Source organism: Rhodoblastus acidophilus (assembly GCF_009720655.1).
Classification (GTDB): domain Bacteria; phylum Pseudomonadota; class Alphaproteobacteria; order Rhizobiales; family Beijerinckiaceae; genus Rhodoblastus; species Rhodoblastus acidophilus_A.
Window position 1 is genome coordinate 111,141 of record NZ_WNKS01000005.1, and the last position, 55,681, is coordinate 166,821.

The 55,681-nt window shown below is 64.7% G+C and carries 51 protein-coding genes (1 of these 51 running past the window's edge); 22 read left to right on the forward strand and 29 right to left on the reverse strand.

The window, feature by feature from the left end; all coding sequences use genetic code 11:
• Both GJ654_RS08100 and GJ654_RS08105 read right to left on the reverse strand, forming a co-directional pair.
• Positions 1–1,633 carry the 5' portion of an FAD-binding and (Fe-S)-binding domain-containing protein gene (locus tag GJ654_RS08100; protein WP_155445647.1) on the reverse strand. Its footprint begins 1,169 nt before the window's first position, so only the first 1,633 of its 2,802 coding nucleotides appear in the window; the start codon lies at positions 1,631–1,633; the stop codon falls past the left edge of the window.
• 131 nt (positions 1,634–1,764) lie between these two features.
• Complete coding sequence (locus GJ654_RS08105) at positions 1,765–3,387, reverse strand: L-lactate permease (protein WP_155445648.1); 1,623 nt, start codon at positions 3,385–3,387, stop codon at positions 1,765–1,767.
• A 174-nt stretch (positions 3,388–3,561) separates the two neighbouring features.
• Here GJ654_RS08105 and GJ654_RS08110 point away from each other — a divergent pair, with 174 nt between their 5' ends.
• The 4 genes from GJ654_RS08110 (at position 3,562) to GJ654_RS08125 (ending at position 7,249) form a co-directional block, all read left to right on the forward strand.
• A complete protein-coding gene (locus GJ654_RS08110; protein ID WP_210350813.1) occupies positions 3,562–4,323 on the forward strand; it encodes a FadR/GntR family transcriptional regulator in 762 nt (253 codons plus the stop codon).
• Positions 4,324–4,434: 111 nt separating this feature from the next.
• Complete coding sequence (locus GJ654_RS08115; RefSeq protein ID WP_155445650.1) at positions 4,435–5,214, forward strand: (Fe-S)-binding protein; 780 nt, start codon at positions 4,435–4,437, stop codon at positions 5,212–5,214.
• Positions 5,211–6,614 carry a lactate utilization protein B gene (locus GJ654_RS08120; protein ID WP_155445651.1) on the forward strand — a complete coding sequence of 468 codons (1,404 nt, stop codon included), beginning with the start codon at positions 5,211–5,213 and terminating at the stop codon, positions 6,612–6,614. The genes GJ654_RS08115 and GJ654_RS08120 overlap by 4 nt, the downstream gene beginning before the upstream one ends.
• The gene (locus tag GJ654_RS08125) at positions 6,611–7,249 is read left to right on the forward strand and encodes a LutC/YkgG family protein (protein WP_155445652.1); all 639 of its coding nucleotides are present in this window, start codon (positions 6,611–6,613) and stop codon (positions 7,247–7,249) included. The genes GJ654_RS08120 and GJ654_RS08125 overlap by 4 nt, the downstream gene beginning before the upstream one ends.
• 3 nt (positions 7,250–7,252) lie before the next feature.
• Here the strand turns inward: GJ654_RS08125 and GJ654_RS08130 are convergent, their stop codons facing one another.
• The 4 genes from GJ654_RS08130 to GJ654_RS08145 form a co-directional block, all read right to left on the reverse strand.
• A complete protein-coding gene (locus tag GJ654_RS08130) occupies positions 7,253–7,777 on the reverse strand; it encodes a hypothetical protein (RefSeq protein ID WP_155445653.1) in 525 nt (174 codons plus the stop codon).
• A gap of 343 nt (positions 7,778–8,120) precedes the next feature.
• Positions 8,121–8,942, reverse strand: coding sequence for a DUF1003 domain-containing protein (locus GJ654_RS08135; protein WP_196305477.1), 822 nt, complete (start codon positions 8,940–8,942; stop codon positions 8,121–8,123).
• Between the two features lie 130 nt (positions 8,943–9,072).
• Positions 9,073–9,339, reverse strand: a complete 267-nt coding sequence (locus GJ654_RS08140) for a hypothetical protein (protein ID WP_155445655.1) — start codon at positions 9,337–9,339, stop codon at positions 9,073–9,075.
• A gap of 594 nt (positions 9,340–9,933) precedes the next feature.
• Positions 9,934–10,818: a LysR family transcriptional regulator gene (locus GJ654_RS08145; protein WP_155445656.1), complete on the reverse strand. Its 885-nt coding sequence runs from the start codon at positions 10,816–10,818 to the stop codon at positions 9,934–9,936.
• A 205-nt stretch (positions 10,819–11,023) separates the two neighbouring features.
• Here GJ654_RS08145 and aceE point away from each other — a divergent pair, with 205 nt between their 5' ends.
• The 3 genes from aceE to lpdA all read left to right on the forward strand — a co-directional run bounded on the left by aceE (position 11,024) and on the right by lpdA (position 17,002).
• Positions 11,024–13,684 carry a pyruvate dehydrogenase (acetyl-transferring), homodimeric type gene (aceE, locus tag GJ654_RS08150; RefSeq protein WP_155445657.1) on the forward strand — a complete coding sequence of 887 codons (2,661 nt, stop codon included), beginning with the start codon at positions 11,024–11,026 and terminating at the stop codon, positions 13,682–13,684.
• Between the two features lie 185 nt (positions 13,685–13,869).
• Positions 13,870–15,174, forward strand: coding sequence for a dihydrolipoyllysine-residue acetyltransferase (aceF, locus tag GJ654_RS08155; protein ID WP_155445658.1), 1,305 nt, complete (start codon positions 13,870–13,872; stop codon positions 15,172–15,174).
• A 109-nt stretch (positions 15,175–15,283) separates the two neighbouring features.
• Positions 15,284–17,002, forward strand: a complete 1,719-nt coding sequence (lpdA, locus tag GJ654_RS08160; protein ID WP_155445659.1) for a dihydrolipoyl dehydrogenase — start codon at positions 15,284–15,286, stop codon at positions 17,000–17,002.
• Positions 17,003–17,018: 16 nt separating this feature from the next.
• Here the strand turns inward: lpdA and GJ654_RS08165 are convergent, their stop codons facing one another.
• From GJ654_RS08165 to GJ654_RS08185, 5 genes are all read right to left on the reverse strand, one after another.
• On the reverse strand, positions 17,019–17,408 hold the full coding sequence (locus GJ654_RS08165; RefSeq protein WP_155445660.1) for a thiol-disulfide oxidoreductase DCC family protein: 390 nt from the start codon (positions 17,406–17,408) through the stop codon (positions 17,019–17,021).
• A 12-nt stretch (positions 17,409–17,420) separates the two neighbouring features.
• The gene (locus GJ654_RS08170; RefSeq protein ID WP_155445661.1) at positions 17,421–18,053 is read right to left on the reverse strand and encodes an NAD(P)-dependent oxidoreductase; all 633 of its coding nucleotides are present in this window, start codon (positions 18,051–18,053) and stop codon (positions 17,421–17,423) included.
• Between the two features lie 622 nt (positions 18,054–18,675).
• The gene (locus tag GJ654_RS08175; RefSeq protein ID WP_155445662.1) at positions 18,676–19,269 is read right to left on the reverse strand and encodes a hypothetical protein; all 594 of its coding nucleotides are present in this window, start codon (positions 19,267–19,269) and stop codon (positions 18,676–18,678) included.
• A 66-nt stretch (positions 19,270–19,335) separates the two neighbouring features.
• Positions 19,336–20,022: an HAD-IA family hydrolase gene (locus GJ654_RS08180; RefSeq protein WP_155445663.1), complete on the reverse strand. Its 687-nt coding sequence runs from the start codon at positions 20,020–20,022 to the stop codon at positions 19,336–19,338.
• A 76-nt stretch (positions 20,023–20,098) separates the two neighbouring features.
• Entirely contained in the window at positions 20,099–23,506 is a 3,408-nt protein-coding gene (locus tag GJ654_RS08185; RefSeq protein ID WP_155445664.1) for an AsmA-like C-terminal region-containing protein, read from the reverse strand.
• A 155-nt stretch (positions 23,507–23,661) separates the two neighbouring features.
• Between GJ654_RS08185 and GJ654_RS08190 the strand changes: the two genes are divergently transcribed.
• The 5 genes from GJ654_RS08190 to GJ654_RS08210 all read left to right on the forward strand — a co-directional run bounded on the left by GJ654_RS08190 (position 23,662) and on the right by GJ654_RS08210 (position 28,982).
• On the forward strand, positions 23,662–24,132 hold the full coding sequence (locus GJ654_RS08190) for a peroxiredoxin (RefSeq protein WP_155445665.1): 471 nt from the start codon (positions 23,662–23,664) through the stop codon (positions 24,130–24,132).
• 241 nt (positions 24,133–24,373) lie between these two features.
• Positions 24,374–26,404, forward strand: coding sequence for a DNA topoisomerase IV subunit B (gene parE, locus GJ654_RS08195; RefSeq protein WP_155445666.1), 2,031 nt, complete (start codon positions 24,374–24,376; stop codon positions 26,402–26,404).
• A gap of 44 nt (positions 26,405–26,448) precedes the next feature.
• Positions 26,449–26,985: a cytochrome b gene (locus tag GJ654_RS08200; protein WP_155445667.1), complete on the forward strand. Its 537-nt coding sequence runs from the start codon at positions 26,449–26,451 to the stop codon at positions 26,983–26,985.
• A 65-nt stretch (positions 26,986–27,050) separates the two neighbouring features.
• Positions 27,051–27,293, forward strand: coding sequence for a hypothetical protein (locus tag GJ654_RS08205; protein WP_155445668.1), 243 nt, complete (start codon positions 27,051–27,053; stop codon positions 27,291–27,293).
• A 204-nt stretch (positions 27,294–27,497) separates the two neighbouring features.
• Positions 27,498–28,982: a DEAD/DEAH box helicase gene (locus GJ654_RS08210; RefSeq protein ID WP_155445669.1), complete on the forward strand. Its 1,485-nt coding sequence runs from the start codon at positions 27,498–27,500 to the stop codon at positions 28,980–28,982.
• Between the two features lie 91 nt (positions 28,983–29,073).
• Here the strand turns inward: GJ654_RS08210 and GJ654_RS08215 are convergent, their stop codons facing one another.
• Positions 29,074–29,859, reverse strand: a complete 786-nt coding sequence (locus GJ654_RS08215) for a lytic murein transglycosylase (protein WP_246664660.1) — start codon at positions 29,857–29,859, stop codon at positions 29,074–29,076.
• A gap of 174 nt (positions 29,860–30,033) precedes the next feature.
• A complete protein-coding gene (locus tag GJ654_RS08220) occupies positions 30,034–30,864 on the reverse strand; it encodes a pyruvate, water dikinase regulatory protein (RefSeq protein ID WP_155445671.1) in 831 nt (276 codons plus the stop codon).
• Between the two features lie 103 nt (positions 30,865–30,967).
• Here GJ654_RS08220 and GJ654_RS08225 point away from each other — a divergent pair, with 103 nt between their 5' ends.
• From GJ654_RS08225 to hisI, 3 genes are all read left to right on the forward strand, one after another.
• On the forward strand, positions 30,968–32,779 hold the full coding sequence (locus GJ654_RS08225) for an aminopeptidase P family protein (protein WP_155445672.1): 1,812 nt from the start codon (positions 30,968–30,970) through the stop codon (positions 32,777–32,779).
• Positions 32,780–32,869: 90 nt separating this feature from the next.
• The gene (folE, locus tag GJ654_RS08230; RefSeq protein ID WP_425540378.1) at positions 32,870–33,499 is read left to right on the forward strand and encodes a GTP cyclohydrolase I FolE; all 630 of its coding nucleotides are present in this window, start codon (positions 32,870–32,872) and stop codon (positions 33,497–33,499) included.
• A gap of 122 nt (positions 33,500–33,621) precedes the next feature.
• Positions 33,622–34,014, forward strand: coding sequence for a phosphoribosyl-AMP cyclohydrolase (gene hisI / locus GJ654_RS08235; protein ID WP_155445673.1), 393 nt, complete (start codon positions 33,622–33,624; stop codon positions 34,012–34,014).
• Here hisI and GJ654_RS08240 read toward each other — a convergent pair.
• The 5 genes from GJ654_RS08240 to phaC all read right to left on the reverse strand — a co-directional run bounded on the left by GJ654_RS08240 (position 33,972) and on the right by phaC (position 40,357).
• On the reverse strand, positions 33,972–34,766 hold the full coding sequence (locus GJ654_RS08240) for a TIGR01458 family HAD-type hydrolase (protein ID WP_155445674.1): 795 nt from the start codon (positions 34,764–34,766) through the stop codon (positions 33,972–33,974). The two genes, hisI and GJ654_RS08240, sit on opposite strands and share 43 nt — an antisense overlap.
• Positions 34,767–34,826: 60 nt before the next feature.
• Complete coding sequence (locus tag GJ654_RS08245) at positions 34,827–36,527, reverse strand: methyl-accepting chemotaxis protein (RefSeq protein ID WP_196305473.1); 1,701 nt, start codon at positions 36,525–36,527, stop codon at positions 34,827–34,829.
• A 64-nt stretch (positions 36,528–36,591) separates the two neighbouring features.
• Complete coding sequence (locus tag GJ654_RS20765; protein ID WP_196305474.1) at positions 36,592–37,041, reverse strand: hypothetical protein; 450 nt, start codon at positions 37,039–37,041, stop codon at positions 36,592–36,594.
• A 97-nt stretch (positions 37,042–37,138) separates the two neighbouring features.
• Positions 37,139–38,047, reverse strand: coding sequence for a hypothetical protein (locus GJ654_RS08250; RefSeq protein WP_246664661.1), 909 nt, complete (start codon positions 38,045–38,047; stop codon positions 37,139–37,141).
• 195 nt (positions 38,048–38,242) lie between these two features.
• The gene (gene phaC, locus GJ654_RS08255) at positions 38,243–40,357 is read right to left on the reverse strand and encodes a PHA/PHB synthase family protein (RefSeq protein WP_281406395.1); all 2,115 of its coding nucleotides are present in this window, start codon (positions 40,355–40,357) and stop codon (positions 38,243–38,245) included.
• A 158-nt stretch (positions 40,358–40,515) separates the two neighbouring features.
• Between phaC and GJ654_RS08260 the strand changes: the two genes are divergently transcribed.
• Together GJ654_RS08260 and GJ654_RS08265 are read left to right on the forward strand one after the other, a co-directional pair.
• Positions 40,516–40,917 (forward strand): hypothetical protein, encoded by a 402-nt coding sequence (locus tag GJ654_RS08260; RefSeq protein WP_155445677.1) that lies wholly within the window; start codon positions 40,516–40,518, stop codon positions 40,915–40,917.
• A gap of 115 nt (positions 40,918–41,032) precedes the next feature.
• Complete coding sequence (locus GJ654_RS08265; RefSeq protein WP_155445678.1) at positions 41,033–42,247, forward strand: LL-diaminopimelate aminotransferase; 1,215 nt, start codon at positions 41,033–41,035, stop codon at positions 42,245–42,247.
• Positions 42,248–42,467: 220 nt separating this feature from the next.
• Here the strand turns inward: GJ654_RS08265 and argC are convergent, their stop codons facing one another.
• Both argC and GJ654_RS08275 read right to left on the reverse strand, forming a co-directional pair.
• Positions 42,468–43,388 (reverse strand): N-acetyl-gamma-glutamyl-phosphate reductase, encoded by a 921-nt coding sequence (gene argC / locus GJ654_RS08270; RefSeq protein ID WP_155445679.1) that lies wholly within the window; start codon positions 43,386–43,388, stop codon positions 42,468–42,470.
• Positions 43,388–43,582, reverse strand: coding sequence for a hypothetical protein (locus GJ654_RS08275; RefSeq protein WP_155445680.1), 195 nt, complete (start codon positions 43,580–43,582; stop codon positions 43,388–43,390). Before GJ654_RS08275 ends, argC begins: the two co-directional genes overlap by 1 nt.
• A gap of 69 nt (positions 43,583–43,651) precedes the next feature.
• Between GJ654_RS08275 and GJ654_RS08280 the strand changes: the two genes are divergently transcribed.
• Together GJ654_RS08280 and GJ654_RS08285 are read left to right on the forward strand one after the other, a co-directional pair.
• Positions 43,652–43,888 carry an FmdB family zinc ribbon protein gene (locus tag GJ654_RS08280; RefSeq protein WP_155445681.1) on the forward strand — a complete coding sequence of 79 codons (237 nt, stop codon included), beginning with the start codon at positions 43,652–43,654 and terminating at the stop codon, positions 43,886–43,888.
• Positions 43,889–43,937: 49 nt separating this feature from the next.
• Positions 43,938–45,734, forward strand: a complete 1,797-nt coding sequence (locus tag GJ654_RS08285) for an alkaline phosphatase family protein (protein WP_155445682.1) — start codon at positions 43,938–43,940, stop codon at positions 45,732–45,734.
• Positions 45,735–45,759: 25 nt separating this feature from the next.
• Here GJ654_RS08285 and GJ654_RS08290 read toward each other — a convergent pair whose 3' ends face one another.
• From GJ654_RS08290 to GJ654_RS08300, 3 genes are all read right to left on the reverse strand, one after another.
• Entirely contained in the window at positions 45,760–46,344 is a 585-nt protein-coding gene (locus GJ654_RS08290; protein WP_155445683.1) for an acyloxyacyl hydrolase, read from the reverse strand.
• 121 nt (positions 46,345–46,465) lie between these two features.
• The gene (locus GJ654_RS08295; RefSeq protein ID WP_246664662.1) at positions 46,466–46,756 is read right to left on the reverse strand and encodes a hypothetical protein; all 291 of its coding nucleotides are present in this window, start codon (positions 46,754–46,756) and stop codon (positions 46,466–46,468) included.
• A 99-nt stretch (positions 46,757–46,855) separates the two neighbouring features.
• Positions 46,856–48,094: a TCR/Tet family MFS transporter gene (locus tag GJ654_RS08300; protein WP_155445684.1), complete on the reverse strand. Its 1,239-nt coding sequence runs from the start codon at positions 48,092–48,094 to the stop codon at positions 46,856–46,858.
• Between the two features lie 352 nt (positions 48,095–48,446).
• Between GJ654_RS08300 and GJ654_RS21430 the strand changes: the two genes are divergently transcribed.
• Complete coding sequence (locus GJ654_RS21430) at positions 48,447–49,847, forward strand: peptidoglycan DD-metalloendopeptidase family protein (protein WP_155445685.1); 1,401 nt, start codon at positions 48,447–48,449, stop codon at positions 49,845–49,847.
• Here GJ654_RS21430 and murI read toward each other — a convergent pair.
• Both murI and GJ654_RS08315 read right to left on the reverse strand, forming a co-directional pair.
• Entirely contained in the window at positions 49,831–50,652 is an 822-nt protein-coding gene (gene murI, locus GJ654_RS08310) for a glutamate racemase (RefSeq protein ID WP_155445686.1), read from the reverse strand. The genes GJ654_RS21430 and murI overlap by 17 nt on opposite strands.
• Positions 50,653–50,660: 8 nt before the next feature.
• Entirely contained in the window at positions 50,661–51,338 is a 678-nt protein-coding gene (locus GJ654_RS08315) for an HAD hydrolase-like protein (RefSeq protein WP_155445687.1), read from the reverse strand.
• A gap of 285 nt (positions 51,339–51,623) precedes the next feature.
• Between GJ654_RS08315 and rpsD the strand changes: the two genes are divergently transcribed.
• On the forward strand, positions 51,624–52,241 hold the full coding sequence (rpsD, locus tag GJ654_RS08320) for a 30S ribosomal protein S4 (protein ID WP_155445688.1): 618 nt from the start codon (positions 51,624–51,626) through the stop codon (positions 52,239–52,241).
• Positions 52,242–52,405: 164 nt separating this feature from the next.
• Positions 52,406–52,573, forward strand: a complete 168-nt coding sequence (locus tag GJ654_RS08325; protein ID WP_155445689.1) for a hypothetical protein — start codon at positions 52,406–52,408, stop codon at positions 52,571–52,573.
• A 118-nt stretch (positions 52,574–52,691) separates the two neighbouring features.
• Here GJ654_RS08325 and GJ654_RS08330 read toward each other — a convergent pair whose 3' ends face one another.
• The 4 genes from GJ654_RS08330 to GJ654_RS08345 are packed head-to-tail and all read right to left on the reverse strand — an operon-like array spanning position 52,692 to position 55,580.
• Positions 52,692–53,249, reverse strand: coding sequence for an RBBP9/YdeN family alpha/beta hydrolase (locus tag GJ654_RS08330; protein WP_155445690.1), 558 nt, complete (start codon positions 53,247–53,249; stop codon positions 52,692–52,694).
• A gap of 56 nt (positions 53,250–53,305) precedes the next feature.
• Positions 53,306–54,157 (reverse strand): pantoate--beta-alanine ligase, encoded by an 852-nt coding sequence (gene panC, locus GJ654_RS08335; protein ID WP_155445691.1) that lies wholly within the window; start codon positions 54,155–54,157, stop codon positions 53,306–53,308.
• Positions 54,154–54,639, reverse strand: a complete 486-nt coding sequence (locus GJ654_RS08340) for a gamma-glutamylcyclotransferase family protein (protein ID WP_155445692.1) — start codon at positions 54,637–54,639, stop codon at positions 54,154–54,156. The genes panC and GJ654_RS08340 overlap by 4 nt, the downstream gene beginning before the upstream one ends.
• 47 nt (positions 54,640–54,686) lie before the next feature.
• A complete protein-coding gene (locus tag GJ654_RS08345; protein WP_155445693.1) occupies positions 54,687–55,580 on the reverse strand; it encodes a DUF4339 domain-containing protein in 894 nt (297 codons plus the stop codon).
• Between the last annotated feature and the right edge of the window lie 101 nt (positions 55,581–55,681).

The following is a 55,681-nucleotide window of genomic DNA, read 5'->3' on the forward strand; positions in this document are numbered from 1 at the left end:
ATTCGATGCAGGCGTCGATGAGAGGCGTCACCGCCGGCATCGGTTTCAAATTTTTGAGATGCACTTCGGCGTCATCGTTGAGCACGACGCCCGGATTGAACAGGTTTTGGGGGTCGAGAAGTTTCTTGACCCGGCGCATCACGTCGGTCGCCGCCTTGCCCCATTCGCGCTCGACAAACGGCGCCATGTTGCGGCCCGTGCCGTGCTCGGCCTTGAGCGAGCCGTCGTATTTGCCGACCACCAGCTCGGCCACCGCCTCCATGAAACCGGCGTAACGCTTGATTTCGTCGGGCGACTCAAAGCCCTGGGCAAAGACGAAGTGCAGATTGCCTTCCAGCGCATGGCCAAAAATGATGGCTTCGGTATAGCCATGGGCGTTCATCAGCGCGCGCAGATCCATGGTCGCCTCGGCGAGCCGCTCCACCGGAAAGGCCACGTCCTCGATGATGACGGTGGTCCCCGCCGGGCGCTTGCCGCCCACCGCCGGGAACGTGCCTTTTCGCATGTCCCAGTAGCGCGCGGTTTCTTGCGGGTCATGGCTGAACGCCACGCCATTGAGCGTGCTGGCGGCGTCGATGGCTTCGAGGATCACGGCGATGCGCCTGCCGAGGTCCTCCGCGTCAGGCGCGCGCGCCTCGATCAGCAGGGCGCTGGCGTCGGGACCAAGGGTGTCCACATCGACCGGCATGCCTTTCTTCGTCTTGACGCTTTCGAGCGAAGCGCGATCCAAAAGCTCCACCGCCTCGACCGGCGTGCTTTTGAGCGCGGTCACGGCGCGACAGGCTTTTTCCAGATCGGCGAACAAGACAAAGGCGGACGCCTTGTCGGCATATTCGGGCACGGTGCGATAATCGACGCGAGAGAGAAAGCCGAGCGTGCCCTCGGAGCCGATCATCAGATGGGTGAGTATGTCCAACGGATCGGAAAAATCGATCAGGGCGTTGATCGCATAGCCGGTCGTGTTCTTGCGCCGGTATTTTTCGGCGATGCGCGCGGAAAGCTTTTGGTCGGCGCGAATGTCAGCCGAAACAGCGGCGAGACCATCAAGGAGAGCTTTGTGGCTGTCGCGGAAGCGCGCGACGCTTTTGGGATCGGCGGTGTCGAGCACGGCGCCGTCGGCGAGGACCAGCCGCATCGACGCCAGCGTGTGGTAAGAATTCTGGCCCACGCCGCAGCACATGCCGGAGGCATTGTTGGCGGCGATGCCGCCGATCTTGGCCGTGGCGATGGAGGCGGGATCGGGGCCGATCTTTCGCTTGAACGGCAGCAGGCGGCGGTTGGCCTCGCCGCCGACGATCGCCGGCCCGAGCCGCGCGACCTGCGCCTCGTCGTCATAGGCGAAACCGCCAAATCCCTCGCCGAGCACAATCAAAACGCTGTCGGTCACCGCCTGTCCCGACAAAGAGGTGCCGGCGGCGCGAAAGGTGACAGGCGCCCCCTGCCCCCGGCACAGCGCGACCAATCCCAAAACCTCGGCTTCGCTTTCCGCGACCACGACGATTTTGGGCGTCAATCGGTAAAAACTGGCGTCGGTCCCATAGGCCAGCGTGCGCAGCGGATCGGTGTAGATGCGCTCGGACGGGACGAAACTGGCGAAGGATTGGGTCAGGGCGGCGTAATCGACCTGCGGCATGGCCGCGACTCCTGGAATCTGGCTCTGAACAGAATAACCCTCATGCTGAGGAGGCTCCCGCAGGGAGCCGTCTCGAAGCACGAGGGCGGTCCACGGATGAGCGGAGGGGAAAGCCCCCTCCGCCATTCCGCTTATTTCACCACCGGGATCACCCAGGGGAACACATATTGTTGCAGGACCACCAGCACGCTGAGGAACAGGGTCAGGATGATCGAGTGGCTGAAGGTGCGTTGGAACACCAGGCCTTCCTTGTTGACCAGCCCGGTCACGGTGCAGCCGGTGACGATGTTTTGCGGCGACACCATCTTGCCCATCACGCCGCCGGACGAGTTCGTCGCGGCGAACAGCACCGGGTTGAGGTCGAGCTGCCTTGCGGCGACCACCTGCAAGTTGCCGAACAAGGCGTTGCCGGAGGTATCGGAGCCCGACAGCATCACCGCCACCCAGCCCAGGAAGGGCGACAGCAGCACGAAGAACCATCCCGTCGAGGCCACGCCATGGCCGAGCGTATAGGCCATACCCGAATAGTTCATCAGATAGGCGAGGCCGATGATGAAGGTGACGGTGATGACCGCCACCCAGCTCTGTTTCGCCGTCGTGCCGATGCAGCGGAAGAAATCCGCGGGCGACAGGCGAACGATCAGCGCGGTGATGAGGGTCGCCAGCAGAATGGCCGTGCCGGTGCCGAGCGGCTGGAAGGTCCACACGGCGGCGTAGGGCTTGGCGTTGTAGAGCGTGATCGAGATCAGATTGTGCAGACCGGGCCATTCGACCTTGTTCTGGCCCACGGCGGCGACGCCGAAATGCGTCCAGGCGATCACGAGTCCCGAGACGATCAGCCAGGGCAGCCAGCCCTGCCACAGCGGCACGCCCGGCGCCGTGTCGGCGCGGCTTTCGGCATCGAAAACTTCGCGGGAAATGGCGAATTCCGGATCGGGCCTGGGCTTCCACACCATCAGGAACAGCAGCGTGCCGCCGAGCGAACCGAGCGAGGCCAGCACGTCGGTGAGCGCATAGTCGAGCCAGTTGGACGCGGCGAATTGCGAGAAGGCGAACGTGCCGCCGGAAACCAGCAGCACCGGCCAGAGCGCCTTGATCGAGCGCCAGCCGCCGTAAACCGCCATGACATAGAAGGGCAGGATCAGCGCGAGAACGGGAAGCTGGCGGCCGATCATGGCGCCGAGCGCCGGCGCCGGAAGCCCGGTCACCGCGCCCAGCACGGTCACGGGAACGCCAAGCGCGCCGAACGCCACCGGCGCCGTGTTGAAAATCAGCACGAAAACCAAGGCTTCGAGCGGCGGGAAGCCGCACAGGATCAACAGCGAGGAGGTGATGGCGACGGGGGTGCCGAAGCCGGCCACGCCTTCGAGCAGCGCGCCGAAACAGAAGCCGATCACCACCAGCACGATGCGGCGGTCGTTCGGCAAATGCTCGATCACCCAGGCGCGAAACGCGTCGAAGCGCCCCGACTTGACGGCGACATTGTAGAGCAGCAGCGCATTGATCACGATCCACATCACCGGCCACAGCGCGAACACGGCGCCGTTGAGCACGGAATTGACCGCGAGATTGGTCGGCACCTTCCAGACGTAAATGGCGAGCGCGAGCCCGGCGATCAGGCCGAGGCCCGCCGCCTGCCAGGCGGGGCGGCGCAGGACGCCGAGCATGATGAGCACCACGACGACCGGTATGATCGCGGCGGCGAAGGACAGCGCGAGGCTGTCCCCCAAGGGCGTAAGCAGTTGTGCGAACATGTTTCCTCCCCGGAACGGAGCGCCAGCTTGCGAGTTGTTGACCACACGCATAGCTGGTATGTTAAATTTACCACCCTCGCATATTGGATCGATTACGGTTTGGCAATAGTTCCTTGGACCGATCTTTTGCGCGGTGCTAGGATAAGGTCCGACTCTCCTTCTCGCTGCATGACCATGGACCCCGTCAGAAACCTGAAACTCTCAGACGCCATCGCCGACCACCTCGAGCAATTGATCCTCGAAGGCGCGCTGCGGCCGGGCGAACGGCTGGCGGCCGAGCGTGAACTGGCGGAAAAGCTCGAAGTCTCGCGCCCCTCGCTGCGCGAAGCCCTGGAGAAGCTGCAAAGGCGGGGGCTGATCGAGACCAATCGCAGCGGCACATGCGTCACCCAGTTCATGGCGCCGCTCACCGAACCACTCGCGGCGATGATGCAGGCCAATGACCAGGCCCTGCTCGACTATCTCGAATATCGCGGCCTCGTCGAAGGCGAGGCCGCGCGCCTCGCCGCGCTGCGCGCCACCGAGCCGGAGCGCGAGGCGCTAAAAGCCTGCCTCGACAAGATGCGCGAAGCCCACGTCAAGGACGACCCCAGCGACGAGGCCGAGGCTGACGCAGATTTGCACATGCTGATCTACGAGGGCTCTCACAATCTCGTTATGCTGCACATCATGCGCGCCTTCGCCGACATGCTGCGCCACGGCGTCTTCTACAACCGTCACCAGCTCTATACCCATCCGGGCGCCCGCGAAGACCTGCTGGCGCAGCACGTCGCCATCGGCGAAGCCGTGCTGGCCCGCGACCCCGAGCGCGCGAAGGAGGCCGCGTCGCGGCACATGGAATCGACGGCGGCGACCCTGCGCGCCATCCGCGAGGAGCAGACCCGCGTCGCCCGGGCATTGCGCCGCATGGGCCGTTCGGAATTCGTGGCGCCGTAATGTCTGGTCATTTTAATTGACCACTGTCGCCTCTTGCGCTTAGAATGTAAAAAAGCGGCCGAACGCGCGTTGTTCTTTATTTTTCACGCGCGACAACAACAGGCGACAAAAATGACAAATACGGGAGGGGCGCGGCAAGCCGCGCCAAAGGTGGGTCTGTTCGCGACCTGCCTTGTCGACATGCTCAGGCCGAACATCGGTTTTTCCGCACTGGAGCTTTTGCGCGCCGCCGGCTGCGACGTGCAGATTCCTAGGGCGCAAACCTGTTGCGGCCAGCCCGCCTACAACAGCGGCGACGACGGCAATGCGCGCAAGCTGGCGCGGCAGGTGATCGAAGTTTTCGAAAATTTCGATTATCTGGTGGCGCCCTCCGGCTCCTGCGCTTCGATGATCCGCACCTATCCCGAGCTTTTCAAGGACGATCCCGCCCTGTCTCTTCGCGCCCGCACACTCGCGGAGAAGACGTTCGAACTGCTCAGCTTCCTCGTCGACGTGCGCGGCTTCAGGCCCGCAAACGTTTCCTGCAAGGCGAGCGCGACCTACCACGACACCTGCTCCGGCCTGCGCGGGCTCGGCATAAAAACCCAGCCGCGGGCGCTGCTCGCCGCCGTCCAGGGCCTGGAGATGCGCCCGCTGGAGGGCGACGAGACCTGCTGCGGCTTCGGCGGCACGTTTTGCATCAAATATTCGGAAATCTCCGACGCCATCGTCGCGGAAAAGGCGGCCAACATCCAGGCGACCGGCGCCGACCTGCTGCTCGGCGGCGATCTCGGCTGCCTGCTCAATATGGCGGGAAAACTCCGCCGCGCCGGCGCGACGACCCGCGTCTTCCACGCCGCCGAATTGTTGGCGGGCCGCGCGCTCCACGCCATCGGCGAGGAAAAGCCATGAACGCGCCGGCCGGAACCTTTAAGGAGCGGGCCCACAAGGCGCTCGGCGACACGAATTTGAAGGTCGCGCTCGACCGCACCACCGGCAATGCGCGGACCAAGCGGGCGGCGGCGGTGGCCGCCTGGCCGGACTTCGACGAGGCGCGGAAACAGTCGGCGGCGATCAAGGATCACGCGCTCGACAATTTCGCCTATTACCTCGAACAGTTCGAGCGCAACGCGCTGGCCTCCGGGGCGAAAATCCACTGGGCGCGCGACGCCAAGGAAGCCTGCGCCGCCGTCATCGACATCTGCCGGCAGGCCAAGGCGAAAACCGCCACGCGTTCGAAAAGCATGCTGGGCGAGGAGATCGGCCTGCCCCATGCCCTCGCCGAAGCCGGCATCCGCCGCGTCGAAACCGACCTTGCAGAGCACATCATCCAGCTCGCTGGTGAAACCCCGTCGCACATCATCTGGCCGGCGGCGCATCGCACCCGCGAGGACGTGTCAAGACTGTTTCAGCAACACCATCGCGACCATCGGCTGCTCACCGAGGTGGAAGCCATGGTGGCCTCGGCGCGCCACGAATTGCGCGACGATTTTTTTGGCGCGGATGTCGGGATTTCCGGCGCGAATTATCTGGTCGCCGAGACCGGCGCGATCTGCACCATCACCAACGAGGGCAACGCCGAGCTGACGACGACGCCGCCGCGCGTGCATATCGTCACCGCCGGCATCGAAAAGATCGTCGCCACCACGGAACATGCGCTGCAATTGACGCGCGTGCTGGTGCGCTCCGCCACCGGCGCCGACCTCACCCAATACACGACTTTTCACTGCGGCCCCAAGCGCGAGGGCGACCGCGACGGCCCCGAGGAATTCCACATCGTGCTGGTCGATCACGGCCGCACGCAGATGCTGGAAGAGATGCCGGAAATGCTGCGTTGCCTGCGCTGCGGGGCCTGCCTCAACCATTGCGTGGTCTATCGCAAGATCGGCGGCCACGCCTATGGCGGCGCCTATCCGGGGCCGATGGGCTCGGCCCTCACCCCCGTGTTCGACGGCCTGGAAAACACGCGCGACCTGCCCCACGCCTGCACGATGAACGGGCTGTGCAAGGCGGTCTGTCCCGTGGACATTCCCCTGCCCACGCTGCTGCGCGACTGGCGCGCCAAAAGTTTCGAGGCGGGCTACGAGCCGCCCGGAGTTCAGCGTGCGCTCAAAATCTGGACGTTTGTCGCGACCAGACCAAGACTCTACCGCGCCGCGCTCGCGGTCGCCCTGCCGCTGCTGCGGCGGCTCGGCAAGGACGGGTGGATTTCAAGACTGCCCTTCGCATCGGCATGGACGGAGGCGCGCGATTTCCCCACGCCGCCACGACAAACGTTTCTGGCCCAGATCGCCTCGGGAGAACAGCAATGAACGCCCGCGACGCGATCTTTTCGGCTCTGCGCCGCCTGCGGCCCGAACATCTGCTGACCGATGCGCTCGACGCGCAGGCGCGGGAGCTGGCGGCCGCGATGAAAACCTGCCTGCCGCCGCTGGAATTTTCTGATCTCGTCGAGAATTTTACCGCCCGGGTCACGGCGGATAAAGTCGGCGCGACTGTGGAGCGGCTCGCCGACTGGAGCGGCCTGCCCGAGGCCGTCGCCCGCTACGCCGAGACGAACGGTCTTGAAAAAGAGGCGGCGCTGCAGCCCGATCCGCGCCTGACCGCGCTCAACTGGGGCGGCGTGCGCCCGGCCCCGCTCAAACCGGACACGATGCTGGCCGTGGGCGCGGCGCGCGGCGGGATCGCCGAAACGGGTTCGCTGGTCTTCCATTCCGGCCCCGACGCGCCAACCCTCTACAATTTCGAGCCACTGCACCATATCGTGGCGCTGGAGGCGCGAACTGTCGTCGCCCGCTTCGAGGACTACGCCGCAGCCGAAAAGGGCCAGCCGCAGCCGCGCAACGTGAATTTCATCACCGGCGCGAGCGGCACCACCGATATCGAGGGCGTGCTGGCGCGCGGCGCCCACGGGCCGCGACGCCTGCACATCGTTTTCATCGGATAGGCGTCAGAAATCGACGAACTGTCCGTGCGTGTTGAAGACGCGCTGGCGGTTGTCGATTCCGAAGGGACCGTCGGGCGTTTCCACTTCGATGTAGGCGAGGGGTTCGGTGACGACCTGCGTCCGCAGGAACGCGACCGCCGCCTGGCGGCTTCCCGCCCGATATAGCTTCTTGGTGGCCATGAAGGTCGGATCGATGGAGTCGACGCCGAACGTCGTCAGCACATAGATCACCTCGTCCGGAGCGAGGGCAGGAAAAGGCTCCGGCTCCGGCGCCGGCTCGGACTCCTCTTCGTCGTCTTCGGGCTCGGGCTCTTCGGCCTCGGGCGCCGCGGAGGACGCCGCTTCGATCGGCTGTTCGGGCGGCGCAGGCTCGGGTTCTTGTGCAATGGATTGCACAGCGTCCGGCGCGCTGGCGACCGGCTGTTCCGCCGCCTGGACCTCGGTTTCAGGCTTTGGCGCGCCGTCGGCCGGAACCGTTGCGCTGGGCGCCGATTTGGAACTGCCGAACAACCTTGCGAAGAAACCCATGGGTCTGTTCCCTTGCGCCGTTTGCGAGGCGTCCACTCCTCGACTCACAGAAGGACATGCGTCATTGATCCGGCCTCAGGCGGAGCGCAGGACCGCCTGAGGTTCAATCAAGCAAAGCGATTTGAATTCACAGGGATTGGCTCCGCATTGCGTTGCATCAACGCGCGGCTTCAGCGTTCAGCCCGCCGAAAAGCAACCGCCGCCATTCCAGGTCCAACGCAGCCGTTCCGAATGGGATTCTGAGCGCAATAGACGAAAATTTTCCGGGTTGCCGCAGCGATTGGCTCAGATTGCGGCTCAAATCGGCCTTCTCAGTATTTATACTGAGCTTGCGCAGAGGCGATCATTCCGCATCGCTTCCGGCCGAAGCGCCGCGATAGCGCGCCGCGCCTTCCGTCTTCGGGCTCTTGAGCTTCTCGCGGCGTCCCTGATGGAGCATCTCGATCTGCACCTGCTGGATTTCCGACAGGCGCTGCCATTGCCGAGAAATCAGATAGTCGATCTTCTCGTGCAGGTGGCGGATTTCCAGCTCCGCCTTCAGGTTGACGCGATAATCGTTGAACGAGCGCTGGCGGTCCTTCTCCTCCTGGCGCTTCTGGCTCATCATGATCACCGGCGCCTGGATCGCGGCCAGCGTGGACAGAACGAGGTTGAGCAGGATGAAGGGATAGGGATCGAAGGCGTCCCCCTTGGCGATGTTGTAGGCCATCCACAGCGCCAGGAACCCGGCGAAGGAGAGCAAGAACTTCCAACTGCCGCCAAAGCTCGCGAGATGGTCCGAGAGCCGCTCGCCAAAGGTGCGATGCTCCTCGAAATCGTCCTCGATGTTTTCGGCGATGGTGTCCTGGTTGGCGATGCTTTCGGCGACCTGCCGGTCGAGCTCGCTGAACTCGCCGTGCTCCTGCTGCAACAGCTCTTCGACATAAAGCATCTGGTAGCGGGCGAGTTCGCCGAGGCTGATGCGGGCGTTTTCCGGCAAATCCGGATGGTCGCGGCGGATGCGCTCGGCGAGCGAAGGCCGCAGGCTGTCAATGCGCACCATCTGCCGCTTGCGATAGCGGCGCCCGCTGATGGCGGACGCCAGTTTTTTCACGCGCGGCTTGCCGGCGCTATCCGGCTCGAGTTCGAAAGTCTGCTCTTCCGCCTCCTGGTCGGGCAGGCTCATGTCGAGCGACAGGTTCTCTGGCGGCGCGGACATTGTCATCTCCGAAGCGAAGCGCCCGGTGGCGTTTCACCAACGCCGCAAGATCATCCGGGTTGCGCTGCCGGCTTGTGGCGGCGCCGCCGCATCGCTGTCAAGCGGTCTTGCGGCTCCAGATCCAGCAGAAGCCGTTCGGTTCGGTCGCCCCTTCGACAAACATGCATGACGAGGGCGCCACAAAAAGCTTGCAGGACCGGCAATCCCTGCCGTCCGCCGACGGGGCGCCGAAGCGAACGGCGGCCTTCGAAAGTTTCACCCGGGCGCTGGCCTCTTCAGCCGGCAGCAACGAACCCGCGGCCGCGCCGCCGATGAGGAAAATCCTGCGTGAAACCTTGGCATTGCCGGCATAAGTCGTCGTCATAACAACCTCCGTCGCCGAAAAGACGAAAAAATTCCGCGCCGTCCATCGGGGCGGCGGGATTCAACACGGGAAGCCTTGAGCGAAGCTGGAGTCCCGTCGCCGGCGGCGTCAACCGTCCTTGGCGCGCCAAATCCAGCAGGAGCCGTTCGGATCGATCGTCCCCTCGACGAACGTGCAACTCGACGGCTCCACGAACAGCGCACAGGAACGGCAGGTCTTCCCGTCCGTGGCCGCCGCGCTGAATCGGACGGCCTCCTTTGACAATTTGGCGCGTGCGCCGGCCTCGCCGACCAGGAGCGCTGACGCCCATCCCGCTGATATCCCGCCGATGAGCCAAGCCCTGCGTGAAAAGTGCAGATTTCCGTTGTGAATCCGGGCCATCACAACCTCCCTCGACCAAGAAATGCGAATCAGAATAATTCCTTTTGTATACGTGAGTAGTAACCGGTCATGTGTAGGCTTGAGTGAGGCTTTGATCGGACAAACGATTGATTTATTCACGGCAAATTTGCGACATACAATCATAGAGTTGCAAAATTGTTTCGGATAATGGGACTGTAACTTCCCTTCATTGGAAGATCCGCAAAGACGACGTCAATCGAATCGCGCGGCCAGGGCGAGCGCCCGCCAGGCCCGCGCCGCATCGGAGAGATAGGCGCCTTTTCGCCACACCAGCGCGAGGCGCCAATCGACGCCGGGCTCGTCCAGCACGAGGCTCACCACGCCGCGCCGGGCGTGGCTCTCCACCAGCAGACGCGGCAAAAAGGCCGCGCCCACGCCGGCCGCCGCCAGCTCCACCAGAAAATCGATCTGTCCGGAGCGCGCCGCCACCGTCGGCTCGAACCCGGCGCGATGGCATGCGTTGATAATGACGCGGTTCTGCGCGAAGCCGCTCTCGAACAGGATCAGCGGCGTCTCGCGCAGGTCGTTGATGCAGATGGTCTTGCGCCGCGCCAGCGGATGATCGGCGGCGACAAGCGTCATCAGGGGATCGCGGCGGATTTCATGGGCCTCAAAATCCTCATCCACCGGCAACAGCGAGGCGGCGAAATCGATCTCGCCCAGCCGCAGGATTTCCTCGAGCCGGGCGCTGCCCTGCTCCACAAGACGGATGTCGATGCCCGGATAGGCTTTTCGAAACTGCGCGAACAGCGGCGCGAACAGGATGCCGCTGCCGACCGGCGGCAGGCCGAGCCGCAGCACGCCGCGCTTCAACCCGCGCAACTCGGCGATTTCAGCGAGAAGGTCGTCGCGCTCGGCGAGCAGGCGCAGGGCGCGCGCGTAAACGGCCTCGCCGATCGGGGTGAGGCGCGGCTTTTTTTGCGCGAGACGGTCGAGCAAGGGGACGCCGACCTCGTCCTCAAGCGCGCGCACCGCCTTGCTGACCGTGGACTGCGTGGCGTTCAAAACCTTGCCCGCCGCGGTAAAACCGTTCTGGCGGACCACCTCGACAAAGGCGCGCAGGTTTTTGAGGTCCATGCCATTCTCATATGGAATGGCTATCAGGAAATCAATTCATTTCCAGAATTGGAAACTGCGGCTTAATTTGCCTACATTGATCCAGAACAAGGCGGGACAAACCCGCGAACTGGGGAGGAGGCGAAAGCCTTCCAGTAAGAAACCGAGGTTCCCGACGCCGGAGGACCGTCTTCCGGACGAGGAGACTCATGTCCGGAGGAAGTCCATGGACCGCAACGACGCCGCGCAGGAAACGCGGGAATGGCTGGAATCGCTGAATTCCGTGCAAGAATTCGAGGGCGTCGAGCGCGTCGACGCGCTCTTGAACGAAGTGGTGGCCGAAGCGCGCAAGAACGGCGCGCAACTGCCCTTCGCCTGGAACACGGCTTACATCAACACCATTCCCCCCGAGAACCAGCCGGACCACCCCGGCGTCCGCGCCATTGAATCGAAAATCCGCGCCGCCATCCGCTGGAACGCCGCCGCTCTGGTGCTCAAGGCCAACAAGGTCTCGTCCGAACTCGGCGGCCACATCGCCTCTTTCCAGTCCGCCGCCACCCTCTACGACGTCGGCTTCATGCACTTTTGGCATGCGCCGTCGGAAAAACACGCCGGCGACCTGATTTTCATCCAGGGCCATTCCTCGCCCGGCATTTACGCCCGCGCCTTTCTGGAGGGGCGGATCAGCGAAGAGCAAATGCTGAACTTCCGCCAGGAGGTCGACGGCAAGGGCTTGTCCTCCTACCCGCACCCCTGGCTGATGCCGGATTTTTGGCAGTTCCCCACGGTCTCCATGGGCCTGGGGCCGCTGATGGCGATCTACCAGGCGCGCTTCCTGCGCTATCTCGAAGGACGCGGCCTGATCCAAACGCACGAACGCAAAGTCTGGGCGTTCATGGGCGACGGCGAGATGGACGAGCCGGAATCCCTCGGCGCCATCTCGCTGGCCGGACGCGAAAAACTCGACAACCTGATCTTTGTCATCAATTGCAATCTGCAGCGCCTCGACGGCCCGGTGCGCGGCAATGGCAAGATCATTCAGGAATTGGAAGCCGACTTTCGCGGCGCCGGCTGGAACGTCATCAAGCTGGTGTGGGGCACGGGCTGGGACGAACTTCTGGCGCGCGATTTTTCGGGACGGCTGCGCCAACTGATGGAGGAATGCGTCGACGGCGAATACCAGGATTTCAAATCGAAGAACGGCGCCTACATCCGCGAAAAATTCTTCGGCCGCTATCCCGAGACCGCCGCCATGGTCAAGGACTGGTCCGACGAGAAAATCTGGAAGCTGACGCGCGGCGGCCATGACAGCCGCAAAATTTTCGCGGCCTACAAGGCGGCGGTGGAGCACAAGGGCCAGCCGACGCTGATCCTCGCCAAGACGGTCAAGGGCTATGGCATGGGCTCCGCCGGCGAAGCGCAGATGATGGCGCATCAGGCCAAGAAGATGAATCTGGAGGCGTTGAAGCAGTTCCGCGACCGCTTCAACATCCCGGTGGCCGACAGCGAAATCGAGCATCTGCCGCTGATCAAATTCCCCGCCGGCTCGGAAGAGGATCATTACCTCCACGATTGCCGGCAGGCGCTCGGCGGCTATCTGCCCGCGCGCCGCCGCACGTCCGAGCCGCTGGAAATCCCGCCGCTGTCCGCCTTCGAGCTGCAACTGAAAAACACCGAAGGCCGCGAAATCTCCACCACCATGGCTTTTGTGCGCGTGCTGAATCACCTGCTGCGCGACAAGAACATCGGCAAGCGCATCGTGCCCATCGTCCCCGACGAATCCCGCACTTTTGGGATGGAGGGCATGTTCCGCCAGTACGGTATTTTTTCCCAGGTCGGCCAGCTCTACCGCCCGCAGGACGCGGACCAGCTGTCCTGGTACAAGGAAGACCGCTCCGGGCAGATGCTGCAGGAAGGCATCAACGAGGCCGGCGCCATGGCGAGCTGGATCGCGGCGGCGACCTCCTACGCCAATTCCAACACGCCGATGATCCCGTTCTACATCTATTATTCGATGTTCGGGTTCCAGCGCGTCCACGACCTCGCCTGGGCGGCGGGCGATATGCGCGCGCGAGGCTTTTTGCTGGGCGGCACCTCGGGGCGCACCACGCTCAACGGCGAGGGCCTTCAGCACGAGGACGGCCACAGCCACATCCTTTCGGCGACCATCCCGAACTGCGTGTCCTACGACGCGACCTGGTCCTACGAAGTCGCCGTGATCGTGCAGCACGGCCTCAAGCGCATGTATGCCGAAAACGAGGATGTCTATTTCTACCTGACCCTGCTCAACGAGAATTACGAGCATCCGGCCATGCCGGAGGGAGCGGAAGACGGGATCGTGCGCGGCGCCTATGTGTTCAAGCGCGCGCCGGCCGGGACGCCGAAGGAGAAGCGCATCACCCTGCTCGGCTCCGGCGCCATCCTGCGCGAGGTGATCGCCGGCGCCGCGCAGCTGGAGCGCGATTTCGGCGTTCACGCCGACATTGTCGCCGTCACCAGCTTTACCGAGCTCAAGCGCGAGGCCGATCATGTCGAGCGCTGGAACATGCTGCATCCGATGGAGGAGCCCAAAACCCCCTACATCACCCAGTTGCTGCAATCGCTTGGCGACAGCCCGGTGGTCGCCTCCACCGACTACATCCGCGCCTTCGCCGAGCAGATCCGCGCCTACGTGCCGACCAAATACAAGGTGCTGGGCACCGACGGGTTCGGCCGCTCGGACTACCGGCGCAAGTTGCGCGGCTTCTTCGAGGTGGACCGCAATTTTGTCGCGCTGGCGAGCCTGAAGGTGATGGCGGAATCGCAGCTGATCCCGACCAAGAGAGTGGCCGAGGCCATCGACCTCTACCAGATCGATCCGGAAAAGCCCGATCCCACAAAGGTGTAGGACCTGCCCCCTCTCCCCGCGCGCGGGAAGAGGGCGGGGGTGAGGGGGAGTCTGGCATTGGCCTCGGCGCCGGTTGAAACATTGGGGCCAACGCCCGAGTCCCCCTCACCCTGTCCCTCTCCCCGCAAGCGGGGAGAGGGGACGCGCTCCCAGATTTCTCCTGATTCTTCTCAAGGTTCACTCAAATGTCCCAGATTGAAGTCAAAGTTCCCGATATCGGCGATTTCAAAGACGTGCCCGTGATCGAAGTGCTGGTGAAGCCGGGCGACGTCATCAAGGCCGAAGACCCGCTCATCGTGCTGGAGAGCGACAAGGCCACCATGGAAGTGCCCGCCCCCGCCAGCGGCAAGGTCGGCGAGATCATGGTGAAGATCGGCGACCGCGTCGCCGAGGGCTTGGTCATCCTGACGCTGGAGGCCGAGGGCGCCCCCGCCCCCGCGCCCGTCATGCCCGCCGCGCCGCCGCCGGAACGCCGGCTCGAACCCATCGCCGTCACCGACGAGATCGACACCGGCAAGCCGGAAAAGCCTGTCAAATCAGGCGCGGCGCCGCTGCTCGGCCCGCGCGGCGCGATGGCGGATTTCTCAAAGCTATTCGCCTCGCCCGCCGTGCGGCGCCTCGCCCGCGAACTCGACATCGACCTCACCCAGGTGCCGGCGACCGGCGACAAGGGCCGCATCACCAAGGACGATGTGCGCAAGTTCTTGGGCGGAGGCGCCACGCCGGCGGCGACCGCCGCGACGGGCGCGGGCATTCCGGAAATCCCCGCCATCGACTTTTCCAAATTCGGTCCGATCGAGGAAAAGCCGCTGTCGCGGATCAAGAAATTGTCGGGGCCGTTCCTGCATCGCTCCTGGCTCAACGTGCCCGCCGTCACCCAGAACGACGAGGCCGACATCACCGATCTCGAAGAGTTTCGAAAGAGACTCGACGACGAGGGCAAGAAGGCGAAGGAGCCTTATCGCGTCTCGCTTCTCCCCTTCCTGGTGCGCGCCAGCGTCGCGGTCTTAAAAGAATTTCCGGACTTCAATTCCTCGCTGAGCCCGAGCAAGGACGCGCTGATTTATAAAAAATACTGGAACATCGGTTTCGCCGCGGACACGCCGGAAGGCTTGGTTGTCCCGGTGATCAAGGACGCCGACAAGAAGGGCGTGTTGCAGATCGCCAAGGAGCTTGGCGAGCTCTCGACCAAGGCCCGCGCCGGCAAACTGTCGCCGGCGGAAATGTCCGGCGCAACCTTCACCATTTCGTCGCTCGGCGGCATCGGCGGCACATCGTTCAGCCCGATCGTCAACGCGCCGGAAGTCGCCATTCTCGGCGTGGTGCGCTCAAGAATGGCGCCGGTGTGGAACGGCAAGGAGTTTGTTCCCCGCCTGATGCTGCCGCTGTCGCTCTCGTACGACCATCGCGTCATCGACGGCGCCGCCGCCGCGCGTTTCGCGAGGGCGCTGGCGATGGTGCTGGAAGACATCCGCCGGCTGGCCCTCTGAATTCCGGCGCCTGCACGGCGCCGGAACTCAGGACTTTCTTTAGAACGCGTTTTCTTGCCGCGAACCGGATTCCACTTCGCTTGAAAACGCTATGGAATCGAGGGCTGACATGAGCATCGAAATCAAGGTTCCCGACATCGGCGATTTCAAGGACGTGCCGATCATCGAAATTCTGGTCAAGGCCGGCGACACGATCAAGCCGGAAGACCCGCTGGTCGTGCTGGAAAGCGACAAGGCGACCATGGAGGTCCCCGCGCCGCAGGCCGGCGTGGTGAAGGAGCTGAAGGTCAAGGTGGGCGACCGCGTCGGCGAAGGCGCGGTGCTGTTGTTGATGGAAGGCGAAGCGAAAGCCGCCGCCGCGCCAACGCCGCCACCCGCCGCGCCGCAACCGGCCGCTTCCCCAGCCCCCGCCAACGCCGACCTTCACGCCGAAGTGCTGGTGCTCGGCGCCGGCCCCGGCGGCTACACCGCCGCCTTCCGCGCCGCCGACCTCGGCGCCAAGGTCGTGCTGGTGGAGCGCTGGAACGTGCTGGGCGGCGTCTGCCTCAATGTCGGCTGCATCCCGTCGAAGGCGCTGCTGCATGCCGCCAAGGTGGTGGACGAAGCCAACGACATGGCCGAACACGGCATTTCCTTCGGCGCGCCGACCGTGGACCTCGGAAAACTGCGCGACTGGAAGAAAAGCGTGGTGCAGCGCCTCACCGGCGGACTCGCCGCCATGGCGAAGCAGCGCAAGGTGACGGTCGTCACCGGCCAAGGCGCCTTCGCCTCGGCGAACACGCTGGAGGTGACGGGCGAAGACGGCAAAAAAATCATCTCCTTCGACAAGGCGATCATCGCCGCCGGCTCCGAACCGGTCACCCTGCCCTTCATTCCGCATGACGATCCGCGCGTGATGGACTCCACCGGCGCGCTGGCGCTGGCGGATATTCCGAAAAAACTGCTGGTGCTGGGCGGCGGCATCATCGGCCTGGAGATGGCCACGGTTTACGCCGCGCTTGGCTCGAAAGTGACCATCGTCGAGCTGATGGATCAGATCATCCCCGGCGCCGACAAGGATATTGTCACGCCGCTGTCCAAACGGTTTTCGAAGAAGGCCGAGATTTTGCTGAAGACCAAGGTGACCGCCGTGAAAGCCGAAGACGCCGGCCTGCGCGCGACGCTGGAGGGCCCCGACGGGACGCGAGAGGATGTGTTCGAAAAACTTCTGGTCGCCGTGGGCCGCAAGCCGAACGGAAAACTGATCGCCGTCGAAAAAGCCGGGGTGACCGTGGACGAACGCGGTTTTATCCCCGTCGACAAGCAGATGCGCACCAATGTCGGGCACATTTTCGCGATCGGCGACGTGGTCGGCCAGCCCATGCTCGCGCACAAGGCGACCCACGAGGCCAAGGTGGCGGCCGAAGTCGCCTGCGGGCACAAATCCGCCTTTGACGCCAAGGTGATCCCGTCGGTCGCCTACACCGACCCGGAAGTGGCCTGGGTCGGCGTGACGGAAAACGAGGCCAAGGCGAGCGGCCAAAAGTTTGGCAAGGCGGTGTTCCCCTGGGCGGCGTCGGGCCGCGCGCTGTCGCTCGGCCGCGACGAGGGGCTGACTAAGGCGATTTTCGACGAGGACAGCAAGCGCCTGATTGGCGTCGGCATTGTCGGCGTCGGCGCCGGCGATCTGATCGCGGAAGCCGCGCTCGCCATCGAACTCGGCGCGGAAGCCGAGGACATCGGCCTGACCATCCACCCGCACCCCACCCTGTCCGAGACCATCGGCATGGCGGCGGAGCTTTTTGAAGGCACGATCACCGACCTGATCCCGCCGAAGAAGAGGAAGTGAGGCGCACGCGCCCGCTTCAAACGCCGTCGCGCTTCACGACACGCGAAGCGAGGCGCGAGAGCAACGGGCGGACCGGAAGAAACATCCGGTAGCCCAACTCAAGCAGAGGCAGGACGCCCGGCAGCGCGGCGGCGCGCGCCGCCCAGCGCCAGCCGGGCAAACGGCGCCAAACCTCGACGAAACCCGCCGCTCCGGAAAGGACGCGCCCATCCGGCGCGCGCACATGAAATCGCGCCATGGCGCCCTGTCGGTCCATGCCATCAGGCGTTTCGGCCGAGGTTTTTGAGACATCGACGAAACAGACGGCGCCGGCGCGGTCCGTGCGCCGGTAATGTTCGATTTCGGCCTGACACAGGGGACAGGAGCCGTCGAAATAGACCGTCGGCTTCGAAAGGTCCGGCTCCATATGGCCTCCCGGTCAATTCACCAAAACGGGCGCCTGCCCGACCAGCGTGCGATCCTCGATCTGCCGAACCAGGAAATCGGCGACATCCGCCCGCGCGATGATTCCGTTGCGCCATTGGGACGGCTGCGTCAGGACCTTGTAGCGCCCGGTCCGCGCGCCGTTGGTAAGGACGCCGGGCCGCGCGATCGTCCAATTGAGCCCGCTCTCCTTGATCAGGCGCTCCTGCACGCTCTTGTCGCCATAGGCGCGGCCAAACACGAGCTCGAACGGCATAATCTGCAACATCCCGATTCTGTCGCGGCTGTCGCCGGCGCCAAAGCCGGTCACGCAGATCAGTCGGTTGACGCGCTTGGCCTTCATCGCCGCGACCAGCACCCGCGTCGCCTCCGAGAACAGGGTTACGGGGCGGAACAAGTCGCCAAATCCCACGCCCAAAGCCTGAATCACCACATCCACGCCGGCGAGGGCCGCTTCGACGTCCTTGGGATTCAAGGCGTCTCCGCGCATCTTCTCGAGATTGGGATGCGCAAGCGTTATCCCGTTGGCGGAGCGCGCGAAGGCGCGCACGCGATGGCCGGCCTCGAGCGCCTGACGCGTGGTTTCCAGGCCGATTCCCTTGCTGGCGCCGATGATCAGAATTCGCATGAACAATACCTTCTCAAAATGCCGGCATGACCGGCGCAGGGATTGGATATTGTCTTCGGCATGCGATCCCGCAAGCGGGGCGGCCCCAAACGCCGATCAGAAGCTCAACTCCCCCGGCAATCCTCCAGCGCCAAGTGCGGCATCACGGCTGAACTCTTCGAGGGCACGATCGACGACCTGATCCCGCCAAAAAAGACGAAGTTAGACCAACAATTCGCGTCTTGAAATCCGGCGCCAAGCCCCCGACATAGCACGGCGCACCTTAAGCTCGTGTGCATTGCTGATAATTTATGAGGAGTACGATGGCTTCGAAACCTAATCGCGTCACCGAATCAGAAATTGCTGTAGCTGCCCTTCGAATCATGGAAAGCCGCCCTTCCGGCGAGGCTACAGTTCACAAAATAAAACTGGAGATACCGAAATACGTAAATTTGAGCACTGATGACTGCGAGCAATCCGAGACGCGCCCTAATGAACAAGTTTGGGAGCAGCAAGTAAGAAACCTTCGCTGCCATTCGAGTGCCGAAGGTAATATCTTTAGAGAAGGTTACGCTGTTTCGCCCCGCAGAGGTGTTTATAAAATTACATCTGCCGGGGTGCTTCACCTGAGGTCGTGCGGATACTAACCGAATTTTGCACGATACCCGGGAGCGAACCACTTGAGCTCGGTCCCGGTATTCCCGTCTTTATCCCACACAAACCACGCGTATGCGGTGGTTCCAGAACCTTTTATCTCTGCACCGGCTGGATAGAACGTAATCCGCTCGCTGAATACCCAAACCCGGCTCGGCGGTTTCTCAGTAAATATTGTCCGAGCTCGGTTAGCGCCTTCCAGGAAAGCGAGCCGAAGCAACAAAGCAAATTTCCGTTGAGCGTTATCAAGCCCAGCTTTCACAAAACCCTCTGCGCTGTTGTAAGGAGGGTTCGTAACAATGTTTGCCCTACGTTCAGAAGCTACCAAAAAATCCACGCCCGGCGTGCCAAATCCACGATCATAAAGGTCTGAACTGATTACCTCTTGCCCGGTCTTTTCAAGGACCTGCGACATCGCACCGTTGCCACACGCGCACTCCCATATCTCCCCTTTGAAGCTTTCATTTTCAATAAGGGCGTGTGTAGCCCACGCGGGCGTAGGAAAGAAATCTGGCCCATCAAGATCGGCAAACCGTTTCAGTGTCGGCTTAAATCCACCCGAAAGGTTGTATGTCGAATCCATGCTCTCGTGACCTTCTAAACGACGTCCCCATAACGGGGAAACATGGTTAACAAAGTGTTAACGCGCTCAACCATCTGACTTCGGCAGCACAACGAGCCCCAGCCCCCGGCAGTCCTCCAGCACCACGTCAGCGCCGCCCAAATCGTCGGCGCCGCAATAGGCCGAGCGCACGGCGATCACCCGCAGGCCCGCGCCCTTGGCGGACAAAATCCCGTTGCGCGAATCCTCCACCGCCACGCACTCGCCGGCAGGAAGCTCCAGCAGGCGCAGGGCGAGGTCATAGACATCCGGAGCCGGTTTCTTGCGCTCCACCATGTCCCCAGCGGCCACGCCGACAAAACGGTCGCGCCAATGCGCTCCCAGCGTCGAGGACAGCAGCGCCTCGATGTTGGGCAGGCTGGTCGTGGTGGCGATGGCGAGTTTTGTTCCTCGCTCCCGCAGCGCGTCCAGAAACTCGGGAATCCCCGGCCGCAGCGAAACCTCGCCGCCTTCCACCATGCGCGTGTAAACGGCCGTCTTGGCCTTGTGCAGCGCGCCGATCTGCTCCGCCTCCATCGGCGGCTTTTCAAAAATCTCCAAAAAGTGCGCGATGCGCTCCTTGCCGCCGGTCACCTTGAGCAGGCGCCGGTAAAGCTCCTGGTCCCAGCTCCAGTCCAGACCCGCATTCGAAAAAGCCCGGTTGAAGGCGAGGCGATGAACCTCCTCGGTTTCCGCCAGCGTCCCGTCCACATCGAAAATCACTGCTTTGATCATGGGGCCTCCGCGCGGACTGTGCGACAGACCAGGCGAAAGGCAAATTTTAAAATGACCAAAGCGGCTTCAAAAAAACTTAATTGCCGACGTCCGTCGGGAAGGCGCCAAACACTTTTCTCAAAATGCCGGGCGTGATCGCCGACAGCGGATTGACCGACAAGGCCGGCGCGCCGAGGCGGCCCGTCACGCGGAAATTCACGCCGATCAAACCTTCCTTGTCGCCGCCGCCGAGGATGAGGCCGACGACGGGAAGCTGTCCGAACAGGTTGTTCACTCCATAGGCGGGCACAAAAGTTCCGGAAAAATCCAGGGTGTCGCGGTTGAAGTCGGCCACCCCCTCCAGCGTCGAGCCGATATTGGTCGAGGCGATGGCGCCGTCGCGCACCCGCAGCACGCCGTCGCGATTGTCGATGACCGCGTGGAGGCGGCTGAACGCCACCATGTCGGTGTTGAGCTGCGCCCGCGCCGCGAATTGCTCGCTGGCCGGCGCCGAGGCGAAGGAGCGGATCGCCGGCTCGCCACGGAGCACGAATTTGTCGATGTCCACCGGCCCGGCGAGCCCGCCGTTCGCCAGGCGGAAGGCGGCGCGCAGCCGCCCTCCCTCCATATGTTCGTAGAGGTCGAGGAAGGCCAGCAGCCCGCCCGCGTCGGTGGAGGTCGCCTTCAGCAAGGGCGGCCCGGTGTCGGGACGGCTCAGGCTCATCTCGACGAGATCGTCGCCGAGTTTGCCGGAAAAGGTCAACGAGCGGAAGTTCGTCCCCTTCTTCGACAGCCGCAACACCGCGTTGGAAAGGATCTGCCGGTTGGCGCCGGACATCACCGTGGTTTGCAGGTCGAGGTCGATGTCGGCGGTGTCGGGCCGATCCCCGGCGCGGGTAAAACTTTTCAGGAAGGGCCGGGCGTCGAGCGACTCGCCCTTGGCGGTGATTTTCAGCGTCTCCCCGGCCTTGCTGGCCTCGAGTTGCAGGGAATCGCCGGGCGAAAGTTTCAATTGGCTGAATTTGGCGGAAACCAGCCCGCCGTCCGAGCCCAGTTGCGCCGCGCCCCGCGCGGAAGCGCCGCCGCCCTCGAACACGATCTGGTCGAGCGCCGCCCCGCCGCGCTCCTCGTCACGATAGGCAAAACTCGCCTTGGCCGGGCGCCCCGCCGGCTTGTACAGGCCGGGGATGGGATAGTTCAGGCTGGCCTTGGCGAGGTCGATCTCCACCTGCGCCTGCTGGCGCGCCCCGCCGACCGAGCCGGCGATCTTGACCGCCATCGGCCCCGTGAGCGCATTGCCGAGGGTGATGCCCGCCTTCGCGCGCGCCGCCTCGTCCATGACGAAGCCGATCAAGCCCTGCGCCGGCTCGTCGCCTTTTTGCGTCACATCGAGCGTCGCGGCGACGCCAAAAAGCTTTCCGGTTCCCGTGACTTTCAGCGCGCGGTCGGCCACGGTCACCACAAGGCTGCCCTGGTCGAACTTCTCCTTGCCCAGCAGCCGATCAGCCGAAAAATTCTCGACCTTGCAGGAGACGTCGAGCGCCCCTTCGGCCGGCCCGACGCCCGGCCCGATCAGGGTGCGATAGGCGAAAGTTCCGTCGAACTGGCCCCGGATCGTTTTCGGGTCGAGCGGCATGTTGGCGACTTTTTCAAGCCCGGGCCGCGACAGGATTTCGCCGAGCACGTCGACATGGCCGCGCGCCCGGGTCGCAACATTCAGCGGCATCGGCCGCGCCGCGATATTCGGCATGGAGAACTGACCGTCGGAAAGGTCGATCCGATGGCCGGGCGCGCTTTCCATCGCCCCGCCGGTCGCGGTGAAATGGGTCGCGCGTCCCGTGGTGCGCCCCTGACCGCCCAGGCCGGTCACCGCCGGCGCGCCCTCGAGGAAGGTGAAGGCGACGTCCTTGAGGGTGTAATCGATGAGGATGCGGTCATCCATCGGCGGAATCTGCGCGCGCATCATGCGCAGGTCGACGTCGTCGAGATCGACGGCGAGGCGCAGGCTTTCCATGATTCCGCCCTGCAGGTGGTCGCCGAGCCAGCCGCGCGGCGCCGCGCCGAAGGCGTTGGGCCAGATCGCCAGCACGCCGGCCGCCGGCGTTTTCGCCATGGAAATGCCGAGCCGCACATGCGGGCCGTCGATCCAGTCGATGCTGCCCTGCATGGCCGCCGCCAGTTCCGGGCCGCGCATCTCGACGCGCTTCACGTCGAGCCGCTTCGCCTGGGGATCGAGGCTGAAGTCGCCGGTGAACCCCACGAGCGTGATGCCCTTTTCATTGGCTCGGTCCGGCCCGATGGCGCCGGGCTCCGTCTGCTCGAACTGGATGGTCCAGGGGTCGCCGGGCTCGGCGGGCGCCGAGACCGCCCCATGCAGGAACAGCCGCGTCGGCCCGGAAAACACCTGCGCCTGATCGACGACCAGCCTGTGGACGCCGGGCTCCCAGCGCAGCGCGACAAAAGCCTCGTCGATGAAGGTGGGGGCGAAATCGGGATCGTCGTAGCGCCAGAAGCCGGAGCTCAAGCCCAGGCGGGCGTGGGCGTCGAGCACGTGGCCATCGGCCTGGAACGAGGCTTCCGCCTTCAGGTCGAGGGAAATGTCGGAATCGACGGGCAGGCTCGCCTTTCCCAGCGCCAGCGCCAGTTCGTCGATGGTGAAGCCGCCGCCCTCCAGCGTCAGCGCGCGCGGCTCGTCGCGAGCGCCGCGCACGTCGCCGCGCAGCCGCCAGCGTCCGTTGGGCCCGTCGGCGGCGACATTCACCTCCGCCACGCCCTGGCCGCCAGCCCGCTTGCGGTCGAGCGCGAAGGCGAAGTTTTCGAAGCCGCGCGTCTGGCCGGCGGCGAGGTCGATCAGCGCCAACCGGCCGCGTCGCACGCCAAAATGATCGAGTTGCGCGATCGGGCTGTCGCGGCCCGAGGCCAGATCGAACACATTGTTGATGGCGTGTCCGATCTGGGCCAGGATTTTTCCACGGGGAGCGGCCGGCGCCGCGGCTCCGGCCTGGGGTGCCGGCGCGTCGGGCGCCGGAGTTTCGTCAGCGCCAAAACTCATGTCGACCCCGCCGTCGGGCAGAATGCGCAATTGCACCTGGAGGTCTTCGATATCGACGCGGTTGGGCTCGATCGCCCCCGCAAACAGCGCCGCGGTCGAGACATGCACGTCGGCCTTGGGGGCGGACAGGATCTTGTGGCCGTCGCCGTCGCGCACGGCGATCCCGGTCAGCGCCAGCGCCAGCCCGCGTTCGTCGCGCTCCAGCGCCAGCCCCTCGATCGTCAGCTTGCGGCCGGCGCCGATGCGATCCTGAAGCGCGCTGACTGCCAGGGGCCGCAGCGGTTCGAGATCGACGCGCCCGCCCGCGAATGTGTAGAGACCCAGTCCGGCGAAAACCACCAGGGACAGCAGGACGAAGGACAGCGCCGCCCCAGCCACACGCCAGGATAGCCGCCGCTTGGTCTTTCGGCGCGCCGGACGGCGCAGGCTGACTGTATCCCCCCGCTCCGTCAATTTCCCTCCGCTCGAATCTCGCTTGCCAGGCTGACGAAGCGCGCCGAATCGCACAATATGATTTAGAATGGTTCTCGCCCAGGTCGCCACGCCTGACAAGAACCGGCTTCATCGGCGTCGAGCAACGCCACACCATTCTGACGAAAGGAAGGCCAATGGCCAAGGTTTTGGAGATCGGCGATCCCGCCCCCGATTTCACGCTGCCCCGTGACGGCGCCGGATCGCTCGGCCTGAAAAATTTTGGCGGGAAAAAGCTCGTCCTCTATTTCTATCCCAAGGACAATACGTCCGGCTGCACCGCCGAGGCGAAGGATTTCAATGCGCTACTGATGGAATTCGCCGAAACCAACGCCTCCGTGGTCGGCGTCTCGCCCGATCCGGTGAAATCCCACGACAAGTTCCGCGAAAAATTCGAACTGGCCTTCCCCCTGCTCTCCGACGAGGCGAAATCCATGCTGGAGGCCTATGGCGTCTGGGTGGAAAAAAGCATGTACGGCCGCAAGTACATGGGCGTGGAGCGCACCACGTTTCTGATCGATCCCGCCGGAAAAATCGTCAACATCTGGCGCAAGGTGAAAACGACGGGCCATGCGGCCGAGGTGTTGAAGGCCGTCAAGGCGATGTGAAGCGGGGGGACAGGATCGAATCGCGCAGGGCGCGGTTCGTTCCTGTCCCCGCCTTCAAGGCCCCGGATTTTAGGACAGGAACGCATGGCGCTCCCAAGCGCTCGCCTGAACGGCGAGTGGGCGGGGCGCAATGCGATCCAGTCCCCACACGAACGCCCGCCCGCGTTCTCGTTTTCGTTCCGTTCCCTTTTGCCCGACTTTTTGCTAGGACGTCGGCTGAGAAAACGCGAATCGAGTTCAGATGGCCGCCAACGACGATCTTTTCGGCAATGCCGCTCGGGCCAAAAAGGCTCCCGCGGAGGCGCGCAAACCCGCGCCGCCGCCCGGCGAGGAGGGCTATACCGCCGCCTCCATCGAGGTCTTGGAGGGCCTGGAGCCGGTGCGCCGGCGCCCCGGCATGTATATCGGCGGCACCGACGAGACCGCCCTGCACCATCTGTTCGCCGAAGTGCTCGACAATTCCATGGACGAGGCGGTGGCGGGCCACGCCACCCGCATCGAGGTGTTTTTCGAACCCGACGGTTTTTTGTCCGTCACCGACAACGGGCGCGGCATTCCCGTCGATCCCCACCCGAAATTTCCGAAAAAGTCGGCGCTCGAAGTGATCATGTGCACGCTGCACGCTGGCGGCAAGTTCGATTCCGGGGCCTATCAAACCTCCGGCGGTCTGCACGGCGTCGGCGTCTCCGTCGTCAATGCTTTGTCCGAGCGGCTCGAAGTCGAGGTGGCGCGGGCGCAAACCCTGTACCGCCAAATTTTCGAGCGCGGGCATCCCGTCGGAAAACTGGAGACGGTGGGGCGCGTCGCCAATCGGCGCGGCACAAAGGTGCGCTTCCGCCCCGATCCCCAGATTTTCAAGGACGTCTGCAAGTTCAGCCCCGCGCGCCTGTTCAAGATGGCGCGGGCCAAGGCCTATCTGTTCGGCGGCGTCGAAATCCGCTGGAAATGCGCGCCCGAGCTTCTGGACCCCAACGGCAAGACGCCCGCGGAAGCCGTGTTCCACTTCCCCGGCGGCCTCAAGGACTATCTCGCCGCCGACATCGAGGGCAAGACGCAGGTCGCGGATTCGTTTTTCGTCGGGAGGATCGACAAGGCGGAGCGCCATGGTTCGCTCGAATGGGCGGTCGCCTGGCTCGCCCATGACGACGGCTTTGTTCATTCCTACTGCAACACCATTCCGACGCCGGACGGCGGCACCCACGAGAGCGGGCTTCGCCTGGCTCTGTTGCGGGCGCTCAAGGACCATGCCGAGCGCATCGGCCAGGGCAAGCGCGCCGGCGCGATCACCGCCGACGATTTGATGGCCGGCTGCGCCGCGCTGATTTCGGTCTTCATCCGCGAGCCGGAATTCCAGGGGCAGAACAAGAGCCGTCTGATGACGGTGGAGGCTTCGCGCATCGTCGAAAATGTCGTGCGCGATTCCTTCGACCATTGGCTCGCCGCCTCCCCCGCCCAGGCGAAAAACCTGTTGGACTGGGCGATCGAGCGCGCGGAAGACCGGCTGCGGCGCCGCGCGGAAAAGGACGTGGCGCGCAAGTCGGCGACGCGAAAGTTGCGCCTGCCCGGAAAGCTGGCGGACTGCACCAATACGGCGGCGGAAGGCTCGGAGCTGTTCATCGTCGAGGGCGATTCGGCGGGCGGCTCGGCCAAACAGGCGCGCGACCGGGCGAGCCAGGCGGTGCTGCCGCTGCGCGGCAAAATTCTCAACGTCGCCAGCGCCACCCGCGACAAGATGGCGGCGAACCAGCAGATCGGCGACCTCGTGCAGGCGCTCGGCGTCGCAACCGGCGCGCATTATCGCGCCGAAGAGTTGCGCTACGACAAGATCATCATCATGACCGACGCCGACGTCGACGGCGCCCATATCGCCTCGCTGCTGATCACCTTCTTCTACCGGCAAATGCCCAAGCTGATCGAGCAGGGCCACCTCTATCTGGCGGTCCCGCCGCTCTACAAGCTGACCCAGGGCGCCAAAACCTTTTACGCCCGCGACGAAGTCCATCGCGACGAGATCATCAAGAAGGAATTCGGGCGCGGCAAGGTCGAGATCAATCGGTTCAAGGGCCTGGGCGAGATGATGCCGCAACAATTGCGCGATACCACCATGGCCGTGGGCAAGCGCACCTTGCTCAAGGTCGGCATTGTCGAGGAGGATCGCGAGGAGACGGCGGATTCCGTCGAACGGCTGATGGGGACCAAGCCCGAAGCGCGCTTCGCATTTTTGCAAGAGCGCGCCGCCTTCGCGGCGCAAGCCGATCTGGTTGATCTTTGAACAGCAAAGATTATGAATTCGAATATCCAAACAGGAGGATTTTCATGAGCGAACCCGCAAAAACCTACACCAAACCGCAGATCGGCCTGCACAACATCATGGCCCTGCTGCTCATCGCCCTCTACTTTTTCGGCCTGTCGCTGGAATCGTTCCCGAAGGAAGTTCGCGGGGAATACGTGAACTACCACAAGCTCGGCGGCGTCCTGATCGTCGTGCTGCTGCTGGCGCGCATGACCCTGCGCAGCGTCACGCCGCCGCCGCCCTTCCCCCCGTCGATGGGACCGGGCTTCACCAAGATCGCCCATCTCGGCCATTTCGCCCTCTACGCCCTGATGGCGATCGTGCCGATTTCGGGCATGGCCATGAGCATGGCGGCCGGACGCGGCATCAACTTCTACCTGTTCCAGGTCGCCTCGCCGTTCGAGGCCAACAAGGCGATCAGCGGCCCGCTGCACGAGGTCCACGAAGTCGCCGCCAATGTGCTGATTTTCCTTGTGCTCGGCCATGTCGCGGTCGCGCTCTACCACCAGTTCGTGCTCAAGGACAACCTGCTCTACCGCCTGAGCCCGAAGGGCAAGTAATCCACTTCGGGTAAGGGTCGTTTAACCAACGACAGGCATTCTGGCGGCGACAAGGAGTCGCCAGAATGCCCTTTCAAACGGAAGAGCCGGAGCCGCGCGCGCCGAAATTCTTCGACAAGATCGCGCTGTTCAGCGCGGTTGTGTCGTTGCTTTGCGTCCTTGGCGCGCATCTCATCGATCGCATGTCCCAGGACGGGTCGCTGATGGCGCTGGTGAAGTCGCGCGCCGCGCCGGAGATCGACTATTCGGGAACGGCGTCGATCGGGAAACCCGCTCATGGGACGCTCAATCCTTGCGGAGACCGCTAGGATTACAGAAAGCCGTTGACTTTCACGCCGTCCGGACTAAATGTCCGGGCGGCGTTATTCGTTCGCGCGCGCCCGTTCCGCAGTTTCGCGCCATTGCGCAAAGGCGGCGGTAGTTTACCCCCTGTCCGAAGCCGGTCAAATCCGGCGTTTTGCAAGTCGCGAGCAAAACCCCAAGTCTCTGACGACGTAAAACTGGGAACCTTAATGCAATTTTCCGAACTCGGCCTCAGCGAAAAGGTGCTGCGCGCCGTGGAAGCCTCGGGGTATACGACCCCCACGCCGATTCAGGCGCAGGCCATACCTTTCGCGCTGACCGGGCGCGACGTGCTGGGCATCGCCCAGACCGGAACCGGCAAGACCGCCGCCTTCGTTCTCCCCATGCTGTCGCGCCTCGAACAGGGCCGCGCCCGCGCCCGCGTTCCGCGCACGCTGATTCTGGAGCCGACCCGCGAACTCGCCGCCCAGGTCGAGGAAGCCTTCAACAAATACGGCTTGCAGCACAAGCTGAACGTCGCCCTGCTGATCGGCGGCGTGTCGTTCGGCGACCAGGAAACGAAAATCATGCGCGGCGCCGACGTGCTGATCGCCACGCCCGGCCGCCTGCTCGATTTTTTCGAGCGTGGCAAGCTGCTTCTCACCGGCATCGAGATCCTCGTCATCGACGAGGCCGACCGCATGCTCGACATGGGTTTCATCCCGGACATCGAGAAGATCTGCAAGCTGGTGCCGTTCACGCGGCAAACCCTGTTCTTCTCGGCGACCATGCCGCCGGAGATCACCCGGCTGACCGAACAGTTCCTGCACAATCCGGTCCGGGTCGAAGTGGCGCGCGCCGCGACCACCGCCACCACCATCGTGCAGGGCCTCGTCGCCTCGCATGGCGGCGGCGACAAGCGCGAGACCCTGCGCCGCCTGCTGCGCGAAGCCGAGGATTTGAAGAACGCCATCGTGTTCTGCAACCGCAAGCGCGACGTCGCCATCGTGCACAAAAGCCTGGTCAAGCACGGTTTTCCCGCCGGCTGCCTGCACGGCGACATGGACCAGCCGGCGCGCATGGCCTCGCTCGACGCCTTCAAGAACGGCGACATCGACATTCTCGTCTGTTCCGACGTCGCCGCGCGCGGCCTCGACATTCCCGATGTCAGCCATGTCTTCAACTTTGACGCGCCGAGCCACCCCGAGGATTACGTCCACCGCATCGGCCGCACGGGCCGCGCCGGGCGCAGCGGCGTGTCCATCACCCTCATCACCACGGACGATCTCAAACACCTTCATCAGATCCAGGATCTGATCAAGAAGGAGATCGACTGGCTCGGGCCGAAACTCGACGATCTGCCGCCGCCTGAACATACCGAGCGCGACCGCGCCCGCGCCACCCGCACGCGCGACCGGCGCGGCGGCCGGGTGGAGCGCAGCGAACGTCCGGAGCGGAGCCGGCGCGAACGCGTCGTTTCCGATGAGCCGCCCCGTCCCGAGCGGGCGCCTCGTGAGCGCGTCGCGGCGGAAGAGGCGCGTCCCCCGCGCGAAAAGCCGGCGCGCGAGGCGCGGGAGCCGCGCCCGCCGCGCGAACAGAGGGCGCCGCGCCGCCGCGAGCGCGAGGACGACGGCCCCGCCGTCGTTGGTTTCGGCGATCATCTCCCCGGCTTCCTGATGCGCCCGGTGCGGGCGAAGGCCAAGCGCGCGGAGTAAGCCGCGCGCCGGAGAGACCTCCAACAGTCTTGAATAAAAAAGCCGACCGTTCATCGCGGTCGGCTTTTTTGCGTTCGCGGAACGCCCCGCCTTACGGCGCGGCGTCGATCTCCGCGCCGACCTTGGCGATGGCCTGCTGGTAGACGCTGGCGGCGTTCCACTCTTTCAGCGCGCCGAAATTGGGTTCGCCCGGCCCGTAGCCGGCGCCGCGCGTCCAGCCGTGCGCCTTCAGGTAATTGGCGGTGGACATCAGCGCGCCCTGCGCCGAGTCCAGGCTGCCCAAGCCATATTGCAGCACGGTCTTCGGCATGAACTGGGTCATGCCGACCTCGCCATGCATGGAGCCGATGGTGCCGGCGGAGAACACGCCGCGATCGACCAGGGTCAGCGCGGCGTTGAGCTGGTCGGTGAAATAATCGCTGCGGCGGCAGTCATAGGCGAGGGTCGCCACGGCGGACAGCATGTTCTGGTGGCCCGAGACCGCGCCAAAACCCGTCTCCATGCCCCAGATCGCCAGCAACGGGCCGGGCGGCACGCCATAGGTGCTTTCGATCTGGGCGAACAGGGCGCTGTACTGGTGCTTCAGCTTCTTGCCGCGCGCGGCGATGGCGGAACAGCCGCGCTTCTGGCAAAAGGCCGGAAGCGACAGATGAAAGCTGTGCTGGCCCCGGTCGGCGTTGATGGTCGCCTGGGCGTAAGAGGTCGACATCAGCGCGTTAACCGCGCGCTGGCTGAACTTGCCGCCGATCTCGCGGGCGTAGCTCGCCTTCCAGGCGTCGAATCCGCCGGCGGAATTGCCGCATTGCGCCGCCTGGGCGACCGGCGCGAACGCCAGGGCGCCGACGACGCCCATCACCATCGTTGAAACTGCTTTCATCATGATCCTCATGCGCGCTCAAAAGGGGAATTTGTTCGGCGTGATCTTAGCCAAAACGGCGACCGACGCGAGTGTAAAATCGCGCCAAGGCGCGCAAAGCGGCGCTCCAGCCGCGGGCTGTGGCCGCCCCGGCGCGCCACCACGACGCGGCCGGCGCAGGCGACGAACCCCACCCTACTCGCCCATGAATTTCAGCTGGTGCGAGCGATAGAGGTCCATGATCGCCGCCGCCGTTTCCTCGATCGACCGTCGCGTGACGTCGATCATCGGCCATTGGCGCTGGTTGAACAGCCGCCGCGACTGCGCGATCTCGTCCGACACCATGGCGCGGTCGACATAGCTGGTGTTGTCGGCGACGTTGAGCGACAGCAGGCGGTTTTCGCGGATCTGGACAATGCGCTCGGGCGCGGCCAGCAGGCCCACGACCAGCGGACGCCTGAGCGCGAAGATCGACGGCGGGATCGGCGCGCCCGGCACCAGCGGCAGGTTCGCGGTCTTGATCCCGCGATTGGCGAGATAGATGCTCGTCGGCGTTTTCGACGTGCGGCTCACGCCCAGAATCACCACGTCGGCGTCCTCGAATTCGTCGACCATCTGGCCGTCGTCATGGGCCATCGTGTAGTTCAGCGCCTCGATGCGGCGGAAATATTCGGAATTCAGCGTGTGCTGCGCGCCCGGACGCGGGCTTTGCGACGGGCCGAGATAGGAATGGAACAGGTTGACGATCGGCTCCAGCACCGACAGCGACACCGCGCCGAATTCAGCGCAGGCCGCCTGCAACTCGCTGCTGAGCGCCTCGTCGACCAGGGTGTAAAGCACGATGCCCGGCGCTGACTGGATCTCGTTGATCACCCGCGCCAGCTGGTCGGCGTTGCGCACCAGCGGATAGACGTGCTCGATCGACACCGTCCCCTGATATTGCGCGACGACGGCGCGACTGACGGCGATCAGGGTTTCGCCGGTGGAATCCGAAACAAGGTGCAGGTGAAAGTAATTGCGGGTCATCAGCGAGTCCCGGGGATGCGAGTCGCATGTTTCTAGCGCCTTTCGCGGCGAAACGCAGCCGGGCGCCCTTTCATTGCGGCAACAAAACGGCTTAACTCAAAAAATGTTTGACTCGCTTTATCAAAACTTCAGCGAAACCGCCGATCCCTCGCTCGGCGCGCCGCGCCTGAAGGCGCTGCGCGCGAGCCTGCGCGCGCAAAAGCTCGACGGTTTTCTGGTTCCCCGCGCCGACGCGCACCAGAACGAATATGTCGCGCCCTGCGAGGAGCGGCTGGCCTGGCTGACCGGCTTTACCGGCAGCGCCGGTTTCGCCGTCGTCTTGCGCGACAAGGCGGCGCTGTTCGTCGATGGGCGCTACACGATCCAGGCGCGCGAGCAAGTGGACGCCGACGCCTTCGCCGTCCTGGCGCCGGAAAAGACTCCGCCCGCCGAATGGCTGGCGCAGAACGCTCGAAAAAAGTCGCGCATCGGCTACGATCCCTGGCTGCATACGCCAGCAGGGGTGGCGCGCTACGAAGAGGCGGCCAAGCGCGCAGGCGCGGACCTCGTCGCGATCGACGCCAACCCCATCGACGCGCTGTGGCGGGACCGCCCCGCCCCGCCCCGCGGCCCCGTGGCGCAGCACCCTTTGAGCAAGGCCGGCGAAAAAGCGGAAAAAAAACTTTCGCGGATCCGCGACGCCTTTGAGGCCGACGTCTTTCTGATCAGCGACCCGCACGACCTCGCCTGGGCCTTCAACCTGCGCGGCGCCGACCTCGGCCATACCCCGATCGCGCTCGGTTTTGCGCTGATTTTTAGGTCGGGCGAAACAAGACTGTTTTTTGAACCGGAAAAACTGAGCGCGCGCGTGGGCGCGGCGCTGGCCGCCCTCGCCGACATCGCCTCGCCCCAAACCCTGCCGGCGGCGCTCGCGGAACTTGGCAAGAAGAAGCGCAAAATTCTCTTCGATTCCGGGACGGCGGCGGCGGCGCTGACGCGGATCGCCAGCGCGGCGGGCGCGCAGGTCGAACTGGGGCCAAGCCCGATCGCGCGGATGAAGGCGTTGAAAAACGCCTGCGAACTCGACGGCGCCCGCGCCGCCCATCTGCGCGACGGCGTGGCGCTGACACAATTTTTGTGCTGGTTCGACGCCGAGGCGCCCAAGGGCAAACTCACCGAAATCTCAGCCGCCCTGGCGCTCGAACACTATCGCCGCGAGACCGGGGTTATAAAAGACCTGTCGTTCCCGACCATTTCCGCCTTCGGCGCCCATGCCGCCCTGCCCCATTACCGCGTGACCGAAGGGTCCAACGCGAGAATCGGCAAGGGGGTTTATCTCGTCGATTCCGGCGCGCAATATTTGGATGGCACAACGGACGTCACCCGAACGGTGACGGTCGGAACGCCGTCAAAAGCGTTCACCGACGCCTACACGCGCGTGCTGAAAGGCCATATCGCCATCGCCCGCGCCGTGTTTCCACACAAAACGGTCGGCGCGCAGCTCGACGCGCTGGCGCGGCTGGCGCTGTGGCGCGTGGGACTCGACTTCGACCATGGCGTCGGCCATGGCGTCGGCTCCTATCTGTCCGTGCACGAGGGACCGCAGCGCATTGCCAAAATGGGGACGGTGGCGCTGGAGCCGGGCATGATCCTGTCCAACGAGCCCGGCTATTATCGCGAGGGCGCCTTCGGCATCCGCATCGAAAACCTGGTGGCGGTGGAGCCGAAGCGGATCGCCGGGGCCGAGCGCGACATGCTCGGCTTCGAAACCCTGACGCTGGCGCCCATCGACACCCGGCCGGTGGACGCGTCGATGCTCGATGCGGAGGAGAAGGCCTGGCTCAACGCCTATCACGCGAGGGTGCGCAAAACGCTGTCGCCGCTGCTGTCGGCGCCGGAACGCGCCTGGCTGAAGCAGGCCACGGCCGCTGTGTAGGTTACGGTTTCGTAAAATTGGGGCTAAAGCTGGCAATCGCCGCAGCACGGCCTATATCTGAAAGATAGGTCCGCCTGACGGAGACGATCCTTGGACGACATGGTGAAATCGGCCCGCCCGCACCGCGAGCGCCCCGCAAAGAACGTAGCGCACAAGCCGACCCGCGAGGAAGCCGAGGCCGCCGTGGCGACCCTGCTGGCCTGGGCCGGCGACGATCCGAGCCGCGAGGGTCTGCGCGACACGCCGGCGCGGGTCGCCAAGGCGTACGAGGAATTGTTCGCGGGCTACGCCCAGGAACCGTCGGATGTGCTCGACACCGTGTTCGAGGATGTCGGCGGCTACGGCGAAATGGTGCTGGTGAAGGACATTCCCTTCTATTCGCATTGCGAACACCACATGGCCCCGTTCTTCGGCCACGCGCATATCGCCTATTACCCGGCCGGCGGCGTGTTCGGCCTGTCGAAATTCGGACGTCTCGTCGACATTTACGCGCGGCGCTTGCAGACGCAGGAGACCATGACGGCGCAGATCCTGGCGGCGCTGGACGCCCGCCTGCACGCGCGCGGCGCGGCGGTGATGATCGAGGCCGAGCACATGTGCATGTCGATGCGCGGTGTGCGAAAACCCGGCTCGACCACCGTGACCATGCAGTTTTCGGGACCGTTCAAGACCGATCCTGCGGAACAGGCGCGGTTTTTGAGTCTGGTGAGGGGAAGGTAATTCTCTTCAACGTTTCCGCCGTCATTGCGAGGAGCGGAGCGACGAAGCAATCCACGATTCGGCGCTTCGCAGGGTGGATGGCTTCGCTTCGCTCGCAATGACGGGATTATCCGTGAGTTCCCATGTCCTTCCCTCCTCCCTCCTCCGACAAACAAACCCTTGAAGAAGGCGCCGTCTTCACGCCCAAGTTCGACGCCAACGGCCTGATCGTCTGCGTCACCCAGGAGGCGGCGACCGGCGAAATTTTAATGCTCGCCTATATGAACGAACTGGCGCTGGAAAAGACGCTCGAAACCGGCGTCGTCCATTACTGGTCGCGCTCGCGCAACGCGCTCTGGCGAAAAGGCGACACTTCGGGCCAAGTGCAAAAGCTCGTGGACATGCGCGTCGATTGCGACCAGGACGCCGTGCTGGTGCGCGTCAACGCCGGCGGCGATGGAAAAGCCTGCCACACCGGCCGCAAATCCTGCTTTTATCGCGCCGTCTCGCCCGAAGGCCGCCTCTCCGAGGTTTGAAGCAGTTTTTCCACCGCCTGCGCCAGATCGTCGGCGACCAGTGTGGGATCGACGCGTTTTTCGTGCCCCGGCCGGTACTTTCCGGTGCGCACCAGAATGCCCGCGAGCCCGGCGGCCATCGCGCCGCCGATGTCGGCTTCGGCGTCGTCGCCAATCATGGCTGTCTGCGCCGGAGCGAGCCCCATGGCGGCGACCGCGCCGAGAAAAAAGTCGGCGCTGGGCTTGCCGAACACATGCGCCGTTCTATCAGAGGCATATTCCAGCGCGGCGACAAAACCGCCGACGTCCAGACTCAGCTTGCGGTCGCCATCCAAGAAATTGCGGTTGCGCGCCAGCGCCAAAAATTCGGCGCCGTCGTGGATCAGGCGGAAGGCGTGGTTGAGATTGGCGTAGGAAAAGGCATCGCGCGCGTCGCCGATCACCACCGCGTCTTCGCCGGGCTCGACACCGTCGAAATCTTCGAGAAGATCGGGATGGATCAGCAGGAACGGTTGTGCGCCGCTCCGCCGCAGATGGTCGCGCGCCAGACTCGCCGGGGTGAAGAGATCGGCCGGATCGACATGCAGGCCAATATGCGCGAGATCGGCGATCAGGCGCCGGCGCGGTTTTGTGGTCGTGTTGGTGACGAAACGCAGCGGCGCGCCCGCCCCGCGCAATTTCGCAATGGCTTCCAGCGCGCCGGGCAGCGGCGCGCCGCCGACAGTGACGACGCCGTCGAGATCGAGGAGCAGGCCGCGCACGGCTGAGAGCATGCAAACCTCCAGGCTGAAGCCATGCTCTCACGACGCCCGGGCGCGGCGCAAGGTTCCCCCCTACGCCGTCTTCACCTGCGCCAGGAATGCGTCGCATTCCTCGCGCAATCTCCGCGTCTGGCGCGACAGATCCATCACCGCCTCCAGCATCTGGTTGGCCGATTGACCCGATTGCCGCGACGCCGCGCGCACTTTTTCGATCACCTGGGTCAACTCGGCGGTCCGGGCCGCCGTTTCGTGCACGTTCTCGGCGATCTCGCGCGTCGCATCGCCTTGCGCGGTCACGGAGACGGCGATGGCCGAGGCGATCGAATTGACCTCGTGGGTCGCTTCGGTCATCGCCCCGATGCCGCCCGCCGCCTCCTGGGAGGCGCGCTGGACATTGCCGATCTGATCGGAGATTTCCGCCGTGGCGCGCGTGGTCTGCTCGGCGAGCGATTTCACCTCCTGCGCCACCACCGCGAAGCCCCGGCCCATTTCGCCGGCGCGCGCCGCCTCGATGGTGGCGTTGAGGGCCAGCATGTTGGTCTGCTGGGCGATGCCGGTGATCAGCTCGACGATGCCGCCGATATGCGCAATGGCGCCGCCGAGCTCCTCCATCCGCCCATGCGTCTTGTCGGCCTCACGCTCCGCATGGGACGAAAGGTCTTGCGACCGGCCGGCCTGCCCGCCAATTTCGTCCACCGAATGCGCCAGCTGCTCGGCCGCCGCCGCCAGCGAGCGGATGTTGGCCGCCGCCGTCTCCGCGGCATGCGCGCCGGATTCCGCCTGGTCGCCGGTGTGGCCGGCTTCCTCCGCCAGCGACCGCGCGACCGTCTCCAACCGGTTGGCGGCGCCGGCGACGGCCGTGACCACGCCCCCGACGGCGGCTTCGAAGCGCTCGGCGAGCGCGCGCATGTCGTTCGAGCGCGCCTGGGCGGCCTCGCGCCGCGCCTGCGCCCGCTGCGCGCTCGCCGCCTGGTTGGTGTCGTTGAGATTGCGCCTGAAAGCGTCGATCTCGCGGGCCATGGCGCCCATTTCGTCGGACCGGTCGAGCCCCGGCAGAACCGCGTCATACTGGCCCTGCGCCATTTCGCGCAGGACGGCGGTCGTGCGCGTCATCCGTCCGGCGATGAAACGGCCGACGCCCCAGGCGGTGGCGATGAACATGAGGACCAGCGGCGTCACCCAGAGCGCGACCCGCCAGGCCATAGCCATGACCTGTTCGAGATTGTCGTCGAGATAGACGCCGCTGCCGATCACCAAGCCAAACTCGGGCATGGACTTGACATAGGCAAGCTTCTCGACCGGCGTTTCCTTGCCGGGTTTCTTCCAGTTGTAGGTGGTGAAGCCCTCGCCGCGCGTCCGTGCGAAATCGGTCAGAATCTGGAAGGGACGGCCGCCGTTCGGGTCGGTGATGTCCTTGAGATCCTTGCCCTCGAGTTGCGGCGTGACCGGCGTCAACAGTCCGATCCCGTCCAGGGACAGACTGTAGATGTAGCCGGATTGGCCGAAACGGAGCGGGCGCAAATGCTCGAGCCCGGCGCGAATCGCCGCCTGCTTGTCGCCGCCCGCTTCATCGACGCTCAGCTTGAGGATTTGCGTGGCCATCTCGACTTCGGCGCGCAGTTCCCCGCGGCGATGCTCGATCGTCTCGTTGTAGAAGTTGTTGAAAGCCACCGCGGTGCCCAGGGCCATCGTGACCAGCGCGGCCAGCGCGAGCGCCAGGACCATTTGTGTGATGGAAAGCGAAAAACGCGGACGCGCGGAAGCGCTGGGCATTGCGGCAAGCTCCAATGAGTATTGGCCGCAATGTCGCCGACTCCGCTTGCGCGAAGCTGGTTGGTTATTCGCGCGAAACCGCGCCACGCCGCACCACGACGATGGGACGGTGCTGTTTGGCGCGCCGGATCTGGATGATGTGCGGCGGCTCGCGGAACACAACCGGCTTGTCCGACAGGATTTCGATGCTGGGCGGACGAGGCCCATAGATGCGCGGATCGATGAACTCGTGGGTGACGATCTCGCTGGGCGGCGGCGCGACGCCGGGCGGCGCCATGAACATCGGCCATCCCCCGCCGTAATTGTTCCAGCCGGGACGATGATGATGATGCCGACCGAAGCCGGGCGGGTGTTGGCCGATCGGAGGACGAGGCCCCGGCATGATCGGACGATGCATGGCCGGCCCATGCCCCCCCACCGGACCATGCCCCCCCACCGGACCATGCGCGCGCTGTGCAAAGGCGGGACATGCCAGCGCGACCGATGTCGCGAGAAAAAGGGCGATCTGTTTCATTTTGCGGCTCCCCGCCTGCCCATGCGTTACAGTAGCGAACACCTGCCACGTTTTCAAGGGAATGCCGCAAGGGAGGCGCCAGTGACGCAGAGGAGTCTCAGAACAGCATGTTGAACCTCAGCATGCTCTGGATGCGCTCAAAATTGTCGAGGTCGAGTCCTCGCGAGTAGCCCGCCGCATCGCCGGCCACCTGGAAGTTGACCGTCCCGGACAAGCCGATGTGCTTGGTGACATGCGTCGAGAAGGTTGGGCCGATATAGAGCGCCTCGCCCGAAAAACGGTTCAGCCCGAGGCCTTCATAGGCGCGCAGATAACGCATTTCGCCGCCCAACACGAGCGAGGAGCCGACACGCGTCGACAAGGCGCCGTGAAGCTCCAGACTGGAATCTTGCGACCATGCATTGGCGCCGATGTCGTTCGACACGCCAAGGCCGTACCAGAGATTGAAGGCGCCCCAGAGCCGGTCCTTGATCAACTCCTTGTCGGCCAGCAGCGCGAATTCGCTACCATATCCGACGGCCGGCGCGCCGCTCGCCTCGTCGGTCGGGCTCCAGCCGGGCTGGGCGTGCAGCGTCAGGCCGAACGGCATGGTTTCGCGGTCGAGCAGCTTGTAGCGAATCTCCAGGACGGCGCCCTGGAACGCGGCCTGGCTGCGGTTGTCGTAACCGGGAACGTTGCTGATGCCGTAGGCGCCCCAGGATAGGCCGGGCGCGATGCGGAAATTGTCGGTCACTACGAATTTGAGCAGGTTGAGCGCCCCCAGCGTGTTATAAGCTCCCGTGCGCTTGCCGAACAGGCCGACATTCTCGTTTTCGAATTCGATTTCGCCCTTCTCGCCAATGTCCGAGCCCATGGTGAAGCCAAAAATGTGCTCAGTGTCGACATGTTCGTGCTCGGTCACGCCGCCGCCGAGCGCCGCGCCAAGGGCGCCCGTGCGCCAAGCGGGCGTGTCGGCTTGCGCCGGCGCGCAGGCGATCATGGCCGCGCCGGCCGCGAACGCGCCCATCCATTTCACCAAGCCGTTCCGCGCATCCCATGCCGAACCAAACATCCGCATCCCCCGGTCAGTAGCCCCAACGGCCTGATAAACCGACACTAACGGGAAGGCCGATCCGCCGTAAAGCAAATCGGACTTATTTTAGAATCATTCTAAAGAGAAGCGTCCGGCGCCAAATTCAGTCGCCGGACGCGGAACGCGCGCTTACGCCTTGACCCGCACATAATCTCCGGGCGCGTCGCCCAAAACCTTGACCTTGCCGCAGCCGGGTTCTCGAGCCGGGACTTTTTCGGGGGCCTGTTCGGTGACCCAGTTCATCCAGTCCGGCCACCAGGAGCCGGGGTGAAGCTCGGCCTTGGCCACCCAGTCGTCGAAGGCGCCCTGCGGCTTGGGGCCGGTCCAATACTGATATTTCGGCTTCGGCCCCGGCGGGTTGATCACCCCGGCGATATGGCCGGAGCCGCCCAGAACATAGCGCATCGGCCCGCCGAACAGCTTCGCGCCGGTGAACACCGATTTCGCCGGGGCGATATGGTCTTCTTTGGTGGCGAGATTGTAGATCGGAATCTTGACCTTGCTGAAGTCCAGGGTCACATCGCCCAAAACCATCTCGCCGCGGCCCATGCGGTTTTCCAGATAGCAGTTGCGCAGGTAGTAGGAATGGTTGGCCTTGGGCATGCGCGTGGAATCGCTGTTCCACGTCAGCAGGTCGAAGGCCGTCGGCTCGATGCCCTTGAGGTAATTGTTGACGACATAGGACCAGATCATGTCGTTGGGCCGCAGCATGTTGAAGGCGTTGGCCATCGACCGGCCTTCGAGATAGCCGGCCATCTCCATCTCCGCCTCGAGGTTCTTGATCCTGTCCTCGGAGGCGTACACTTTCAGGTCGCCCGCATCGGTGAAATCGACCTGGGTGGTGAACAGAGTGGCGGAGGCGATGCGGTCGTCGCCCTTGGCCGCCATATAGGCGAGGCTCGCCGCCGTCAGCGTGCCGCCGACGCAATAGCCGATCGCCGTCACCTTCTTCTCGCCGGTGATGGTCTCGATCTGGTTGAGCGCCTCGAACACGCCTTCCTTCAAGTAGGCGAGGAAATCCTTGTCCGCGTGGCGTGCGTCCGGATTGACCCAGGAGATGCAGAACACGGTCAGCCCCTGCGACACCGCCCAGCGAACAAAACTTTTTTCCGGGTTGAGGTCGAGGATATAAAACTTGTTGATCCACGGAGGAATGATCAGCAGCGGCCGCTTGTAGACCTCTTCCGTCGTCGGCGCGTATTGCAGCAGCTCCATCAGGTCATTTCGGAACACCACCTTGCCGGGGGTGGTGGCGAGATTGACGCCGAGTTTGAAATTGCCGCCGGACGACTGGCGGATGCGCAAGGTTCCGTCGCCGGCCGCGATGTCCTCGGCGAACATCTTCATGCCGCGCGCGAGATTTTCACCCTCGGCTTTCCAGGTGGTGTGAAGGACCTCCGGATTGGTCAGAAGGAAATTCGACGGCGCGAGCGCGGCCGAGATCTGGCGGATGTAGAACGCCGCCTTGTCGTGGGTGCGCTTGTCGAGTTCGGCGTCGTCGACCATGTGCTCGGCCCAGGCCGCCGAAATCGTGTAGGCCTGGCGCATGAAATCGAAAACAGGATGCGCCTGCCAGTCGGGCGAGGCGAAACGCTTGTCGCGGGGGTCGACGGGAATGAGCGGCTGGGTCTCCTCGCCGGCCATGCGGCGCAGCGTGTTGGTCCACAAGTCGAGGAAACTGGTGGACAGGCTCGTCTGCGCCTCGATCGTGCGCACGGGATCGGAGAGCCAGTATTCGGCGACGTGCCCGAAGGTCTTGACGGCGTCGGCGACATCGTCGGCGAAGCCGGTCTTGACCTTGCCTTCCTCGACCGGCTTGACCATGGCGGCGAACGCCATGCCGCCCTGTTCCACGGCCCGGGCGAAATTCTCGGCCATGCGCTCGAAATCGGGGATGCGCGCGGAGGGCTCCGCCGCCGGCTTGGGCGCGCTCTCCGCCGTTTTTGCGACCTTGTCGGCCGGTGGCGGGCTGTCGGCGGTTTTTTTCGCCGGCGCGACGGGTTTGGGTGACTCCACGGGTTTGGCCTGCTCGGCCTTCTTGACCGGCTCGACCGTCTTGGCCGGTTCGACCGTCTTGGCCGGCACGACCGTCTTGGCCTTCACCGCCTTCTTGACCGGCTCCACCCTTGGCGCCGCAGGGGCGCCTTTGACCTCGCCGGCGTTCTTGTCGGCGCCGTTCGCCGATTTCTTGGCGCTTTTCCGTTTGGCGGCCGGAACGAATTGTTTCCCCGGACTGACGTTCATTGGGGCTCCCTCACCTGTTGCCGGGCTCTTTTCGCTTCTTTTCAGCCGCTGTCCCGTTTCAGACATAATAAGACTTTATTTGACAGCTTAAGCAATGATCCGATGGGCGAACGCCCACTCGGTTAGGTTATACCGCACGCAGAGAAAACCAAGATCCCATGCCGGATTTTTTCGCTTCCTCGCGGCTTTTACGCCGCCCCGCCCGAACCGCCACACTCCTGATCACGCTGCTGGCGGCGGGCTCGGCTTCGGCCTGGGCGGAGGAGACCAACCCGCTGCGCGCGGTCACCAACGCCATCGGCCTCACGGCGCCGACCAGCGATCGCCCCGATTTCATCCGCCAAAGCCGTCCGGACGAAGAGAAGATGGATTTTGTTCCCTTCCTCGCCCCGGAGAAAAAGCGCATCCCCGTCAAGACGCCGGCGCAGGCCGCCGCCGACGACGCCGATCTGGTCGCGGCCAAGAACCAGGCGCAGGCGCGGCTGAAGAAACTGCAATCCGAGTCCGTCGAGCAACTGGCGCCCGCGCCCAAGCCGCCGGCGGTCCAGGACAAATTCTGACGCGATTCCGGCCAAAAAGCGCCTGACACCGGTCAATCCCGGTGCTAACAGCATCTTCTACGGTCCCGAAGACAGATTTCCGACCGGGCCGGGCCAAAGCATAAGGACGAGATTGATGAGCGATTTTTATCGCGTGCGGCGCCTGCCGCCCTATGTGTTCGAACAGGTCAATCGTCTCAAGGCCAAAGCCCGCGCCGCCGGCGCCGACATCATCGACCTCGGCATGGGCAATCCGGACCTGCCCGCGCCCAAGCATGTCGTCGACAAGCTGGTGGAGACGGCGGGCAAGCCGCGCACCGACCGCTATTCCGCGTCAAAGGGCATCGCCGGCCTGCGCCGCGCGCAAGCCGGCTATTACGAGCGCCGCTTTGGCGTCAAGCTCAACCCCGACACCGAAGTCGTGGCGACGCTCGGCTCCAAGGAAGGTTTCGCCAATATGGCGCAGGCCATCACCGCGCCCGGTGATGTCGTGCTCGCGCCGAATCCGTCCTATCCGATCCACGCCTTCGGCTTCCTGATGGCGGGCGGCGTGATCCGCTCGGTGCCGATCGAGCCGGACGAAAACTATTTTCGCGCCGCCGAGCGCGCCATCCAGCATTCCATCCCAAAACCGATCGCGCTGGTGGTGTGCTATCCGTCCAACCCGACGGCCATGGTGGCTTCGCTCGATTTTTACCGCGACCTCGTCACTTTCGCGAAAAAGCACGACATCTACATCCTCTCGGACATCGCCTATGCCGAGGTCTATTTCGACGACGAACCGCCGCCGTCGGTGCTCCAGGTGCCCGGCGCCAAGGACATCTGCGTCGAATTCTCCTCCATGTCGAAAACCTTTTCGATGGCGGGCTGGCGCGTCGGCTTCGCCGTCGGCAACGAGCGCCTGCTCAGCGCGCTTGGTCGGGTGAAGTCGTATCTGGACTATGGCGCGTTCACGCCGATCCAGGTGGCGGCCACCGCCGCGCTCAACGGTCCCGACGACTGCATCAAGGAAATGCGCGCGATCTACAAGAAGCGCCGCGACGTCATGGTCGAAAGTTTTGCCCAGGCCGGCTGGCATATTCCGGCGCCGCGCGCCTCGATGTTCGCCTGGGTGCCGGTGCCGGAGAAATACCGGCCGCTCGGCAGCCTCGAATTCTCGAAACTTCTGATCGAGAAGGCGGATGTCGCGGTGGCGCCCGGCGTCGGCTTCGGCGAGCACGGCGACGATTACGTGCGCCTCGCCCTGGTCGAGAACGAGCAGCGCATCCGCCAGGCGGCGCGCGGCATCCGCCGTTTTTTCGAGGGTGAGGACACGTTACACAACGTCATCCCCGCCCAGGCGCGCGCCTAATTTTTGCGCCCCCGTGCGAAAATGCGCGGGGGCGTTTTTTCCGGGCGCGCTGCCGAAACAGTCCCGTTCCGATGGCCATGGTTCGAGACGGCTGCTTCGCAGCCTCCTCACCATGAGGGAATTTCTCTATATAGGACAATAGAGTAGCCATCACCTTGAGGAGCCCGCCTTGGCGGGCGTCTCGAAGGACGCGGGCCGTCCACGGGTTTCCCGCCGCCCGCTAGAGCCCGAGCATCAGCTCCAGATTCTGCACGGCGGCGCCGGACGCGCCCTTGCCGAGATTGTCGAGTTTCGCCACCACCACCGCTTGGCGATGGGCCTCATTGGCGTAGACGCGGATTTCCAGATCGTTGGTGTTGTTCAGCGCCTGCGGCTCCAGCTTGCCGCCGGGCTCCGGCGCCATGACCCGCACATATTTTGCGCCCGCGTAATGGCTTTGCAGCGCCGCTTCGAGGTCGGCGGCGGTCGGCTTGCCCGGCAGAGACTCCAGCGCCAGCGGCAGGCTCACCAGCATGCCCTGGCGGAAATTGCCCACCGACGGCACGAACAGAGGGCGCGCGGCCAACCGGCCATAGGCCATGATCTCCGGAATATGCTTGTGCTCCAGCCCGAGCGCATAAAGCTCGAACGGCGCGGCCTGCCCGGCTTCGTAAGCCGCGATCATCGCCTTGCCGCCGCCGGAATAGCCGGACACCGCATGGATCGCGCAAGTCGCGTCCACCGCAACCAGGCCGGCGTCGACAAGCGGCCGCAGCATGGCGATGGCGCCGGTGGCGTAGCAACCGGGATTGCCGACTCGTGACGCCGCCTTGATCGCGTCCGCCTGCCCGGCGCAAAGCTCGGGAAAACCGTAGGTCCAGCCCGGCGCGACCCGATGCGCGGTCGAAGCGTCGAGAATTTTGGGCGCCTTGTCTCCAAGCGTGTCGGCGAGCGCCACGCTCTCTTTCGCGGCGTCATCGGGCAGGCAGAGCACGACCAGATCGACGTTTTCGAAAATCCCGGCCTTGGCCGCGGGGTTTTTCCGATCGTCCGCCGAGATCGAAACCAGCGCGACATCGGCGCGTCCGTCCAGCCGCTCGCGAATCTGCAACCCGGTGGTGCCGGCTTCGCCATCGATGAAAATTCTTTTCGGGGCGGTCATCAGGGTTCCTCTATGTCCAGGCCGTCATGCCCGCGCTTGTCGCGGGCATCCACGCCCATCAGCTTGCGCGGCGGCCCGGCGTCATGACTGGGACAATCCCGGTCATGACGCGGAAAGATTGCGCGCCTATAACAAAAAGGCGTCTTGTTCGCCTGCCCTTTCTTCGCAACGGCGGACTTTTCGAGGCGGACCATGGGCCACGGCTCTGGCCCAAATTTTGCTTATTCTTTAGGCAAGCGATCTGGCAAAACCCGAGGACCGAAATGCCGCTGTATTCCTTTCACTGCTCCGCCTGCGACGCCGAATCCGAACTGTTGATGCGGTCCGACGAAGCCGCGATCTGCCCGGCTTGCGGCAGCGACAAGATGGAGCGCCTGCCCTCGTGGGTCGCGCCCGACCTGAAGATGGAAAAGATTCGCAAGGCCGGGCGCGCCCAGGCCGCCGCAGCCGGCGATCTCTCGAACTTCAGCAAGAAGGAACGGGCCACCTTCAAGAAGTGACGTAAATCCTTCACGTTAAGGCGAATACAATCGGCGCGTGGAGATCCCCATGCGCCGATATGTTTTCGTCCTCGCCCTGCTGTTCGCCCCGCCGGCCATCGCGCAGCAGAAAGCCAAGAATGTCCTGCTGTTCGTCGCCGACGGCCTGCGGCCCGGCATCGTCAACGAAGCGACCGCGCCGACAATGGCGGCCCTGAGCGCGCGCGGCGTGCGCTTCGCCAACAGCCATGCGCTGTTTCCGACGTTCACGACCGCCAACGCCGCCGCCCTCGCCACCGGCCATTTCGCCGGCGACCACGGCGATTTTTCCAACACGATTTTCACCGGCAAGCCGATCTTCCTGCCGCACTTCGGACCAACCGTAACGCCCTTCCTTGAATCCGACCGGGTCCTGGGCGATGTCGACGCCAATTTCGGCGGCGATTACCTGAACGAGGAAACCATCCTCCACGCCGCGCGCGAAAAAGGCTTTGGGACCGCCGCCATCGGCAAGCTCGGCCCCACCCTGATCCAGGATCATCTGGCCCGCGACGGCAAGTCCACCATCGTCATCGACGACAGCACCGGCCACGCGGGGCCAGACGATGACACGGGCGTTCCCCTGCCCGCCGAAATCCAGCAAAAGCTGGAGGAGAAGGGCCTCGCCATCGCCCGGCCGCGCGCCATGCCCAATGTCGCGCAGCAGGCCGATTTCGTCCGCGCCGCGACCGAAGTCGTGCTGCCCTGGTTCAAGCGGCGCGGCCAGACGTTTGTGATGGTGTTCTGGTCGCGCGATCCCGATGGAACCCAGCACACCCAGACGGACTCGCCGGAAAAACTCGTTCCGGGGATCAACGGTCCGTCCTCGCTCGCCGCGATCCGCAACGCCGACGACAATCTCGCCGCGCTGCTCGCCGCCTTGAAAGATCAAGGTCTTGACGGCGACACCGATGTGATCGTCACCTCGGACCACGGATTTTCCACCATTTCGAAGGAAAGCGCGACCAGCTGGGCCGCCACGCAAAGCTACGAAAAGGTTCCCGCCGGGCAGTTGCCTCCGGGGTTTGTGGCGCTCGACCTCGCCCACGCCCTGTCGCTGCCGCTGTTCGACCCGGACAAGGGCAACGCGCCGCTCAAGCCGGGGGCGACGCCCAGCCGGGGCAATGGCCTGCTCGGCGACGACCCCGCCGATCCCGACATCGTCGTCGCCGGCAATGGCGGCTCCGACCTGATCTATCTTCCAAAGGCGAAGGATCCCGCCGCCGCCAACGCGCTCGCGCGCAAGATCGAAATGATCCTGTCGGCGCAGGATTATGTCAGCGGCGTCTTCGCCAGCGACGACCTTGGGCCCGTCCCGGGCGCGCTGAAATTCTCCGAAATCGGCCTGAAGGGCGCGGCGGTCACCCCCGTCCCGGCCCTCGTCGTCAATTTTCGCAGTTTTTCGACCGGATGCGACGACCCCACGGCCTGCGGCGTCCAGGTGGCGGACACCAGCCTGCGCCAGGGCCAGGGCATGCACGGCTCCTTCTCGCGCGCGGACACACGCAATTTCATGGCCGCCGCCGGTCCCAGTTTTCGAACCGCCCATGTGGATTTCGCGCCTGCCAGCAATGCGGACATCGGCATGACCATCGCCCGGCTGCTCGATCTGGACATTTCGCGGAAAGGCGGACTCGTGGGCCGGGTTCTGACGGAGGCCATGCCCAACGGCGCCGAACCCGCATCCACGCGCGGCGCCACATCGTCGACGCCCGACGCGCACGGCCACGTCACGACGTTGCGTTTCCAGCAGGTCGGTCCGACGCGCTATTTCGACGCCGCCGGCTATCCCGGCCGCACGCTCGGCCTGCCCGGACCTTCCGAATAAAAAAGCCGCCTCGCGGCGGCTTCGATCATGATCCGGGGAACCAGGCGTCCAGCGGGAAACGGTAATAAATGGAGATGATGTCGGCGCCCGGGTTCGGCTTGTTGTAAACCTTTTCGGCGAGCTGCGCGTTGGACAAATGGCTGATCGCGACGCCGAAGCGCGAACGATCGGAAAATTCGTACGACAGTTCAATCTGTGTGCGAAATTCGAGCGGATAGTTCAGCCGTTTGCCATCCCCGGGCATGAATACGCCCGGTTCGAATTTCGGCGTGAAATGGAGCGGGCCGTAATTCACGTCATAGGCGATGCCGGCGCCAATCCAGGTTCCCGCGGCGGAGGTGACCTCGATGCCGGCGGTCGGATGCAGGCGACCGTAGACTTCCGGCGTCGGCAGGAAATTGTAGCCGCCGTGGACCTCGAAACGCATGTCGGTCGCCGGATAATGCGGACGGTTATAGTCAACCTTGAAGAAAGCGATGCGCGGATCGAGAAAGGTCTCGTCGAAGAAGCCGAGGCCGACGCCGAGAAGGGTCGGATCTCCGGCAAGGGCTGGCGCCGACGTCACCGCAAGCAGACTGCCGACCGCGAGACACGCGTTGCGAATCTGCATAATCCACCATTCCCCTACTCCGTCCCGAGGTATCCCGGAATCAGATGGTTAGACCATAGCGAGACGCGCCCTGCGCCACAATAACAATTGTGCAACAGGGCGCCGCAAACACAATTGGGAGTCAGCGCGAGGGAGCGGGTGCGGGCTGGTTGTAGCCGGGCGGGTTGTACCCGGGGCGATTGTAGCCGCCGCCCTGCTGTTGCTGCTGCTGCTGCTGCAGGCGCTTCTGCTTGTAATAGTGCCGCGCCGCGATGCAGCCCGCGAGCGCGCCCGACCAGGTGTGTTTGACCGCGTGGCCCGCGACGCCGCCGGCGATGGCGCCGCGGATGCAGCCCTTGGCCTCCGCCTGTGTCGCGAGGCCAACGGACGCCGCAAGCGACAAGGCGATCGCGGCGACGAAACCTTTGTTCATGCCAATCCCCTGGGGTTCAACGCGATGATTTTCGCGCCGGACTCATATGGACGCGCGGAGATTTTTTTGCGACGGCCAAGCAGAGCCGAACGCCAAATTTTACGGCGCCGCCGCCGTCACGTCCTTCATGGCGCCACGCCGCGCCATGGCCACGACCACCAGGAAGCTGAACGAGAGCAGCAGGGCGGACAGGCCAAAGGCCATGCCGGGCATCTGGCCCTTGGCGATCTCGAAGGCGAGCAATTGGGTGAAGGTGATCGGCCCGATCATGCCCGACACCCCGCGCAGACTCGATACCGCGCCCTGCAATGTCCCCTGCTCGGAGACGCTGACGAAGCGGGTGGCCATCGACTGCATGGCCGGCGCCGCAAGGCTCCACAGGGCGATCAGCGGGATTGCGGCAAGGAAGGCCCATCCGACCGGCGCGACGGCGAATCCGATGAAGCCGGCGACGCCGAACAGCAGGCCCGCGACCGCCGATGGGGTTTCGCCGAATCTCTTCACCGCGTGGCGCACCAGGCCGCCGGCGACGATGGTCTGGAAAATGCCCACCCCGGCCAGCGCCAGGCCCGTCTCCGCCGGGGTCCAGTGATAGCGGTAATCGGTGTAGAGGACGAACAGGCTCGGCAGCGATTCATGCGCCAGCAGCGACAGGAAGATGGCGCCGACAATCAGCGCCAGTCCGGAATCGCGGCCAATGAATTTCAGCGAGCCCAGCACGTTGGCGCTGCGCCAGACGAATTTTTTCGTACGATTTTCAGGGGCGAGCGACTCGGGCAGGACGAAATAGCCATAGACGGCGTTGGCGAGGCTGAAGCCCGCCGCGGCCCAGAAGGGCAGCCGCAGGTCGATGCCGCCGAGCCAGCCGCCGATGGCCGGGCCCAGGGTGAAGCCCACGCCGAACACAGCGCCGAGCAGGCCGAATTTTGCCGCGCGCTTTTCTGGCGGGGTGATGTCGGCGATATAAGCTTGCGCGGTGGAGAAGCTGGCGGCGGCGGCGCCAGAGGCGAGGCGGCCGATGAACAGCCAGGTCAGGCTCGGGGCCAGCGCCATCACCAGATAATCGATGCCGAGGCCGATGTTGGAGAGCAGGACCACCGGGCGGCGGCCGAAGCGGTCGGACAGGGCGCCGAGAACCGGCTGGCACATGAACTGCGCCATCGCCCAGGCGATGCCGAAATAGCCGACCCAGCGCGACGCCGCGGAAAAGTCGCCATCACGGAAGGAAACGATCAATTTCGGCAGGACCGGGACAATGATGCCAAGAGCGATCACGTCAAGCGCGGCCGTGATGAAGATGAAAATGAACGCGGCCTTGCCGGGCTTGTAGGACTGCATCACCAACGTCTCCCAACTTTCAGTCCTGTAACGCTTCATTGACACGTCATGCAAATGAAATCTTGCGCTCTCGCCCGTGAGTCGCACCCGCGCGGCGGAACAAGCCGCGGGACCTTGCATTTCCGCAGCGAGGGGGCGGGGGATAAGGGTCTGGACCGACGCGGCGCGCCTGCTGCCGGCGCCCGGCTGGACGCTCGGCCCCCTCGCCTGGGCCTGTCCCGGCAACGTCGGCGCACCCCTCCGATCCGTCTCGCGAGGAAGAGCCGGGAGCGCGGCATTTTCAAAAAGTTAACCACGTCCGCATAGACTCCCTCAACCATATCCGGCAACAGACCGGAGGAGACGGGTATCCATGCGTAAAGCTCCCACGGCGCACGATCCGCATCTTTTCGCCATCAGCCTCGCCTTTCGCGCCTTCCGCCGCGATTTCACCCTCGCGCCGCATTGGGCCTATCTCGTCTTCGGCGTCGTTCCCATGGTGTGCGCCGCCCTGCTCGGCGCCGCGCTCTATCTGGTGTTTCGCGACGACATGCTGACCTCGCTGATGCGCCGCCAGGCGCAGATGCAATTCGCCTATGAGGACCGCATCGCCGCCCTGCGCGACCAGATCGACCAGATGGCGACGCGCCAACTCGCCAATCAGGACACGGTCGAGGGCAAGGTGGCCGAACTCGCGGTGCGCCAGGCGCGGCTGGAATCGCGCTCGGCGCTGGTCAGCGCGCTGGCGGCGAAAATCGCGCCCGGCGACGGGTTGACCGCCATCGATCGCGCCGCGCCTACCTCGTCTTCTTCGCGCGCCGCCAACCCGCCGGCGCCCGCCTATGCCGCGCCGCCCCGATCCATCGAGCCAAAGCCGGCGCCGGCGCTCACAAAACCCGCGCCCGAAGGGTTTGACCTGCGCCGTGGCGGGGACACGACGCCCGTTCCCGAAGACGTGTCCGACGCCAGCGACGCGCTGTCGCCGCAGGATCGCCTGCGCGCCCTCGCCAGCAATGTCGAGCGCATCGAGCGCAGGCAGGCGGCGACGCTCGAGCAGTTGCGCGGCCCCGCCACGGCGCGCGCGGAAAACCTGCGTCAGGCGTTCACGGAAGCCGGACTGCCGGTGGAGCGCCTGCTGCGCCGTGGGGCTTCGGTCAAGCCGGCGGCTGGCGGCGAGGCCGTGGGCGGTCCGTTCGAGCCGGCGGCAAGAGCCGACGCGGTCGGCGGCCATTACGTCGCAAGAGCCGACGCCGTCGGCGGCGCTTACGTCACGACGGAACGCGCGTTCGAACGCGCCTTCGGCGACGTCAACCGCGCCGTCGCGCTGATGGACGGCTTGCGCCGCGCCCTGCCCTTCGCGCCATTGCGCCAGCCTCTGCCTGGCCCGCTCGACGTCACCTCGACCTTCGGCTATCGCACGGACCCGTTCCTGGGACGCCCCGCGCTGCACTCGGGAATGGATTTGCGCGCCCCCTACGGCGATCCGGTGCGCGCCACGGCGAGCGGGCGCGTCACCGCGGCCGAAAGCTCCGGCGGCTACGGCAATATGGTGGAGGTGGATCACGGCGCCGGTCTCGCCACCCGCTACGGCCACCTTTCGCAGATCGAGGTGAGCGAGGGCGAATGGGTGGAGGCGGGCGCGATCATCGGCCGCGTCGGCTCCACCGGACGCTCAACCGGCCCGCATCTTCATTATGAGGTGCGCGTCGACGGCGCCGCCGTCGACCCGTTTCGCTACCTCAAGGCCGGGCGGCTGCTCACGGCCGGGCTATAGCTTCTTCCGCACGAGCGCGCGCGGGCAAAAATTTTTGCAGCGCCGCCCTCAGCTTTTCGTCGGGCTGCGCGCCGCTTGTATAGCGAAACGAGAAGGCGCCCTGTCCCTCGGAGCGCCTGTCGCGCAGAACCTGGTCGGCGCGGCGCGCGATCGCCGGGGCGGGGTCGATCCAATGCACCGGCCAGGGCGCCAGCCGCACGAATTTTTCCTTCAGCAAGGGATAATGGGTGCAGGCCAGCACCACGCAATCGGTGCGCCGCTCGCCGTCGGCGACGAAGCAGGGCGCGATTTCCGCCGCGACCTCCGCCTCGTCAAGCTGTTCGCCGTGCATGAAAACTTCGGCGAGGCTGGCGAGCTTTTTCGCGCCCACCAGCGTAACGTCGCAATGGCCGGCGAATTTTTCGACGAGGTCGCGGGTGTAGTCGCGCGACACCGTGCCCGGCGTCGCGAGGATGGAGATCATCCGGGTCGCGGAAAATTCCGCCGCCGGTTTTATGGCGGGCACCGTGCCGACGAAGGGGATCGGCCATTTCGCCCGCAGATGCGGCAGCACCAGGGTTGACGCCGTGTTGCAGGCGATGACCACGCAATCCGGCTTTTCAGCGCTGATGAGCGTGTCCATGGCGTTCATGACCAGCGCGACCACGTCGTCTTCGGGGCGCGGGCCGTAGGGAAAGCCAAGATCGTCGGCGGCATAGACGAAATCGGCGTCCGGACGCTGTTTGATCAGGGCGCGCAAAACCGTCAGGCCGCCGAGGCCGGAATCGAACACCAGAATTTTCGCGCGAATCGGAACGGCGATCATGCCCCGCTTTAGCGCGATTTTTTTCCCGCGGCCAATTCGAGCGCCGAAAACACGGCCTCCGCGAGATCGCTCGGCTGATTCACCAGACCGTCGGCGCCCGCCGCTTCAAGCTCCTCGCGGGCGCCATAGCCCCAGAGCACGCCGAGGCTGCGCATGCTGTTGGCGCGGGCGCCGGCGATGTCGTAGCGGCGGTCGCCGACCATGATCGCGTCTTCGGGGCTTATCGTTTGCTCGGCGAGGATATGGGCGAGCAGGTCGGGCTTGTGGTCCAGCGCGCCGCCGGGGATCGAGCCGTAAACGCCGTCAAAAAATGCGGCGAGCTTGATGTTGTCGAGGATGCGCGCGGCGAAATCCCGCCGTTTCGACGTGGCGACGAACAGGCGCGCGCCCATGTCCGCAAGGCTTTTCAGCGCGTCGGGGATTCCGGGATAGGCTTCAGCGTCGTAGAGGCCGGTTTCGCCGTAATAGCGGCGATAGGCGGCCACGCCCTCTTCGACGCGGTCGTCGCCTCTCGCCCGCAAAAGGCTGGTGATCATCTCTTCGAGCGGCGGGCCGATGTAGCGCCGGATGTCCTGGGGTTCGCCGGCATGGCCCAAGGCGCGCAGAGTCGCTTCGCAACTGGCGATGATGCCCGGTTGGGAATCGATGAGGGTGCCGTCGAGGTCGAGGAGGATGGTGGGGCGCATGCGCGTTCATAGCTTTTCCCGCCGAATGCGTAAACGCTTGCCGCCTTGACGCCCCCTCCGCGCTCCTGTAGGAAGCCGTCTCTCCCCCGCTGGCCCCGGCCGGCGGGGAAGTTTTTCGCACCCGCGACCGTTCCCTTTGAGGTGAGCGATCTGTCGGCTTCCCCGGAAGCAGAGGAGGGCGCGATCTCCGCCGGCGTCCAAAACGCCGAACGCGAGGATCGCTTTCGACGCCGCGCCCCCACAGGAGCGCGCGAAAGGTCTTCGCGCACACATATCGAGGACCTTATGACCAAACGTTCGGAAGCCAAGTATAAAATCGACCGCCGCATGGGCCAGAACATCTGGGGCCGCCCGAAGAGCCCGGTCAACAAGCGCGAATACGGCCCCGGCCAGCACGGCCAGCGCCGCAAGGGCAAGCTGTCCGACTTCGGCACCCAGCTCAAGGCCAAGCAGAAGCTCAAGGGCTATTACGGCAACATTTCGGAAAAGCAGTTCCGCAAATATTATGCCGAAGCGATCCGCATGAAGGGCGACTCGGGCGACAACATGATCGGCCTGCTGGAGCGCCGCCTGGACGCCGTGGTCTATCGCGCCAAGTTCGTGCCGACCGTGTTCGCCGCGCGCCAGTTCGTCAACCATGGCCACGTCAAGGTCAACGGCCGCCGCGTCAACATCGCCTCCTATCTGGTGAAGGCCGGCGACGTGATCGAGGTGAAGGAATCCTCGCGCCAACTGGTGACCGTGCTGGAATCGGTGGCGCTGGCCGAGCGCGACGTGCCGGATTACTACGAAGTCGATCATTCCAAGATGACCGCCAAAATGACCCGCGTTCCGCTGCCGAGCGAAGTGCCCTATCCGGTGCTGATGGAGCCGAATCTGGTCATCGAATTCTATTCGCGCTGATTTTTTCGCCGCGACCGCGACCAAGACAAAGCCGCCCTTCGGGGCGGCTTTTTCATGCGCCACGCTGTTTTGATTCAAGTCATGGACTGAAAGATTGTCCTGCGACAGTCTTTCCTCCTCCAAGGGAGGCTAACACGTCCGGATTGGCTGCTTGGCTTTGAGGTATGGGCGGATTTGTTCTGGCCGGTATGCTTGTGGTCATCGTCCTGATGATCCCAAGCCTGCAAGGTGAGGTCTTACGCATCATTCCCATCGCGGCTGGCGTCGGCGACGTGCTCGGCATTCCCCTGGCCATGATTGCGGTCCGGTCCATCACTCGAAAAACGAGCTGACGGATCTGGCCACCCGCCGGCTAGCCGGTGGCAAGATACGCCGCGTCCCGGAGACATGGCGGACGAGAAATAGTCTCGCCCAAGCCAGAAGCTCAACGGGGCGCGGATGCGGTGACGGTCAGATTTTAGCGAAGAGCCCGGCCAGACGCATCAATCCCTCCGGCCAGGGACCGTGACCGCTCTCGGCGTTGATATGGCCGGCGTCGCCCGCGTCGGCCAGGTCCAGCGCCCAAACGTCAGCGAGCCGTTCGGCGAAAGCCCAATCGGCGAAAGGATCGCTGCGGCTGGCCACCAGCACGCCGGGAACTTGAAGCGCCGCTTGCGGCGCTTTTTCTTTGAACAGCGGGTCCACCGGCCGGTCGGCGAGGCCGGGGCTGTCGAGATTGGGCGGCGCCACCAGAAAAGCCGCCTTCACCTTGCCCCCGCCGTGCTCGGCGAGCGCGCTCGCCGCCGCCAGCGCCCCGAGGCTGTGGCCGATCAGCGCGACGGGCCGCGGCGCCGCCTCGATCTCCTGTAAAATCGTGCGGACCCAGGCGTCGCGCCGGGGCTGGTCCCAGTCCTCCTGCGGGACAACGCGCGCGGTGGAGAGTTTTTGGCCCCAGCGGGTCTGCCAATGGTCCGGCCCGGAGCCGCCGAGGCCGGGAATGATGAGAAGATCGAGATCGGAAATGCGCATGCGCTCTATTTAGCGCAAGCGAAGCCAAAGGGAAGCGGGCTGCGCCCGGCGCCGCTTCAGACCGCCAAATTGTCGATCAGCCGCGTCCTTCCCAGCCGGGCCGCGACCAGCAGCCGAATCGGCCCGTCCGCGAGCGCCGCCACGGGGGCGAGACTTTCGGCGTGACGCGCCTCGAAATAGTCGAGCGCGAAACCGCCCGCCCCGATTTTTTGGGCGGCGGCGGCGCAAAGCCCCGGGATGTCTTCGCCCGCGCGCATGGCCTTCGCGGTCTCTTGCAACACTTGCGACAGCAGAACGGCCTGCCGGCGTTCCTCCGCGCTCAGATAGACGTTGCGCGAGGACATGGCGAGACCGTCGGCTTCGCGCATGGTGGGAACGCCGAAGATTTGGGTGGGGATGTCGAGGTCCCGCGCCATCCGCCGGATGACGGCGAGCTGCTGAAAATCTTTTTCGCCGAAACAGGCGGCATCGGCCTGCGCCTGGTTGAGCAGTTTGGCGACGACTTGGGCGACGCCGGCGAAATGGTCCGGCCGGAACCGATCCTCCAGCCCCGCCAGCGCCGGTCCTCCAGGCGCGACCTTCGTGCAAAATCCCGGCGGATACATTTCCTCGGGCGGCGGCGCGAAACAGCCATCGACCCCGATCGAGGCGAGCTTGTCCACGTCCGCCGCAAAGGTGCGGGGATAGGCGCCGAAATCCTCGTTGGCGGCGAATTGCGTGGGATTGACGAAAATCGTGACGATGGCGCGGACAAAACCGTTTTCGCGAGCGAATTTCACCAGGGACAGGTGGCCAGCGTGCAGCGCCCCCATGGTGGGGATCAGCGCGATTTTGTCTCCCTGCCCGCGCCAAAGCGCCACGGCGGCGCGCATGTCGGCGACGGTGCGAAAAATCTGCGGCTGGCTCATAGCATCGACTCGTTCTTGATGGCGCGGAATTTGGGCGGCGGCTCCGCGGGGGCCGAAATTCCGCCACAGGCGCGTAAAAATTCGACATGCTCGCGCGGAAAACCATGCGCGACGGCGCTGGCGATTATTTTTTCCATGTAGTCGGCCGGCGCCCGGCCCAGGCTCGCCTCGGGGCGGCCGAGATAGACCAGCGCGCGAACCGCGCCGCCCTTGTCCCTGATCACCGGCAGGATCAGTTTTTCATAGGCCCCCTGGGCCACGCCCTCATAGCGGTCGAGCGCGGCGAGCGCGCCGAAACTCAGCTCCCACAGCACCCCGTAGGTGAGCGCCGCGGGATCGCGAACGAGAGTCGCAAAACCGTCCGGCAACAGGGCGAAGCGGAATTTGGGCAGCCGCGCCATGCCGAGCATTTTGGCGTGCGGGCAGCGCGCCGCCATGTCGGCGACGCACATATTGGAGCCATAGGCAAAGGTCAGAGGCATGGCGGTCGCAAGAGTTCAAAACTCCATGCCCCCGCCGCGCCGCCGCGTCAAGCCGCCACGCTCTGGCTCAAGGCCGGACTCTCGGTGTTGGGCGCCGCCAGCACCTGGGTGACGATCCAGTTGTAGTACCAGGCGAACAGCCAGGGGATCGGAATGATCAGGAAGGAGCCGAGCACCAGCACCAGCGTGCGCCACAGCAACTCCAGGCCCTCCCCGACGAACTCGAAGCGGTGGCTGCCCGCGATGTTGCTGCAAATCCAGCGCGCCTGATAGCGGATGACCCAGGCCCAGCCGATAATCGTCAGGACGGAAAGGCCGAGCAGCAGGCTCCAGCCGAGGAAGGCCCAGAATCCTCCCAAGAACGAGATGCGCAGCGCGCCATCCTCGCTGCGGACGGAGTCGACCAGCCAGCGCAGGATCAGGAAGGAGCAGCCGACCTGGATCAGCGAGCCGACCAGTTGCACCGTCGCGACATCGCCGCGCTCGGCCGCGTGGGGGTCGCCGGCGCCGTAAAGCGAGGGGATGAGCACGGACAAAGCGAGGCCGATGAACAGAATCGCCGGCCGGGCGAGGCCGCTCTCCAGCGCCAGGCGGGCGCCGTTCGGCAGGCTGACGCGGCTCATCAGCCAGCGGTAGAGCCACAGCGCCAGCCAGGGCGCGGGAATGACGAGGAGAAAGCCCAAACCCGCGACAAGACTGCGCCAGAACAGGTCCCAGACCGGAAAGTCCGCGCGCATCGCGGCGGCGGCGCCAGGCGACGGCGCCGACATGGCGGCGACGAGTTCGGGCACGTCGCGCGCCGCCCGGGGCGCGCCGCCCTCCGGCCAGACCAGACAATCCGGGGCGATTCGCCCGGAGCGGGCGACGACAAGCAATTCCTCGAAGGAGACGGGACCGTTCTGATGGCCCGCGCGATCCTTGAAATAATAGTTCCAGGACATGGAGAAACTCCAGCGTGACCGCGGCAGTCTGCGCCACGGCAGGGGAAAACGCCAGAGGCCGCGAGAAACCCGGAAACAGGAAACGGCGGGCCTTTCCTGGG

What these genes read in the sequence shown, in the direction of transcription:
- GJ654_RS08105 (WP_155445648.1), bottom strand. Translation starts at nt 3,387, where the DNA reads ATGTTCGCACAACTGCTTACGCCCTTGGGGGACAGCCTCGCGCTGTCC.
- GJ654_RS08110 (WP_210350813.1), top strand. Translation starts at nt 3,562, where the DNA reads ATGGACCCCGTCAGAAACCTGAAACTCTCAGACGCCATCGCCGACCAC.
- GJ654_RS08115 (WP_155445650.1), top strand. Translation starts at nt 4,435, where the DNA reads ATGACAAATACGGGAGGGGCGCGGCAAGCCGCGCCAAAGGTGGGTCTG.
- GJ654_RS08120 (WP_155445651.1), top strand. Translation starts at nt 5,211, where the DNA reads ATGAACGCGCCGGCCGGAACCTTTAAGGAGCGGGCCCACAAGGCGCTC.
- GJ654_RS08125 (WP_155445652.1), top strand. Translation starts at nt 6,611, where the DNA reads ATGAACGCCCGCGACGCGATCTTTTCGGCTCTGCGCCGCCTGCGGCCC.
- GJ654_RS08130 (WP_155445653.1), bottom strand. Translation starts at nt 7,777, where the DNA reads ATGGGTTTCTTCGCAAGGTTGTTCGGCAGTTCCAAATCGGCGCCCAGC.
- GJ654_RS08135 (WP_196305477.1), bottom strand. Translation starts at nt 8,942, where the DNA reads ATGAGCCTGCCCGACCAGGAGGCGGAAGAGCAGACTTTCGAACTCGAG.
- GJ654_RS08140 (WP_155445655.1), bottom strand. Translation starts at nt 9,339, where the DNA reads ATGACGACGACTTATGCCGGCAATGCCAAGGTTTCACGCAGGATTTTC.
- GJ654_RS08145 (WP_155445656.1), bottom strand. Translation starts at nt 10,818, where the DNA reads ATGGACCTCAAAAACCTGCGCGCCTTTGTCGAGGTGGTCCGCCAGAAC.
- aceE (WP_155445657.1), top strand. Translation starts at nt 11,024, where the DNA reads ATGGACCGCAACGACGCCGCGCAGGAAACGCGGGAATGGCTGGAATCG.
- aceF (WP_155445658.1), top strand. Translation starts at nt 13,870, where the DNA reads ATGTCCCAGATTGAAGTCAAAGTTCCCGATATCGGCGATTTCAAAGAC.
- lpdA (WP_155445659.1), top strand. Translation starts at nt 15,284, where the DNA reads ATGAGCATCGAAATCAAGGTTCCCGACATCGGCGATTTCAAGGACGTG.
- GJ654_RS08165 (WP_155445660.1), bottom strand. Translation starts at nt 17,408, where the DNA reads ATGGAGCCGGACCTTTCGAAGCCGACGGTCTATTTCGACGGCTCCTGT.
- GJ654_RS08170 (WP_155445661.1), bottom strand. Translation starts at nt 18,053, where the DNA reads ATGCGAATTCTGATCATCGGCGCCAGCAAGGGAATCGGCCTGGAAACC.
- GJ654_RS08175 (WP_155445662.1), bottom strand. Translation starts at nt 19,269, where the DNA reads ATGGATTCGACATACAACCTTTCGGGTGGATTTAAGCCGACACTGAAA.
- GJ654_RS08180 (WP_155445663.1), bottom strand. Translation starts at nt 20,022, where the DNA reads ATGATCAAAGCAGTGATTTTCGATGTGGACGGGACGCTGGCGGAAACC.
- GJ654_RS08190 (WP_155445665.1), top strand. Translation starts at nt 23,662, where the DNA reads ATGGCCAAGGTTTTGGAGATCGGCGATCCCGCCCCCGATTTCACGCTG.
- parE (WP_155445666.1), top strand. Translation starts at nt 24,374, where the DNA reads ATGGCCGCCAACGACGATCTTTTCGGCAATGCCGCTCGGGCCAAAAAG.
- GJ654_RS08200 (WP_155445667.1), top strand. Translation starts at nt 26,449, where the DNA reads ATGAGCGAACCCGCAAAAACCTACACCAAACCGCAGATCGGCCTGCAC.
- GJ654_RS08205 (WP_155445668.1), top strand. Translation starts at nt 27,051, where the DNA reads ATGCCCTTTCAAACGGAAGAGCCGGAGCCGCGCGCGCCGAAATTCTTC.
- GJ654_RS08210 (WP_155445669.1), top strand. Translation starts at nt 27,498, where the DNA reads ATGCAATTTTCCGAACTCGGCCTCAGCGAAAAGGTGCTGCGCGCCGTG.
- GJ654_RS08215 (WP_246664660.1), bottom strand. Translation starts at nt 29,859, where the DNA reads ATGAAAGCAGTTTCAACGATGGTGATGGGCGTCGTCGGCGCCCTGGCG.
- GJ654_RS08220 (WP_155445671.1), bottom strand. Translation starts at nt 30,864, where the DNA reads ATGACCCGCAATTACTTTCACCTGCACCTTGTTTCGGATTCCACCGGC.
- GJ654_RS08225 (WP_155445672.1), top strand. Translation starts at nt 30,968, where the DNA reads ATGTTTGACTCGCTTTATCAAAACTTCAGCGAAACCGCCGATCCCTCG.
- hisI (WP_155445673.1), top strand. Translation starts at nt 33,622, where the DNA reads ATGTCCTTCCCTCCTCCCTCCTCCGACAAACAAACCCTTGAAGAAGGC.
- GJ654_RS08240 (WP_155445674.1), bottom strand. Translation starts at nt 34,766, where the DNA reads ATGCTCTCAGCCGTGCGCGGCCTGCTCCTCGATCTCGACGGCGTCGTC.
- GJ654_RS08245 (WP_196305473.1), bottom strand. Translation starts at nt 36,527, where the DNA reads ATGCCCAGCGCTTCCGCGCGTCCGCGTTTTTCGCTTTCCATCACACAA.
- GJ654_RS20765 (WP_196305474.1), bottom strand. Translation starts at nt 37,041, where the DNA reads ATGAAACAGATCGCCCTTTTTCTCGCGACATCGGTCGCGCTGGCATGT.
- GJ654_RS08250 (WP_246664661.1), bottom strand. Translation starts at nt 38,047, where the DNA reads ATGGGCGCGTTCGCGGCCGGCGCGGCCATGATCGCCTGCGCGCCGGCG.
- phaC (WP_281406395.1), bottom strand. Translation starts at nt 40,357, where the DNA reads ATGAACGTCAGTCCGGGGAAACAATTCGTTCCGGCCGCCAAACGGAAA.
- GJ654_RS08260 (WP_155445677.1), top strand. Translation starts at nt 40,516, where the DNA reads ATGCCGGATTTTTTCGCTTCCTCGCGGCTTTTACGCCGCCCCGCCCGA.
- GJ654_RS08265 (WP_155445678.1), top strand. Translation starts at nt 41,033, where the DNA reads ATGAGCGATTTTTATCGCGTGCGGCGCCTGCCGCCCTATGTGTTCGAA.
- argC (WP_155445679.1), bottom strand. Translation starts at nt 43,388, where the DNA reads ATGACCGCCCCGAAAAGAATTTTCATCGATGGCGAAGCCGGCACCACC.
- GJ654_RS08275 (WP_155445680.1), bottom strand. Translation starts at nt 43,582, where the DNA reads ATGGTCCGCCTCGAAAAGTCCGCCGTTGCGAAGAAAGGGCAGGCGAAC.
- GJ654_RS08280 (WP_155445681.1), top strand. Translation starts at nt 43,652, where the DNA reads ATGCCGCTGTATTCCTTTCACTGCTCCGCCTGCGACGCCGAATCCGAA.
- GJ654_RS08285 (WP_155445682.1), top strand. Translation starts at nt 43,938, where the DNA reads ATGCGCCGATATGTTTTCGTCCTCGCCCTGCTGTTCGCCCCGCCGGCC.
- GJ654_RS08290 (WP_155445683.1), bottom strand. Translation starts at nt 46,344, where the DNA reads ATGCAGATTCGCAACGCGTGTCTCGCGGTCGGCAGTCTGCTTGCGGTG.
- GJ654_RS08295 (WP_246664662.1), bottom strand. Translation starts at nt 46,756, where the DNA reads ATGAACAAAGGTTTCGTCGCCGCGATCGCCTTGTCGCTTGCGGCGTCC.
- GJ654_RS08300 (WP_155445684.1), bottom strand. Translation starts at nt 48,094, where the DNA reads ATGCAGTCCTACAAGCCCGGCAAGGCCGCGTTCATTTTCATCTTCATC.
- GJ654_RS21430 (WP_155445685.1), top strand. Translation starts at nt 48,447, where the DNA reads ATGCGTAAAGCTCCCACGGCGCACGATCCGCATCTTTTCGCCATCAGC.
- murI (WP_155445686.1), bottom strand. Translation starts at nt 50,652, where the DNA reads ATGATCGCCGTTCCGATTCGCGCGAAAATTCTGGTGTTCGATTCCGGC.
- GJ654_RS08315 (WP_155445687.1), bottom strand. Translation starts at nt 51,338, where the DNA reads ATGCGCCCCACCATCCTCCTCGACCTCGACGGCACCCTCATCGATTCC.
- rpsD (WP_155445688.1), top strand. Translation starts at nt 51,624, where the DNA reads ATGACCAAACGTTCGGAAGCCAAGTATAAAATCGACCGCCGCATGGGC.
- GJ654_RS08325 (WP_155445689.1), top strand. Translation starts at nt 52,406, where the DNA reads ATGGGCGGATTTGTTCTGGCCGGTATGCTTGTGGTCATCGTCCTGATG.
- GJ654_RS08330 (WP_155445690.1), bottom strand. Translation starts at nt 53,249, where the DNA reads ATGCGCATTTCCGATCTCGATCTTCTCATCATTCCCGGCCTCGGCGGC.
- panC (WP_155445691.1), bottom strand. Translation starts at nt 54,157, where the DNA reads ATGAGCCAGCCGCAGATTTTTCGCACCGTCGCCGACATGCGCGCCGCC.
- GJ654_RS08340 (WP_155445692.1), bottom strand. Translation starts at nt 54,639, where the DNA reads ATGCCTCTGACCTTTGCCTATGGCTCCAATATGTGCGTCGCCGACATG.
- GJ654_RS08345 (WP_155445693.1), bottom strand. Translation starts at nt 55,580, where the DNA reads ATGTCCTGGAACTATTATTTCAAGGATCGCGCGGGCCATCAGAACGGT.